Raw genomic sequence first — 55643 nt, forward strand, 5'->3', positions numbered from 1 at the left:
TGGGCGGCGCCGCATTCATGGCCCATGAGGCCAACTCGTCGAGCTCAACTTTCCTGGAATTCATCGAGGCCGATATCGAGGCAACGTCGATGGTGTCGCGTGCAACGAGAAACCTTCAGTCTGTCGCCTATCGCTCGTACCAAGCGCTCGACAGCGAGCCTGGATCGCCAGCCCATGCGGTCGCGCTGGAAAGCTACGAGGGCAATGCCGAGCAGATGATAGATCGGCTTTCACGAGCCATCGAACTGATGCCGGCCGAAACGACCGTGCTTTCCGCGCTTCGCGAGCGCGCGGGGCAGGTCGTGGAAGGAACCGGCAGCGCCATCGATCTCGATAGTGACGGCAACAATGAAGCGGCACGAACAGCCTTGATCGCGACCGATCTGCTCATCGACGAGCTCACGACCGATCTCCGAGTTTGGAGTGAGACGATGTCGGATACCATCCAGGGGCAAAGCAGTGCCTTGAAAGTGGAAAGCGATCGCTTGACGCTCATCACCGTCGGCTCCCTGATTACGCTTTCGGTGGCCATGGCAATTGTGTCTTTGATTGTTTCCACCGTGGGCATCACGCGCCCCATCGCGGCGTTGAAGGCGCGTATGCAGTCCTTGGCGGAGGGCGATCGGGAGCAAGAGGTCCCTGGACTGAGCCGAGGTGATGAAATCGGCAAGATGGCGGATGCCGTTGAAGCATTTCGGCAGGCGGCAATCGAGAAGGTCCGTCTGGAAGACGAGGCCCTTGAAGCGCGAGGCAGCAGCGAAGCACAAAGGTTGGAGCGCGAGCGCCAGAAGGCCGAACAAGCTGCCGAAGTTCAAGTGGTGGTCGACGCCCTCGCCGAAGGACTCGGGAAACTTGCAAATGGCGATCTCGGCTTTCAGCTCGATCAACCCTTTGCAGGCGATATGGACAAGCTGCGCTCCGACTTCAACAACGCGGTCACCCGATTGAATTCGGCAATGGTGTCGGTCACCGAAAACGCGCGCGCCATTCATTCGGGCTCTGAAGAAATACGGGTCGCAGCGGACGATTTGTCCCGCCGCACGGAGCAGCAAGCAGCGTCGGTCGAAGAAACGGCTGCCGCCTTGGAAGAGATCACCACCACCGTCGCCGACAGCACGAAGCGGGCAGAAGAAGCCAGAAACCTCGTGTCGAAGACCAGGATCGAAGCCGAGCGCTCGGGCGACGTTGTGAACAATGCCATCGTTGCGATGAGCGCGATCGAGAAATCGTCGACCGAGATTTCCAACATCATCGGCCTGATCGACGACATCGCGTTTCAGACCAATCTGTTGGCGCTCAATGCCGGCGTTGAAGCCGCGAGAGCGGGCGAGGCGGGTCGGGGCTTTGCGGTCGTGGCTCAGGAAGTGCGCGAACTTGCCCAACGATCAGCGCGTGCGGCCACGGAGATCAAGGTTCTGATCAACGCGTCCGGCCAGCAGGTCAAATCTGGCGTCGCGTTGGTCGGTGAGACGGGACAGGCGCTGTCGACGATCGTTCGGGAGGTCCAGGAAATCAACGAACACGTCGCGGCGATCGCTGAGAGCGCCCGAGAGCAGTCCGTTGGATTGAGAGAGATCAACACAGCCGTGAACAGCATCGACCAGGGGACGCAGCAGAATGCCGCGATGGTGGAGCAGTCGACCGCTGCCAGCCACAGCCTGGCCCAGGAGGCGGCAGCACTCAACGAACTGATTGCTCAGTTCAAGGTAGCCGATGGTTACACAAGCCCGGCGAGGTCCCCTTCACGCGCTCCTGCGATTGCATCCGATCGTGCCAAGTCCGTCGATTCGCCCGCTCGCAAACTTGGTCGGAAGCTCGCGACCGCATTTGGCGGCGGATCCACCGCTGCAGCGGTCGATCAGTCCCGTGAGACCTGGGAGGAGTTCTGATGCCAAGTCCCATCGTCGGAAGCTCTGAAGCTTCAGTGGAAATCATCGCCTTTCACCTGGGTGCACAACAGTTCTGCGTGGAGACGCTTGCGATCAGAGAAATCAGGGGGTGGGCGCCATGCACACCCCTTCCCCACTCTCCTCGGGAGGTTTTGGGCGTCATGAACCTGCGGGGTTCGGTGATCCCAATCATCGACCTGGCAGCGCGGCTCGATATGCCTGCGGCAGAACCGTCGGAGCGAAGCGCAATCATCGTCGCTGAAGTGAGCGGAAAAGTGGTGGGTCTTGTCGTCGAACGCGTGTCCGATATCCTTCGGGTGAAACGAAACGACATTCAACCGATACCAATCGTCTCTGCCGACTTCGATGCGAGCTATGCCGAAGGGATTATTGCCCTGCCAGCCGGCATGGTCTGCTTCCTCAATCTGCCGCGACTGTTCTCAAACAGTTCTGTCGAGATGGCGGCCTAAGGCAACGCACAGGGATTGCCGTCTCGAACCCTGGGGCGGCTTGACGACGATGGCCAGCTCCACGCTGACGATGGCCAGCTCCACGCTGACGATGGCCAGCTCCACGCTATCGACCGAGCTACGATCCAAGTGAAGCCGGTGAGCGGCGAGCATCGTGGCGCTCCGTCATCCTGGCTGGCGGGATATCCCCCAGCCAATGGCGGTCAAAGCGACGATCTCGTCCACCAGGCTTTCAGGCACCTCAGCGCAGTCGCCGCTTGAAATCGGGTCGTCGTGGAAGATGTAGACATGAGCTGCGAACTGCTCGAAAGGCAGTGACGCTTCTCCATAGCGCTCTCCATGCCCTTCGGTCGATACGACAGTGCCGTTTCCCCAATCCTGGCCGCTGTCATTGTTCGGGTTATAGAAATAGACCCGCATCACCCCATCTTGATCCAGTGCGGTTCTGATCAGACTTATGGCGTGCCATCCGACAAACGCGCCCGCATTGGTCGTCGCAGCAATTCCGACCGGCTGAGGGTGAATAATCTGCTGATTGCCGTTCCATGCCGGGTGATAGGCCGCACAGAATCGCCTGACGAAATCCTGGTGCCCTGTGAGGAGTCCGCTGGTGATGTCGACTGCGATATGAAAGTTGCGGCCTACCCACCAGCCATGGAGTTCGGGATTGATCCAGCGGTGCGGGTCGGCGTCGCGATCTTCGCAACGGCGACCCATTTCCGCGTAGATTCTGTCCAGATGAGGAACGAGGATTGCCGATATCGGGTCGGCATCCAGAACGGAGGTCGTGACGAGGCCATCCCCAAGCGTGCTGCTCTCGATCCGTTGACCTTCGAAATGCATGATGAGGTTGTCGTGCAGCGCCGCTTGAGCCACGATGTGAAGCAGATAATCCGGGTCGTTCAACGCCCAGAGCGACAAGGCTCTTGCTGACTGGCAGGTCGGATTGTTGCCCTGACCTATTCCAAGCGGCAGACCAAGCACCTGCAGAAGGCCAGCCACGAGATGTGCCTTCGGCTCGATACCCCGGCCGAAGCTTCCGGACACCAGTCGCTGAACAGGCTCGCACGGAGTCAGGTCAAGCGTCCGCCAGAGCGATGGGGCGACCGGTGGAGCGTAGAGGATCCCACGTTCGAGCATGAGTGCCAGGCCAAGTACCGCCTGCGCGGTCTCCGGGAACATGGCGGTGCGGATCAGCGCATGAACCAGCGCCGAGTAGCATCGCATCGCATCAAGCCCTGTGCTGCTCAATCCGAGTGACGTGGCCAGAAGCTGGTCTCTCTCACAGTCGACCGTCCAGCGGACGAATACGGGATGGTAGTCGGACACGAGACCGGTTTCGTGCATGCGCTTGGCGAGCGTTTCGGCCTCCAGCTTCAGCGTTTTGTCATCCGCTGCGGAAAGGCGGTCCGTGTAGACGCTTAGGCCGGGGTCGTCGGCACAGAGAGGAGCGGGCGAGAACAGGGCCTCGACGAGCCCTTTCGCCCGCTCGGACAGGTGCGATCGGGGAAAGCTGGCGTCAGAGCCAGTTGCTGCGATCTGGGAGATCATCCCTTTGATGTGCCCGATCTGCACTGGCCGCTGGGCCAGCACGCGATGCACTTCGTCGACGAGCTTTTCCTGGATGGTCATCGGCCCGACGGTTTCGAGCAATGCGGAGAAAAGACGGTTGATCGCGGGGTCGAGCGATCCGGCCGAGTTCCGGCTGGCCTCGTCACTTGCCCCAAAAATGCGGGCGAGGTTGAGCGCCAGCACCTTGGCCAGAAATTCCGACGCCGCCTTGGGTGTCACCTCGGAATTCTCATGGGATCCATCGGCGATGGCGGCAAAGCGCAGGAGGCTCATGCACTCCAGCATCTTGGTTTGCACGGGTCCGTTGCTCAAGGTTCCACCGACCAGACCGGGCAACAGCGATGCCGGATGATCCCAATCGGAACCGGCAAACAGGCCCGCATCATCGGCACGGACCGCTCTGTCACGCAGAACGGTCAGCCCGCCGTCGTGCGCCATTATCCGTCGAGCGACGTCGAGCAGTCGACCTTGGTAATTGGCCTTGGCGAAGCGCGATGCATCCTCCAATTGTCCGAGCATGCGGTCGAACTGTTCGGTAATTTCTTCGAGCGACCGCCGTGTCGTATTCAAATGGTTCATGCAACGTCCCGTGCCTGTGGCTTGCCGGTTCTACCCTGTAGATTGCACTTCCAGCATGCCACAGAGCTCAATCTCGATTCATGGCGGTTGTCACCAACGGCCGGGGCATGGGCTAGACATAAAAGTCCAGATCTTCCTGGCGTTTCAGCAAGTCTCGCATTTGGTGTGCGTCGTTGCCGAAGAAGTAGACCAGCCCCCAATGCGTTCCGAACGCCGTGCGCTTGGTGACTTTCTGCTCCATCGGCGGCGCCAGCTCGTGAAACTCGAAATAGCTGTGGTTTTCGGTTTCTTCGGGTATCTGCAGCTCACTCACAACCCGCCGACGCGGATAGACACCGAAACAGCCTGCATGTCCCTTCGCGCCGACCACAGGCTCGGGGAAAAAGGCGTCCAATTCTTCCTGCGTCGACTTCGGATCGAAGGCGAGGACCAGAGCCTGATAAGCGTTGAAGCCATAGGCTCGCTCCATCAGTTCGAAAGCATTGAATCCTGGTGGGCGATAGGCGACCTCGCCAAAGTAGAGAGTGCCGTCGTTCGTCACGAAGTATTCCGGATGGATGAAGCCGAAATCGATATCGAAGACTTCGATCAGCTTTTCGATCTGCTCCGTGATACGCCCGCGCCATTTTTCCAGTTCTGGAGTGGCGGGTACGAACACCGAATAGCCGAGCGTCACGTACTCGGAGATATTGAGAAACTGAATTTTCCGGTCCTTGATCCACGCTTCAACAGCGAATTCCCAGCCGTCCAAATGTGATTCCAGCAGCGCTGGAAACTCGTCGTCCGAAATCGCATCGACGTCGTCGGCCGTCCTGATTACGCGGTGCCCGAGACAGCCTGCCTTATCGAAGGCCTTCATGTGGATCGGGTCATTGACGTCGCCTTCGAGTTTGAGCAACGTCTGGTTGACGCGCTTCAGGAACCGGATGACATCCGACCGGTCCATCGCCTCCTCGAAGATGCCCACTCGGATACCACCGAGTTGAGCGCGACGCTTCATCAGCGATTTATCGCGAAACAGCATCGACTGCCCAAGAAGGCGCGGATTTCCCAGCAGAACGGAATTGATCGCGCCGGCCCACTCGACCGTTTCCTCAAACAGCGGAATGGCGACGTCGACGCCCATATCCTTCAGCGTTTGCGCAATTTCATGCGAACGGTCGTTGAGCCTTTCGAAGTCCCATTTGATGAATGGTATATCGTTGGCGGTCGCGTATTCTTCCGCCCAGTATGGCGCGACGACGATATAACGGCGGTCGAATTTCGCGATTGCCTCAATGGCCTTGAGGCTCCAACCAAGGATGGCGACATAGCCCTTGTCGGGGTTTGCTTCAGTCATACGATCTCCCAGCCCGGCTTTTACAAGCCGCGTTTTATTTCGATCATCGAATTAGATTGTTCTTGGGCTGGGTAACATGGCTGCAAGTAGAACGCAAACCAGTCGATCAGTAGCCGAACTTCAGAAATATTGCTTCGAACGACAAAACATTCCGAAGTCGGTGACCAACGCATGGGCGCCGAACATGTTTGCTGGCGCGTCCGTTAAGTCACGTCATCGTCGGTAGACGAAGTCGCCGGGCGTGGCGGCGCCGTCGCTGGCGGCTGCCGCTGTCAGAATTTCGCGTAAGGGGGAGCGGATACAGACCGGGTCGGTTGCCGTCGCATCGCCGGCGAGCGCCATCGCCTGGCATCGGCAGCCGCCGAAATCGACGTGCTTGCGTTCGCAAGAGCGGCATGGCTCCTGCATCCAGGCGTCGCCGCGAAATGCGTTGAAGGCCTCTCCGCGATACCAGATATCGGCCAAGGGACGTTCGCGCACATTGTCGAAGCGGAGCGACGGGATGGTGGATGCAGCATGGCAGGGGAGCACCTTGCCGGACGGTTCGACATTGAGGCCGATGCGGCCCCAGCCGCCCATGCAGGCCTTGGGGTATGTGGAATGGTGATCGGCGGGGACGTAGTCGATGACGAGAACGCCCTTCAACCGTTCGCGCGCGGCGGCAACAGTTGCGTTGGTGCGCACCACCTGTTCCTGCGTCGGCATCAGGGCTTGGCGGTTGCGCTCGGCCCAGCCGTGGAATTGCACCGTCGCGATCTCGATGCGTCGGGCACCCAGTTGAACCGCGAGATCCAGCATTTCGTCGAGCTGGTCCATGTTCTGCTTATGGCAGACCGCATTGACGGTGAGCGGAATGCCGGCCTGCCCGACCCAGCCGGCAACGGCCATCTTGCGCTCATAGCCGCCCCGGTAACCGCCGACATGATCCGCCATGGCGGCGTTGGCGCCCTGCAGCGACAATTGCACATGGTCGAGACCTGCGTCCGACAATTGCTGGACCCGCGCTTCGGTCAGGCCGACGCCGGAGGTGATGAGATTGGTATAGAGGCCGAGATCGACTGCCGCTTTGGTCAGTTCGACGAGATCGCGTCTCGACGCGGGCTCGCCCCCTGAAAGATGCAGGTGCAAGATGCCGAGTGTGGCGGCTTCTGCGAAAACGCGGATCCATTCCTCGGTCGTCAATTCTTCGCGCAGGCCCGTCAGTTCGAGCGGATTGGAACAATAGGGACAGGCCAGTGGGCAGCGATGCGTCAGTTCGGCCAGGAGCGCCATCGGCGGCGGAATGCGGGGTGCTTCGGTCGTCGCGGTCATCCGTTCACGAGTCTGGGTGGCTGTCATCAGATGATCTCCAGCATTCGCCGATCGGAGAGTTCCTGCACGAAGGCAGTGACGTCTCCGACGATCTGGTCGCGCGGCGCGCCGAATTCAGCCGCAAAGGCATCGGTGATGGCGTCGATCGACCGGACTCCGTCGAGCGCCTGGACGATCTTCACCGCGATGTCGTCCAGCGCCATGGCGCGTTCCGGCGCGAGCAGCACTTGCTGGCCACGCACCGCATCGTCGCGCAGCCTGACACCGCGCGCCAGTCGCGCGACCGTTGTCCCGTCGATCGTGGCGGCGGATGCTTCGCCGTTCATTGGGCGGCTCCCTGAAATTCGGAGCTTTCCCGAACGCCCGTTTCCCCATCCCAACCACCGGGGGGGATGCGCGCCGGGGCGACATAGGCCGAATGCAGCGCGTCGAGCTGCGACCAGAGGACGTCCGTCTTGAAGGTCAGTGCCGCTGCGGCCGCATCCTGCTTTTCGAGCGTATCGGCGTGGTCGAGCACGTAAGCGAGACCGAACGCGACATCCTTGGGCGCCTCGTTCAAACGGGTTCGAAAATAGGAAAGCGCCGCATCGTCGGCGAAGGCGTAGTGTTCGAGAAGGCCGGCGATCCGCTGGCTATGGATCCTCGGCGCGAACAACTCGGTCAGCGATGCGGCGACGGCTTCCAGCATCGGCTTGTCGCGCACGAAGGCGACGTAAGCGTCGACGGCGAAGCGTGTGGCGGGGAGCACGCCATCGGTCGAGGCGACATAATCCGGATCGAGGCCAACGGCTTCTGCGAGTTTCAGCCAGCGCCGGATGCCTCCCCCTTCGGCTACGCCGCCGTCGTGATCTTCGATGCGGGAGCGCCACGCGCGGCGCAGATCGGGATCCGTGCAGCGCGAGAGAAAGGCTGCATCCTTCATGGGAATGCGGCTCTGGTAGTAATAGCGGTTGATCACCCAGGCGCGCACCTGCGTCATCGTGCATTGGCCGCCATGAAGAAGGCCATGAAACGGATGCTTGTCGTGGTAGCGGGTCTCGCCGATGACGCGAAGACGCGCCTCGAAAGCTTCTCGCGACTGAGCCGTCATGTCAGTTGAACCTCCATCCCGTCATGCCCGATTTCATGACCCGCCTGTTCGGCGGCGCGTCGTTCGGGGCCGTGCTGCCACACGGGATTGGTATTGTTGATATGCACATAGATGGTGCGCCCGATGGCGAGGTCCTTCAAGGCTTCGATGCTGCCACCCTCGCCGGACATCGGCATGTGCCCCATGCGACGGCCCGTCTTGAGGCCGGTGCCGGCGCGCGCCATCTCGTCGTCGTGAAAGACCGTGCCATCGAAGAAGACCAGATCCGCGCCTCTGATGCGCGCGGCCAACCGGTCGGTCAGGCGACCGCAGCCGGGGATGTAGTAGATCCGCTTGCCCGATGCCGTCAGTTCGACTCCGACGGTCTGCTCGCCTTCGAGAGCCGTGTCCGGATTCTCGCCTTCCATGAAGAGAGGCAGTTTGCCGGGGACGGCAAAGAGCGTCGCCTCCATGCCGTCGACCAACGCGAAGGGCTGATCCAAGGCGATCGTGATGCGCTCGACGCAGTTCGGGTCGAGCACCTCGAACACGGGGTTTGCCGCCAGGATGTCTCCGATGGCCGCCGTGGTGAACAGCCGAAATGGCTGCTTTTCACGCAGGATCAGAAGACCGGCGATATGGTCGATATCGCCATTCGTGACGAGCACGCTTGCAATAGGCGTGTCTCTCAGCGAGCGGGGATGCAGCGCCGGATTGGCTTCGATCTGCGATCTGATGTCGGGGGAGGCGTTGAGAAGCGACCAGTCGCGCCCGTTGGCGGTTACGGCCAGCGACGATTGCGTCTGCGGTGTGAGCGCGCCGTTCGGGTCGCGTGCCTCACGGCAGTTCGAACAGCCACAGTTCCACTGCGGCAGGCCGCCGCCGGCTGCCGCTCCCAGAACGAGTGCACGGACATTGTTGGTTTCTTGCAAGATCCTCCTCCGCGATGCAGCGCAAACCGCATCATCCCCTCCCTAGCAACAAGGAGGAGCGAGGCAAACAGGTCCTTTAGTATCCACCGCCCTCCGAGAGGTTTTTATTGCAATGCAGCATCCACGTTGTTTGCGCATTCCGATCAGGTACGAAGGTACTATGGCAGGGAGGGCGGGCGCCATTGCAATGTACTTGGCGTAATGGTGGAATAGCTTCTGCCAACGTGGCAGTCCACGTTCACTGGATCGGAGGAAACATGACCTGGCGTGCACCGAAGTTTATCGAAGTCAGTTGCGGTATGGAAATCAACCGCTACGCACCGGCGGATGGTGACGAACCCGTCCTGTTCTAGGAATTCTATCGGCTCGGACGCGCTTGAGAACAAGTTCGCCGGGCAAGTACAGGGAAGGAGCGTGGGCTGAAAAGCCTGCGCTCTTTTTCGTTCAAGGAGACAGAAACCCGCGATCCTGCTGCTCGTCAGGCGCGGATGATCTCGGGGTACCGATCTTCCAGATCCGACAGAACGCGATCGAAGGTAGGGCCACGGCGTTCCTGCGGCGGAAGCGGCACTGCAATCTCCGCGGCGATACGAGCCGGACGGCCGTTCATCAACAGGAGACGATCCGCCAGCCGCACCGCCTCGCGCACATTGTGCGTGACCATCAATACCGTGACGCGATGAAGCCGCGCCAGATCGACAAGCAGTTCGCGCAGACGATCTGCCGTGTGTTCATCCAGGGAAACGAAGGGCTCATCGAGCAGCAGGATGTCCGGCATGACCGCGAAGGCCCGTGCCAGCGCCACGCGGCGTTCCATGCCAAGCGACAACTCTCCCGGATAGCGATCCGCAAGACCTTCCAGACCGAGGATCTGATAAAGCGGCTCGAGGTCGAGGCCATGGCCGCCAGCCTGCGCGAGCCGGATATTCTGATCGACCGTGCGCCAAGGTAGGAGGCGCGGTTCCTGAAAGACCGCGGAGATGCGTGTCTCGCTGGAGGGGAGCGCGATCTCGCCATCGTAATCGGTCTCGAGCCCGAGCAGGATTCGCAGCGTGGTGGTCTTGCCGCAGCCGGAGGGTCCGATCATGCATGTGAATGTCGCAGGCGCCAGACTGAAGGCGAGGTCGGCGATGATGTCGCTCTGACTGCCGTCTGCCGACCTGAAGCTCTTGGATCGGATCAGGACGTCAAACGAGCTTGGGCCGCCAGCGCGTGAGATGGTGTTCAAGAGGCTGTACCACGATGAATTCGATTGCGAGCATGACGATGATGAAGGCGAGAGCATAGGCGAGAACCGCGGCGACATCGAACAACTGGAAATAAAGGTGGATCTGGAAGCCGACGCCGTTGGAACGGCCGAGGAACTCCACGACGAGAACGATCTTCCAGATGAGCGACAGGCCCGAGCGCCCGGCTGCGGCGATGAAGGGCTGCATCTGCGGCAGCACCACGTGGCGCAGCGTCGCCATGCGGGAGAATCGGAAGACGCGGGCCATCTCGGCGAGCTTCCGGTCCAGCGCGCGGGCTCCTTCGCGCACCGTGATCACGACATTCGGGATCTTGTTCAGGGCTACCGCGAGAATGGCGGCGACTTCCGTCAAGCCGATCCAGATGTAGCAGAGCACGATCACCACGAGCGCCGGCATGTTGATCATGAGAATGACCCAAGGATCGAGCAGCCGATCGGCGGTCCTGCTCTGGCCCATGAGGATGCCGATCGCAGTGCCGATGGCCATGGCAAGGCAGAAGGCCGCTGCGACGCGCATGAGCGTAGCGCTGAGATGGAAAAGCAGCGAGCCTTCCGTTAGCTCGCGCGCAAAGGTCTGGAAGACGGCAAAGGGCGTCGGGACTTCAGGGCTGTCGGCGAGATAGGCGGCGAGGGCCCAGACGATCAGAAAGCCGCCGATGGAGATCAGTCTGAGCGGTGCTTGCCGCATCACGTCACGATCCGTCGACCAAAGCGGTCCAGAAGGTGCCGGGTGCCATTTCCTCCGCCGGCCCGACCAACTCGCGACCGCCGATTTCGGCGAGGATGCGGTAGATCAGTTGGGTGTCGGCCAGTTCCGCATCCAGCGGACGATCGGGAATGCCGTCGCGAAATCTGTCACGCAGTACAATGAGCGTCGCATCGTCCGGCGCACCCGTCAGTGGCCGCAGATCGTCCCATTCTTCATCGGACGTCGCCAGGATGGATTTCGCCTTTTCGGTCGTCTCGAAGAACGCCGTCATCGTTTCCAGGTTGTCGTTCGCCCATTGCTCGTCGAAGACGTAGCCGATCGCCGAAATGGCACCTTCGGCCCCAAGCGCGATGCCGGCTTCGTTGGAATCGACGAGGCGGCGGAAGCCTTCCGCCTCCAGACGTGCGCCGTAATGCCAGTAGTTGAGGATCGCATCGACCTCGCCGCGCCTCGCGACTTCGGTCAGCAACGGCGGCGCACCGAAGACCTGTTCGGTCTCCGCCGCGAGATCGAAGCCGAATTCACGTTCCGCATAGCCGCGCAGCAAAAGCCAGCCCTTGTCCAGCGGACCGCCGGCGATTGCAATCTTGCGTCCGCGCAGATCACCGAAGTCTTGGATATCGGAAACTCCCGGCACCATCACGGCGCCGACGGACGAGGAAAACGGAACGAACGTATAGGTGCGGCCATTGGCGCGCTGTCTCGAAACCCAGAGCCAGTCCGAGACGATCACGTCGACTTCGCCTGCCTGCAGCGCGACCGTGGTCGCCTGGTTGCTCGCCAGGTTCAACGTCTCGATCGACAGGCCTGCAGCTTCGTCGAGGCCGTGTCGCTCGATGACGTCGAATTCCCAACTCACGGTGCCGTATTCCAGAAGGCCGACGCGAACGCGTTCCGCCGCCTCGGCCTCTGCTCCGACGAGCGTGGCCATGCAAAATCCAAGCACAGCGCTTGCTACAATTGTCAGTCTTAGCATCGTGCCCTCCACGAACGGCGGCACCAGCAGGCTTCTTTGCCGCATAGTCAAAGCGCTTGCCGAAAGCCGATCCTCCAACAGGCCTTCGGCAAACTGGCTCATCTGCAGCCTCATGCAGCCTGTACGGGATCTCCGCTTCCGGCCCATCCGGCATGGCGCGGGAGGCCATCATCGGGAATCGTCACCATCGGGTGCTTGGAATTGACGAAGACCCAGCGATCGGGCTTACCGCCGACATCCGTGTCACGGTCGATGGTGGGAATGTGGATCAGCAGATGGTCCGGGAAGGCGTCGACATAAAGAAACATATGGCAGCCGCATTCGGCACAATAGCGCCTGTGGCAGGTTGGCTTGGTGTCGATGTTGCGGATCTTGTCTTCGCCGGCCGTGATTGTGAACGCACTGCGCTCAACCACCGAAATCAGCGCCAGCGCGCCGCCGCACGTATCCGTGCAATCGGTGCAAAGGCAGAAATGAACCTCTGCCGGTTCCTTGTTGTATTCGAACCGCACGGGATTGCTGTCGCAACGGCATCCGCCTCGGGCGAGTATGGCCATCTGTCGATCTCCTCAAAGAGTTGCAGTGGGTCAAGCTGAGACGGCCCAATCACTAGGGCCGGCAGACGACACATAGATGCCGGCTTGTTCTAGAAATTCCGCAAGTGATCGCTGTCGCAGTGCTGCGGACAACGGAGCAATGCGAAACATAAACACGATGATCCTGATCCGAATTTTCCATCCGTGCCCATCAGCAACAATAGTACTTACGATCTGCCAACAAACGACACGATCAAATTCGCCGCCTTGGCAGACCGTGTCGCGTGCAGTGCAATTTCCTAATAATGCACTGCACAATCCAGTTGTTTAATAAGGTCCAGTACTTCGCAGTACTAACGTTCTATCGACACAGCCGAGGGCCCCATCCAGAATTTCCAGACTGCGCCGAGCCTGGCCAGGGTGCCAGGGTCCGCGGCAGCGCTTTTGCAGCTGGCGTGAGGCGTGACGGGAGGACGATCAGATGGGGATGGAGATGAAGAAATCCGGATTGATGGCGGCGTGTTCGGTGCTGGCTTTTGCCGCCACGACATCGCTTGCCACTGCGAACGACGAACTTGTCGAGATGCAGCAGAATGCCAAGAACTGGGTGATGCAGCTCGGCAATTACTCCGCCACGCGCTACAGCGAACTGGAGGAAATCAACAAGGACAACGTCGGCGATCTACAGGTTGCGTGGTCTTTCTCCACCGGCGTCCTGCGCGGCCATGAAGGTGGCCCGCTCGTCATCGATGGCGTGATGTACATTCACACGCCGTTCCCCAACAAGGTCTTCGCGCTCGACCTGAACGACAGTGGTCGGATCATCTGGCGCTACGAGCCCGAGCAGGACCCGAACGTCATCCCGGTCATGTGCTGCGACACGGTCAACCGTGGCGTCGCCTATGCCGATGGCAAAATCATCCTCCATCAGGCGGACACCAACGTCGTTGCGCTCGATGCCCAGACCGGCGAGGAGCTCTGGAAGGTACAGAACGGCGATCCGTCCAAAGGTGAAACCGGGACGATGTCTCCGCTCATTGCCGGTGACAAGGTGCTGGTCGGCAATTCCGGTGGTGAGTTCGGCGTCCAGGGTCACATGACCGCCTACAATCTGGAAACGGGCGAGCAGGACTGGCGCGCCTATTCCGTCGGACCGGACGACCAGATCCTTCTCGATCCGGAAAACACCACCCATCTGGGCGAGCCAGTCGGCGAAAACTCGAGCGTCGACACCTGGGAAGGTGACCAGTGGCAGCTCGGCGGCGGCACCGTTTGGGGTTGGGTCTCCTATGACCCGGAACTCAACCTTGTCTATTACGGCTCGGGCAACCCCGGCACATGGAACCCTGCGCAGCGCCCCGGCGACAACCGCTGGTCCATGACGATCTTCGCCCGTGACCTCGATACCGGCGTCGCGAAGTGGGTTTACCAGATGACGCCCCACGACGAGTGGGACTATGACGGCGTCAACGAAAACATCCTCGTCGACATGGAAATCGACGGTGAGGAACGCAAGGTTCTCTTCCACCCCGACCGTAACGGCTTTGCCTATACCCTCGATCGCGAGACGGGCGAGCTGCTTGTCGCGGCGAAGTACGATCCCGCGGTCAACTGGGCGACGGAAGTCGTCATGAACGAAGACGATGAGCAGTACGGTCGGCCGCAGGTCGTTGCGGAGTACTCCACTGCGCAGAACGGTGTTGACGTGAACTCGGAGGGCATCTGCCCCGCCGCTCTCGGCACGAAGGATCAACAGCCTTCCGCCTACTCGCCGGAAACGGGACTCTTCTACATTCCGACGAACCACGTCTGCATGGACTACGAGCCCTTCCAGGTCTCCTACACTGCAGGTCAGCCTTATGTCGGCGCGACGCTCTCCATGTATCCTGCCCCTGACAGCCACGGTGGCATGGGCAACTTCATTGCCTGGGATGCCGCTGCCGGCGAGATCGTCTGGTCGGTCGAAGAGCCCTTCTCCGTCTGGTCGGGTGCCTTGGCCACGGCTGGCGACATCGTGTTCTACGGCACGCTCGAAGGCTATCTGAAGGCTGTGGACATGGAGACGGGTGAAGAACTCTACCGCTTCAAGACGCCATCCGGGATCATCGGCAACGTCAACACCTACGAGCATGACGGCAAGCAGTATGTGGCCGTGCTCTCAGGCATCGGTGGCTGGGCCGGCATCGGTCTCGCCGCCGGCCTGACGGAAGGTACCGACGGTCTGGGTGCAGTGGGCGCATATCAGTCGCTGTCCGATTACACCCAGCTTGGCGGCCAGCTGACGGTGTTCAGCATCCCGAGCGAATGATGGCGGGCGAAGCCCCGGATCGTTCCTGAACATCGCGCGGCCCGGTCACGCACCGGGCCGCGAAGCCAATTGAAAGACGTCCTTCCCGACGGCCAGCGCCACCGGGCGGCGTTCAAAAAGACCATCTCGAGGAGATCCTTATGAAATATCTGATGTCGGCCGCCACCGGCCTTTGCGGTGCGATGCTGCTTTTCACAGCCGCATCCCTTGCTCCCGCCCAGGCCCAGGAAGAGACGGTCGATTGGGAAGACAAGCCTTATACCGTCGAGGATGGGAAAGTGGATTACGGAACCTACAATGGCTTCCGCCGGTACCATAACACCTGCCACACCTGTCACGGTCCGGATGCCATGGGCAGCACGTTCGCGCCGGCTTTGGTCAAATCGCTCAAGGACATGTCCTACGCGGATTTTGCCGCGACCGTTGCCAATGGCCGCACTTCCAGCGGCGCCAGCGGCAACTCGGTCATGCCCGCCTTCGGCGACAACGTCGATGTCATGCTCTACATCGACCACATCTACGCCTACCTGAAGGCGCGTGCCGACGACGCCGTGGGGCGTGGTCGTCCCGATCGCATCGATCCGGAAAACGATCCGGTCTTCCAGGAATGGCAGGCGAACCAATGACCGGCCGGCTCCATCGCTCTTCGCTCGTTCTTGCGCTCACTTTCGTGATGGCATCGATGGGTCTCGGGCAGATTGGAGCGCAGGCGCAAACCGCCGCCGACACCACGCCGGGCGGGATGGGATCGATCGGCGCCCAGCAGGGAGGCGGCGAATTCAACCGCTCGCTGCTGGGCGAGATCGTCGACCGGACCCAACTGAGGGTGTGCGCCGACCCGGGGAATCTTCCGTATTCCAACGACAAAGGCGAGGGATTCGAAAACAAGATCGCGGAGTTGATCGCAGACGAACTCGGTGTTCCGATCGAATACACCTGGTTTCCGCAGACGGTGGGGTTCGTGCGCATGACGCTCGGAGCGTCGCGCTGCGATCTCGTCATCGGCGTGGCGACCACCAACGAGTTGATGCAGAACACCAACCCCTATTACCGCGCTGCCTACATGATCGTGCACAAGGCGGATCTGGCGCTGACCTCCGGCAATCTGGATGATCCGGCCTTCGACAGCCTGCGGATCGGCATCCAGCCGGGAACGCCGGGCGCGACCACCGCGGCCCGTTATGGCCATCTCGACCAGTCCAAGCACTATCCGCTGATCGTCGATACGCGGATCGACAAGCCGGCCAGAGACATGGTGCAGGATGTGGCTGATGGCGATACCGATGCGGCGCTGGTGTGGGGACCGCTTGCCGGCTATTGGATCCAGCAGATCGATCCGAACCTCGTGATGGAACCGCTCGACGCCGCACGCGGCACGGAGCGCGTCGACTACCGGATCTCGATGGGCATCCGCCACGGCGAGAATGACTGGAAGGATCAGCTCAACGCGATCCTGATGGAGCACAAGGCCGACATCGACGCGATCCTGCAGTCATACGGCGTGCCACTCCTCGACAATGCCGGCAAGCTGATCATTCCGATGACGCTGCCCGCCGCCGCAGATCCGGCGGAGAGGACCGATGATGCAGGTGGCGCCGAGCGTCAGGATGCTCCTCAGCAACGCACCGATAGCGGGAGCGAAGGGGACGGTCAGCCTCTCAATGCGCAGGCAACCACAGAAGCCCAGCCCTACCGTATGGAGAATTATCGCGCGCCGGTGCCCGATGGCGTCACGGGTGCGCGAACGGTCGATATCGCTGCTATGCGCGTGCTTGTTGCGTCCGACGACGTCGCGTTGATCGACGTGATGCCGGCGCCGCCGTTGCCTGACGACCGGCCGGATGACAGTGTTTGGCGTGAGCCTGAGCGGGAATCGATTCCAGGTGCGCACTGGCTCGCCAATATGGGCTACGGGAAGCTGCAGCCCGGCGAGGATGCGGCGTTCCGGACGAAGCTCGAGGAATTGGTAGGAGGCGAGGCCGAGAAGGGCCTCGTCTTCTTTTGCGAGCGCGATTGCTGGATGTCCTGGAATGCCGCCAAGCGCGCGGTGGAATATGGGTTCACCGACGTGACCTGGTTTCCCGACGGGGTGACGGGGTGGGCCGAGGACGATGGTGCGCTGGCAAGCGTACGGCCATGGCGTCCGAATCTGACATCCGCATCGATCCATTGATGGCGGCGCAACGACATCGCCGGCCACAGATCAGCAGCTTCAACGGCGTGATCGGGCAGGCGGTACGCGGCGGTGATCCCACCCGCCGGCAGTTCGTCTGTCGCTCCGCGATGCTTGCGTTCTTTTCCGGCTGCTGTCCGTCGAGCGGCACTGCGCTCGCCCGCCAAGCCGATCTTCCGTTTCGCGAAATCGAGGACGGGATCCATGTGCGCTACGGCCTCCAGGAAGCGATGACCGCGGAAAATCACGGGGCGATCGCGAATATCGGCTTCATCGTCGGCGAGGACAGCGTTGCGGTCGTCGACACCGGCACGACGTATGCGCAAGGTGTATCGCTGATGGCTTCGGTGCGCCGCGTGACGGACAAGCCGGTAAGCCACGTGATCGCAACGCATGTCCATCTCGATCACTGTTTCGGACATGGAGCCTTCAAAGACGCAGCACCCGTTTTCGTCGGCCATCATCGGCTGCCCGGGGCGCTCTCCGAGCGCGGCGATTATTATCTGGAGCAGATCAGAACGCTGTCGCTGGATGGTGCCGACACACGGGTCGTGCAGCCCAGTCTTCTCGTCGACGACACCGCGGAAATCGATCTCGGTGGCCGAAAGATCGTGCTCAAGGCGTGGCCGGCCGCTCATACGGACAACGACCTGACCGTCTTCGACACCCGGACCGGCATGTTGTGGGCGGGCGACCTGCTTTTCGTGGACCGAATACCCATCGTCGACGGCAGCCTCAATGGCTGGATCGAGGCGATGGACGACCTGATGCCGGGCGATGTTTCCCAAATAATACCAGGCCATGGCGCGCCTGGATTCGGGCGCGGGGCGATCGACCGGCAGAAGGCCTACCTCGTCTCGCTGCGAGACGGTGTGCGCTCGGCGATCGCAGAGGGTCTGGACATGACCGAGGCCGTTGCAGAACTCGGCGATCTCGCTGGGCCGAATTGGCTATTGCGGGACGAGGGGCACGGGCGCAACATCATCACAGCTTATGCGGAACTGGAGTGGGAATGATGAGACCTTCAACATCCCTTCGCTTCGCGGTCTCGGCGTGGTTTCTTTTGCTGGTGATCCTGGTGATACCGGCGGGGCATCCGGCGTCGGCGCAGGATAGCCAGGCTTGGAGCGAGATACGGACCCAGCTTTACGGCGATGAGCGCACCATCCACGACGGCAGCGCCTTGCTGGAAATCGAGGCGCCCGATCGCGCCCAGGACGCGGCGCTCGTGCCGATCAGCATCAAATCGCTCATCGGCCCGGACGACGAACGCTACATCAAGTCGTTGACGATCGTGATCGACGAAAACCCGGCGCCGGTTGCCGGCACGTTCCATCTGTCCCGCGACAACGGCATCGCCGACATCTCCACGCGCGTTCGCGTCAATGCCTATTCCAACATCCGGGCAATCGCCGAAATGGACGATGGGCAGCTCTACATGGCGGAGACCTTCGTCAAGGCATCCGGCGGCTGCGCTGCTCCGGCAACGAAGAACAACGCCCAGGCGATGGCGCGGCTTGGCGACATGCGCATGCGCCAGATCGGCGACTGGCAAGTCGACAAGCCCTCAGAAATCCAGCTGATGATCAGCCATCCCAATTTCAGCGGGCTGCAGACCGACCAGGTCACGCAACTCTGGATCCCGTCGCACTACGTGCAAAGTCTGGATGTGTCGGTTGATGGTAAGTCAATACTGACGTTTGAGGGTGATATTTCGATCAGCGAAAACCCCAGCATCAATTTCTTCGTCAAGCCGCAAGGCGATGGAGAACTGACGGCGCGGGCCGTCGATACGAAGGGCAATGTCTTCGAGCAGAGCTGGCCGCTGCGCATGGGGTCCGCCTCGTGAGGTCGATTTCCGTTTGCATCGCCTTGGCATGTGTCGTCTCGCTGGCGTCGATCGTTCCGGCCATGTCCGCAGATGGCGAGAAGCTCGCGATCTTCACGTTTGAGCTGTACGATACGAGCCTCGAGGGTGAAGTGCGCGGGGCCGACCCGGCCGAAGCGGCAAGACTGGAGATGATTACCGACTTGCTGCGCGACGCCTATCGCGACCAGGGCGGCTACGAACTGGTCGACACGGATGCGATGCAGGAGCGGCTGGCCACCATGCCGAAGCTGCGCACCTGCAATGGCTGCGAAAGCCGGCTGGCGCGCGAAGTGGGTGCCGATCAGGTCGTCACCGGTTTCGTGCAGAAGATCTCGACCTTGATCCTCAGTCTCAGCATGTCGGTCCACGATGCCGAGACGGGCAATCTCGTGCGCAAGTACAATGCCAGCATCCGCGGCAATACCGATGAAAGCTGGAGCCATGGCGTGCGCTACCTCATCCGCAACCAGCTCTTCGAAGAACAGCAGTAGAGAAGGAGCGGTCTGCAGGCATGATTGAAATGGCGGAGCGGCCGACGGCACTTTCGGTCAAGACCCTTTCCTACAGCTACGGCAAAAAGCCTGCGCTGAACGACATCAGCTTCGATCTCGCGCGTGGCAAGGTGACTGCGCTTCTCGGCCCGAACGGAGCCGGCAAGACGACGCTGTTTTCCCTCATCACCGGGCTCTTCGATTGTCGTGAAGGCGAAGTCGTGATCGCGGGTCATCCGCTGCGGCGTGACCGGTCGGCGGCGCTGTCGTCGCTCGGAATCGTCTTCCAGGCGCAGACGCTGGAACTCGATCTCACCATCGACCAGAACCTTCGCTACTTCGCGGCGCTGCGCGGCCTGACACGGCATGAGGCGAAGGATCGGATCGACATGCTTCTGGCGGCGATCGGACTCGAGGGATTGAACAAGACCAAGGTGCGCAAGCTGAGCGGCGGGCAAAGGCGTCGCGTTGAGGTCGCCCGCGCGCTTCTCGATCATCCGGCCCTGCTGCTGCTCGACGAACCGAGCACAGGGCTCGATATCGCGACGCGGCGTTGGCTCATCAAGCATGTTCACGAGCTTGCCCGAGACGAGGGGATGACGGTTCTTCTGGCGACGCACCTGGTCGACGAGGTGGCGGACGAGGACGACGTCATCGTGCTCGACAAGGGCCGGATCGTCGCGGCTGGACAAGTAGACGCCATCGTCGCGTCGGCCGGTGCGGCCAATCTGGACGAGGCCTTCACCCGGATGACGGCACATGATGCGGTCCGCGCCGCATGAAGAGCGGACATGCGAGACGTGCATTCTTCGCGATCCTCTCGCGCGAAATGCTGCGCTTCGTGCAGCAGAAGGGCCGCTTCTTTTCCGCGCTCGTGCGACCGCTGATCTGGCTGATCGTTTTCGCTGCCGGCTTTCGGGCGGCGCTCGGCCTCTCCATCATCCCGCCCTACAAGACCTACATCACCTATGACGTCTATGTTGTGCCGGGGCTGATCGGGATGATCCAGCTTTTCGCCGGCATGCAGAACTCGCTGTCCATGGTCTACGATCGCGAGATGGGTTCGATGCGGGTGCTCTTGTCGACGCCGCTGCCGCGCAGCTACCTGCTTCTGGCGCGCATGCTGTCGGGAACATTCGTGTCGATCATCCAGGTGTATGCGTTCGTCATCATCGCCATGCTGCTCGGCACGCGGTTGCCGGTGGCCGGGCTGATCATGATGTTTCCCGTGTTGATCCTGACGGGCATGACGCTGAGTGCGCTCGGCATGTTCCTGTCGTCATGGATCAAGCAGCTGGAGAATTTCGCGGGAGTCATGAATTTCCTCATCTTCCCGATGTTCTTCATGTCGTCGGCGCTTTATCCGCTCTGGCGCATGCGCGAAGGCAGCGTCACGATCTACGAGCTGTGCCTGCTCAATCCGTTCACCTATGTGGTGGAGCTCATCCGGTTCACGATCTATCGCGAACCGAACCTCATGGCGCTCGGTATCGTCGTCGCGACGTTCCTGGTGTTCGGGATCGCGGCGCTCGTCGGCTATACGCCGGCACGGGGCGGACCTGCCGCGGGCAGGGGTGGCTGAAGCGACCGGAGTAGCGGTTCACCCTGCTGGTTCCTGCTGCAGGATATGCGCATGGTGGCGCAGATGATCGTCGATGAACGTCGCGACGAAGAAATAGGAATGGTCGTAGCCTGCCTGCATCCGCACTTTCGCCGACTGGCCCCGATCCTTCAGCGCGTCGATGAAGCGCTCGGTCTGTAGCTGCGTCTGCAGGAAGGGGTCGTCGGTTCCCTGATCGATGAGGATCTGGGTCGGGAAACCGCGTGCGCGCAGGAGGCTCGTGGCGTCGTAGGGAAGCCATGCGGCCTCGTCGGGCCCGAGATAGGCGGCGAACGCTTTTCGACCCCATGGGACTGCGCTCGGCGCAACGATCGGTGAAAAGGCCGACACGGAACCGTAGCGCTCGGGATGGCGCATGGCGATCATCAGGGCGCCGTGTCCGCCCATGGAGTGCCCCAGTATCCCGCATTTGCCACTTCTGACGGGAAATGCGCTTTCGATCAGCCGGGGTAGCTCGTCGGCGACATAGCTGAACATCTGGAAATGATCGGACCAGGGGGCTTGGGTGGAATCGACGTAGAAGCCGGCGCCTTGCCCGAGCCCATCGTCATCGTTGTCCGGAACGCCATCGCCACGCGGGCTCGTATCGGGCACGACGATCATCAGACCCAGTTCGGAGGCCATGCGCTGGGCGCCTGCCTTCACGGTGAAGTTCTCGTCGGTACAGGTAAGGCCTGAGAGGAAATAAACGACCGGGACGGCTCTGCGTTCGATGGCGGGCGGCAGGTATACGCTGACGCGCATCGGCGTGCCCGTGGCAGCGCTGTCGTGGATCAGCGCGAGTTGCTGGCCGCCGAAGGACGACGCACGAGAGAGTTCCTGGAAAGGCTGGCGGCGAACGGCGTCAGCTGCGGCGAGTGGCTGGCTTCGGCGTTGATCGACGTCCATCGCAGACTTCCTCGTCCGGACCCTGTCGGCTCGACCGTCAGAAGACCACCACGCTCCTGATCGACTTGCCTTCGTGCATGAGATCGAATGCCGTGTTGATCTCCTCGAGCGGCATCGTGTGGGTGATCAGGTCGTCGATGTTGATCTTGCCCTCCATGTACCAGTCGACGATCTTGGGCACGTCGGTGCGGCCGCGCGCGCCGCCGAATGCGGTGCCTTTCCAGACGCGTCCCGTCACAAGCTGGAACGGCCGCGTGGCAATCTCCTTGCCGGCTTCCGCCACGCCGATGATGATCGACTGCCCCCACCCGCGATGGCAGCATTCCAGCGCCTGGCGCATGACGTTGACGTTGCCCGTGGCGTCGAACGAAAAGTCGGCGCCGCCATCCGTCAGATCGACGATCGCCTGCACGACCTTGTCCTGGCCGAAATCGTTGGGATTGACGAAGTCCGTCATGCCGAATTTGCGCGCCATCTCGACCTTTGCGGGATTGAGATCGACGCCGATGATCTTGTCGGCACCCACCATGCGCGCGCCTTGGATGACGTTGAGACCGATGCCGCCCAGGCCGAAGACGACGACATTTGCGCCCGGCCAAACCTTGCCCGTGTAGATGACGGCACCGATGCCCGTCGTCACGCCGCAGCCGATATAGCAGATCTTGTCGAAGGGAGCGTCGGCGCGCACTTTCGCCACTGCGATCTCCGGCAGAACTGTGAAATTGGAAAAGGTCGAGCAGCCCATGTAGTGGAAGACCGGACCGCTGTCGCAGGCGAAACGGCTCGTTCCATCCGGCATGACGCCCTGGCCTTGCGTCGAGCGGATCGCGGTGCAGAGGTTGGATCGCTGCGAGAGGCACGTTTTGCAGTTGCGGCATTCCGGCGTGTAGAGCGGAATGACGTGGTCCCCGACTTTTACGGATGTGACCCCGGCGCCGATTTCGCGCACGATGCCCGCGCCCTCGTGACCGAGGATTGCCGGAAACTTGCCTTCCGAATCGAGGCCCGACAGGGTGTAGGCATCGGTATGGCAGATGCCGGTCGCCATGATCTCGACCAGGACTTCACCTGCTGACGGACCGGCCAGCTCGACCGTCTCGATGGATAGAGGCTGGTTCGCCGCCCAAGCGACTGCCGCACGCGTTTTCATGCCGATCCCCTCTTGCTGTCTCGACGCAAGATGGCAGCTTGCGACCAATCGATTGTAGGCAGAGGCAATAATGGGCTAAATAGTCCTTAAGTACTTCTGGGAAATGAAGACGTCGATTTACTGGCCATGAATGCGCCAACGTCAGTCGGAGACTGGCGTAGTACCTTAGCACTATATCGACGTGTCGGCCCCTTTGTCACATTGCCATTGGGAGATCAGGCGTTTCAGCGCCGACCAGTGGAGCGACAGAAACCGGCGGGGGCCGGGCGGGAGGATATTTGATACGACTTTGCACAACCGTTGTGCTGGCTATACTTGCCACCACCACGGCAGCCAGGGCCGTAGACGTGGAGATCGTGTTCCTTTCGCGGGAACAGGAAGAACGTCTGCCATTGTCCTTCGTCGATCCCATCGTGGAGGATCCGGGCGTATGGGGCGCGCGGCTCGCTCTCGACGATAACAAAACAACAGGCGGATTTCTCGGACACGAGTATTCTCTTGTCGAGCGGGTTTTGACCGCTGACGAAGACATCGTCGCCGTGTTCGAGGAAGAGCGGCAAAGTGGTCGGACGCTGTTCATCTCGGACTTGCCGCGTGACGATCTGCAATCGATCGCCGACCATCCGGAAGCCAGCGAAGCGCTGATTTTCAACGGTCGCGTCGGTGACGACGACCTGCGCATCAATGTGTGTTTCGACCACGTGTTCCACACGACGCCGAGCCGCTCCATGCGGACCGACGCCCTGGTGCAGTTTCTCGTCTGGAAGCGCTGGCCGCGGCTTTATCTCGTGTCGGGAACGCAGGAAAACGATGTCGCCTTTGCCGAGGCGGTTCGTCGTTCGGCCGAGAAATTCGGCGCTGAGGTCGTGGCCGAGAGCGACTACGCCTATTCGGCGATCTCTCGGCGCACCGACAGCGGCCATATCCAGATCCAGGATCAGATGCCATTGGCGACCCAGGAAGGCGGCGAGTACGACGTGCTCGTCGTTGCCGACGAAAACGAGGTGTTCGGAGAGTACCTGCCGTACAACACCTATGCTGCCCGTCCAGTCGCCGGAACACATGGCCTGGTCGCGATGTCGTGGCACCGGGTTCTAGAGCAATGGGGATCGACCCAGATCCAGCGCCGCTTCGAAGAGGTCGCGGATCGGTGGATGGAAGAGCGCGACTATGGCGCCTGGCTCGGTGTCCGCTCGATCGGCGAGGCCGTTACCCGGCTGAACAGTGTCGACGTGGCAGAAATTCGCTCGTTCCTACGCAGTGCGGATTTTGAGATCGGTGGGTTCAAAGGTGTAGGGCTCAGCTATCGCGACTGGAACCAGCAGATGCGACAGCCCGTGCTGATTGCGAACAAGCGCGTGCTTGTCTCCGCTTCGCCCCAACCGGGTTTCCTGCACGAACGCACACCGCTGGACAGCCTCGGCTACGACCAGCCGGAGAGCGAATGCCGACTGCAATAGAGAAAGCGACGTCGAAGCATATCAACGGGAGGAAGTGGGCAATGAAGTATCGTGGCAAGGTAGCGGCACTCGCGGCGGGTGTGGGATTGGTGGCCGGCATTTGGCCGGCGCACGCATTGACGGTGTTCGTGTCGAACGAGCAAGGCAACACGATCTCCGTGATCGACGGTGAAACGCAGGAAGTTCTCGAAGAAATTCCTGTCGGCAACCGTCCTCGCGGCATCGCGCTCGGCCATGACAACCGGTTTCTCTACATCTGCGCCAGCGACGACAACACGATCGAGGTTATGGACACCGAGACGTTGGAACTCGTCGATACCTTGCCGTCCGGACCCGACCCGGAACTTCTCGTCATCGCACCGCAAGGCGACCGGCTTTACGTTGCCAACGAAGACGACAACCTCGTCACCGTGATCGATCTGGAAACGCGCGAAATGATCGCCGAGATTCCGGTCGGCGTTGAGCCGGAGGGCATGGGCGTCAGCCCGGACGGGAAGATCGTCGTCAACACGTCGGAAACGACGAACATGGCCCACTTCATCGATACCGATAATTACGAGATCGTCGGCAACGTGCTTGTCGGTCAGCGGCCGCGCATCGCCGAGTTCACCTCGGACGGCTCGGAAGTCTGGGTTACGGCCGAAATCGGCGGCACGGTCAGCGTGATCGATCCGGTGGCGATGGAAGTCATGCACGAAATCTCGTTCGAGGTGCCGGGCGTCGAGCCCGAGGCTCTGCAACCGGTCGGCGTGAAGATCCTTGAGGATCGCAGCAAGGCCTATGTGGCCCTTGGGCCATCGAACCGCGTTGCGATCATCGATGCGCAGACGCACGAGGTGCTCGATTACATTCTCGTCGGCCAGCGGGTCTGGCAGTTGGAGCTCACGCCGGACGAGACAACGCTGTATACTTCGAACGGCGTCAGCAATGACGTCACCCTGATCGACACGGCAACGGACACTGCGACGGTGTCCATCCCCGTTGGGAGCTTTCCCTGGGGGATCGCGATCAAACCGTGAGGCCGCGTCGGTCTTTCTGTCTTGAGCACGGGAGGTGCCCATGACGTGGACCATCGAGATGCCAAAGCGAGGCGGCGGCGCTGGCCGCCGCTCAATGACGCTTCTGGCTGCGCTCGGTTTGGCAGTCCTGGTGACTGTTCCGATCGCAGCCCAAGCGGCCGATAGTGCGAACCCGGACTGGCCGTGCATCCAGCGCCTTGTGCCCCGCATATCGACGGCGCAGGTCTGGGCGGGGCCGGAGCCGCAACCGGCTTCCTGGGCGCGTGATGATGATATCCGCGCGATGGCCGAGCAGCTTGCGGTGCGCCGATTGCCGATCGACGAGGCGCGCACGATGGTCGGCACCTACGCGGAGCAGCTGCCCGAAGGCGAGCGCAACGAGCAACTCACCGCCCTGTTCGGGCGAACGCTCGAACTGATCAATCGCGATCGCTCCTCGATCATTGCCGGGATCGGCCGTTATGCGCGCAGCCAACGGGAACGCGCCGAACACATTCGGTCGAGCCGCATTGCCGCGGCCGGGAACGCGCCCGCCACGGCCAGTTCCGACAGTGCACCGACAACGCTCGATTGGGAAATCCGTGTCTTCGACGAGCGCCGTCGCGCTCTCATCTATCTTTGCGAGCAGCCCGTTTTGCTCGACCAGCGCGCCTTCGCACTCGGACAGGCGATTTATTCGCAGATGGTGAAAGAATGAGGCGACTTATCCAAAACTTGGTGATCGGCTGTCTGGCGGCGGGTCTCACCGCGACCGCCTTTGTCGCGCCGTCACTGGCGCTGGACGGATCGCGAGCGGAACTGGTGGAAGGTTCCGCCGGCGAGCGGGTCTACGGTGCCAATCACCTTGCCGGGCTGAAGGGCTCCGGTGAGCTGGTCTACGACTACACGCTCGAAGGCGACATTCTCGAGGAACCGTTCAAGGACGAGGTCCGCCTGAAATTTGAGGAATCGGATGCCGAGGGTGGCTTCGATTTCGACATCGCCGTCTTCCCCATGACACGAACGCTTTCGGTTTCGACGACGGCCGAGACGATCAACCCGCTGCTGCTCGTGTTCTTCCAGCGCGATGCGGATTTCATGAGCCGCAACACTGGCGGCTCGCCCCAGTTCTTCCGCAGCCGCCTGCGCGACATTCTTGCGCAGCCGGCCGAAGCGGAAGAACGGACAGCGGAAATTGCTGACGACGAGATTGCCGTCGAAACCATCAGCCTCATGCCGTATGATGATGCGGACGCGGCCAGCCGCATGCCGGATTTCGCCAAGAAGCTCTATCAGATCAGCCTGTCGCCTGATCTGCCCGGCAGCGTCTACGAACTCACGAGTGAAGTGCCCGCAATGGACGGCAGTGGTGTCCGTCTGCGGGAAACATATCGGTTCAGGGAGCTTGTCCAATGATCCGACGATGGCAACTATTCATGGCGGTGCTTGCCGTTGGCGCTGCGGGCACAGTTCCCAGGGCTGAATCCGCGAACGGCTATCCCACTGAGGTCGTCGCCGATTACGTTCTCGGTTGCATGGCGGCCAACGGGCAGACCGCCAAGGCACTTCGGCAGTGTTCGTGCAGCATCGACGTGGTCTCTTCGCTGTTGACCTATGACGACTACAGCGCTGCCGAAACGGTGCTGCGGATGCGGCAGGTGCCGGGCGGCGGCGAGAAGATGATGATTTTCCGCGAGACACCGGCAAGCCAAGTGAAGGTCGATGCCTTGCGGCAGTCGCAGATAGAAGCCGAGGTCCGCTGCTTCTACTGAAGCAGATGGGCTCGACCGTCGGGCGCAGGAATGGATGACTGGGAACAGAGTGATCTGGGCATTCGTGACCGGCCGAAGGCCGCACCGCGACCGGCCATTCGCCGTGCATGGTCCGGATCACGCATGCCGGAAGGCATCGTCGAGGAACTTGCCGCCGGCATTGTCGATTGCGACGCGTCGCTGATCGCGCTCTTCGTATCGTCGGCTGCGCCCTACGACGCGGTGGTGCGTTCTTTGTCGGCCCGGTTTCCGGGCGTGCCGCTGATCGGCTGCACGACCGCCGGCAGCCTGACGGAGCAGCGCTACGAAGCCGATGGCGCGATCGTGCTTGCCTTCGATCGCAGCGCGTTTTCCTTCGAGATATGCCTTCTGGAAAACCTCAAGGAATTTTCCATTCCACGCGGTGGCGAACTGATCGAAACTGCCTATTTCCGGCTGTTGCGCGAGCTCGAGCAGGACCGCTCGAACCTCTTTGCCATGCTGCTGGTCGACGGGTTGTCGCGACGCGAGGAGGAGATCGCAGCAAGTGCTTATGCGGCGCTGGACGAGGTGCCCGTTTTCGGCGCATCGGCCGGCGACAATCTGCATTTCGACACGACGCAGATCTTCTACAATGGGGCGATCCTCGAAGACACGGCGCTGGTCGTCATCGGAGCTTCCAACCGTCAGCTCGAAGTCTTCAAGTTCGAACATTTCCGCCCGATGGAGGAGAAGCTGGTCATCACCAGCGCCGATCCGGAGCGGCGCATCGTCAAGACCATCAATGCCGAGCCGGCCGCCGAAGAATATGCGCGGCTGATTGGGGTGGATGTTTCGGCGCTGACGCCGGCTGTTTTTGCCGCAAATCCCCTGCTTGCGCGGATCGGCGGCGACTATCACGTGCGCGCCATCCAGAAGTCGGACGACCAAGGGGCGCTGCATTTCTTCTGCGCGGTCGATGAAGGCATCGTGCTTACCCCGGCGTCACCCGTCGACATGCGCGACAATCTGCTGCTCAACATGGAGCAGATCTCCGACCGGCTGGGATCGCTGGAACTGGTCCTTTGTTTCGATTGCATCCTGCGGCGCCTGGAAGCCGAACGGCTCGGCATCAAGCATGAGCTTCTGCCCATCTTCAAACGCTTCAACATGATCGGCTTCAGTACCTATGGCGAGCAGTTCAAGTTTCTCCATCTGAGCCAGACTTTGACCGGGCTGGCGATCGGAGCGGCCGAATGAAGCATGTCGATCCGAACCTTCCTTTCGATCAGCAACTCGACCAAGAAGTGCGGCAGCTTCGGCGCGAAAACGAGAAGCTTCGGATCATCCGTGACGCGCTGATCGGGCAGGTGGACCGCAACAACGATCTGTCCGGCCGCGTCTTTCGCGCGATCGAACCGCTGATCGAGGTGGAAGGCAACGTCGAAAAGCGCATCCAGCGTCTCGCCCGCGCGATGAGCGAGGCGAAGATCGCGCGGCGCCAGCTTCGCCAAGCCATCGATTCCATCGGCGAAGGCTTCATTCTCTACGACAAGGACGACCGCATCGTTCTCTGCAACCGCAAGTATCGCCAGATATTCCCGGAGCTGGAACATCTGCTGAAACCCGGGACGCATTTCCAGGAAATCATCCGGCATGCGGCCCGGCTCGGCGTCATCGTGGAGGCGGTGACGGATCCCGATGCCTGGATTGCCAGCCGATCGAGCAGCCACAGCGAAGCGCGCTGTCAGTTTCAGCAATTGCTGAGCGACGGGCGTTGGATCCAGATCAGCGAAAGGGCGACGGAGGACGGCGGCAAGGTCACCATCGTCAGCGACATCACGCCCTTCAAGCGGTTGGAGGAGACGAGCCGGTTGACCCGTATGGCGGAGCAGTCCGAAGTGCTCGCCACCACGCTCGCCAGCATCGCGCAGGGTGTCGTCGTCTTCGATGGCGCGCGTCGTTTCGTTGCCTGGAACTCGCAGGCGGCGATGCTCACCAACTTGCCCTATGTGGAGCTTCACGAGGGAACGACGGTCCGCGAATTGATCGGTCTTCTCCTGTCTCGCGGAGCGCGGATCGCGGAAGAGCGCGAAGGCGAGTTTCTTCGCTGGATCGGGCAGGTGAACAAGCGGCCGCCCTTGCGGCTGGAAATCTTCTACCCTGGCGGAAGGACCGTTTCGGCCAACTTCCGCGCCATGCCGAATGACGGCTTCGTGGTGACGCTGACCGACGTGACGACGCAGTACCAGGCTGCCCGTATGCTGGAGCGCAGCAAGGACGAGCTGGAAGAGCGGGTCAGCGAACGCACGCGTGAACTGGTGGCGCTCAACGCCGCGCTTCAAGACGAGGTGCGACGGCACGAAGTCACCGCGGCCGACCTCGTTCGCACACGCCGCGCCGCCGAAGCCGCGAGCATGAGCAAGACGCAATTCCTGGCTGCCGCGAGCCACGATCTTCTGCAGCCGCTCAATGCGGCGCGCCTCTATCTCTTCGCGCTGGAAACGGCCGCAGGCATGCAGCCGGAGGCCGTGAAGCTGATCGACAATATCGATCACTCGCTGCAGTCGACCGAGCGCATTCTCGGCACGCTTCTCGACATGTCGAAGATGGATTCGGGCTGCTACGAGATGAAACTTGCCGATGTGGAACTCGGCCAGTTGTTCAAGACGCTACGCATCGAGTTCAGTGCGCTGGCCGGCGCACGCGGTCTCGATCTCAGGATCGTGCCGACAACGGCGATCATTCGCACGGATCCCAATCTCTTGCGCCGGATCGTCCAGAACTTTCTCAGCAACGCGATCAAGTACACGGCGACCGGCCGCATCCTTCTCGGCGCCAAACGCGAGGGTGCATCGCTGCGCATCGAAATCCACGATACCGGACCGGGTATCCAGCCGGTCGACCGGCAATTGATCTTTCAGGAGTTCAAGCGCGCGACCGCTGTGACCTCCGATGTAACGGGACTTGGCCTCGGGCTCGCCATCGCGCAACGCGCGGCCGATCTCCTCGGCCAACGGATCGAGCTCAAGTCGGAGGTCGGGCGGGGATCGGTGTTTTCGCTCGTCATCAACGCATGGCGTAACCAAGGCAATTCGGGCGACACGGCGCATGCTAATGTGATGGACAGCAAGCCGCAGGTGACGGCGTCTCCGACATCGGAAAAGACGCTGATCGTGCTCGAAAACGACGAGACGGTCGCGCATGCCATGACGACGCTTTTCGATCACTGGCAGTTTGCGAGCGTGTCCGGATCGTCCTATGCCGAGATCGAAGCGCGCTTCGATCTCGATCTGCCGAGGCCGTCTGCCATCATCGCCGACTATCATTTGAATGGCGACGTCGACGGCATCGAGGCCATCGTCAGGTTGCGTGAACGGATCGGCACTATGGTGCCGGCGATCCTCGTCACTGCGGAAACATCCTGGGCGGTGCGCCAGCGGGCCCGTCAAAACGGCATCGAACACTTTGCCAAACCGGTCAAACCGGCTCAGCTGCGCGCCTATCTCACCCATCTGGCGATCGACATCGAGGTCGATCAGGCACCCAGCGCCTGATCGAACATCGTGCGCTGCGCAAGAAGCACCGCCTGCATGCGCGACGGCACTTCGAACTTGCGCAGAATCGCCGACACATGACCTTTGACGGTCGACTCGCTGATCGACAGCTCATAGGCGATCTGCTTGTTCAAAAGCCCTTCGCCCAGCATGCGCAGCACGACGCGTTGTTGTGGTGTCAGGCTGTGCATGGCGGCGGCGAGGTGAACCTCCTCCGTGCGCCTTGTCTCGGGACCATTGATGTCCATGCCGTTCGGGCTCTGAGGGAAGGCCGCGCCACCCCCGAGCACGACGTCGATAGCCTCGAAAATGTCGCGTGGCTTGGCCGTCTTGCTGATAAAGCCGCTTGCGCCCATGCTTCGAACCATCGGCATCAGCCGAATGTCATCGAGGGCCGAAATCACGATGATCGGCAGGCGAGGCGCCGCCTTGCGAAGACGCTCCAACCCGTCCAGACCCGATGCATCCGGCAGCTTCAGGTCGAGCAGGGCAAGGTCGACATCGTGTGTTTCGATGGCGGAAAGGGCTTCGGCCACGGACTGTGCTGGCTGGACCGCGCAATCCGAGAGTCCATTGACGAGCGTCATCTCCAACGCTGCGCACACCAATGGATGATCGTCCACAACCAAGATCAGCATCCGCGCCCTCCTCCAGCGTGGTTCTGACGGTTAATGTCACAAATCAATACGGATTCTAGGCTATTCCGGATAAGGCGAGCGGGCAACCGCCATCTTTCGTCTTAAGCGCCGAGATTGGTCCGCACCGGTGGCGGGATATGATGAATGATCGGGGCGGATAGTATTCACCCCCTGTGGATGCCGTCGCAGTGCGACCAATCCCGAATATGCAGCGCCAAGTTCACAAGGGTGGCCGTATCGGTTCAATTTGGGTACTGAACAGTCTTGCCGACTGGTGTCGATATTCAAGGACGACTCGATTGCCTGCCGAAACTGGACTGATGATGACGGGAGAATATTAGTGGAAGCTCTAATGCAGCGCCTGGGGTTGCGCACGGATCCCATCATCTTCCTCGTCTCCGCCGTTCTCACTTTCGTCTTCGTCGCGGTGCTCGTCATCGCACCTGGTCCAATCGGTAAGGCCTTCGAGAATGGCCGGGCGTGGATCGTTACGAATCTGGGCTGGTTCTTCATTCTTGGGGTCAATGTCTGGCTGGGCTTCCTTATATGGGCGGCCGCAAGCCGCCACGGGCACATTCGCTTGGGCAAGCGCGACAGCCGGCCCGAATATTCCAACCTGTCCTGGTTCACGATGCTGTTTGCCGGCGGGATCGGCACCGTCCTGATGTTCTGGGGCGTGGCCGAGCCGATCAGCCATTTTTCCGAGCCACCGCTTCCAGGCGTCGAACCCTACAGCCAGCAGGCGGCGCGCGATGCGATGGCAATCTCGATCTATCATCTCGGTTTGCACACCTGGACGATCTTCACGCTGCCGGGTCTGGCATTTGCCTATTTCATTCACCGGTACGACCTTCCGGTGCGCGTAAGCTCGGTGTTCTATCCGCTGCTTCGCGAACGCATCCATGGTCCGATCGGCAAGACGATCGACATCGCCGCCGTGCTTGGGACGTTGTTCGGCGTCGCCGTTTCGCTTGGCCTCGGCTCTTCGCAGATCGCCGCGGGCCTCTCGGCGCTTTTCGGCGTGAATGACGGCGTGCCGCTGACGGTTGCGATCCTGGCGGTGCTGACCGCTGTGGCCGTCGCTTCGATCGTCGCGGGGCTCGACAAGGGCGTCAAGCTCTTGTCCAACCTGAACATCGGCATGGCCGTGGTGCTGATGTTCTTCGTACTGCTTGCCGGCTCGACGCTGTTTCTCCTGCGCGGAATCGTGGAAACGTTCGGCATCTATTTTTCGAACCTTCCACGCCTTGCGTTTTGGAACGACATGTTGGCCGACAACGACCCGAACGGTGAAGGCTGGGGCTGGCAGGGCGGCTGGACCGTCTTCTATTGGGCGTGGACGGTAACATGGTCGCCCTTCATCGGCATCTTCGTGGCGCGCATCTCGAAGGGCCGCACCATCCGCGAGTTCGTCTTCGGCGTTCTCATGGCGCCTTCTCTCTTCACGCTGATCTGGTTCGCGATCTTCGGCTGGCAGGCGATGCAGTTCGACGGGATCGGAGTCGTGCGCGAGCAGATGGGCGAAAACGCGGGGGCGCTCAGCCGCGCAGTCGCGGACTCCGTGCCGCTCGCCATGTTCGCGTTCTTCGAAAACCTGCCTTTCGTCCAATTGATGCAAGGCTTCGCCATCGTGATTGTGGCGATCTTCTTCGCAACGTCGTCGGATTCCGCGTCGCTCGTCATCGATATGCTCTGTACCGGAACCGAAGAGCCTGGTCCGGTACGTCAGCGTGTCTTCTGGGGCGTATCGGAGGGCCTGGTCGCCGCCATGCTGATCGTGCTTGCCGGCGAGGCGGGCTTGGAGGCACTGCAGCAGGTCATCACGGTCGTCGGTCTGCCGATCTTCTGTCTGGTCTTCATGATGATCCCATCGCTCATCAAGGGCTTCTATCTGGAAGACATCGACCATGTGACGATCGGCCGGCGGCCGAAGCTGACGGAATTCTAGCCGTCGATCATCGCCGTTCTATGAAACGCGGGGCGCCCCGCTACAAACCGGATGGTCTACGACCTGGTCTCGCCTCGCCCGACTGGGGCGAAACCGTAGCGCTGAAGCCGTCTGCGAAATTACTTTCTGGAGTGCCAGCCGTGGATGAGAAACGCTTGAAAGAAGCGAATCGGTCGGGCGAACCCCGCTTCTCGCAACAGGTTTTCGGTTTCGAGTGGAGACAGCACGCAAAGCGTATTGCGCAGCACGTCGGGTAGCGTGCGCAGTGTTTCCGGCGTTGCGCCCATCAGCGCCTGCACGCGCTCCCAGTTCTGCAGTTGGGCGGGGAACTCGGCGGCGTCGAGGTCGGCGCTGATCTCCGTGCTGACGAAATATCCGCCGGGCTTCAGTCGGTCGCGAATGCTTTGGTAGAAGGCCGGCCGATCGTCGCGCCCGACGAAATGGGCGACCAGAACGCTGACGACGGCGTCGAACTGCGCATCGGCTTCAACGTCTTCCACATATCCGACGACGAGGTCACAGCGGTCGAGCACATTGGCGCGCGCCAGCTTGTCCCGGCACACTTCAAGCATTGCCGCCGAGGGATCGACGCCCAAAAAGGTCCAGCCCGGATTGGCGTGTGCCAGCGACAGGATCTCTGCACCGGTTCCGACGCCGACACAGAGTATCCGGGCATCGGTTGGGAGATCGTGGAGGACGAGCCGGATCAGGAAATGCATGTTTGCCGCGATGTCGGCCAGTTTGCTGTTCCGCTCGTCGTATCGTCCCGCCATGTCACCATTGAAGTGCGACTGCGCCGGGGTGCTCGCGGAAGAATTGGTCATTGCTGTAAACCTTGCCTGCTTTGAATTTGGCTTCTGTCCATGGGGAAGTGGGAGCGATGTGCGCAAGCGCCCTACTGTCTTGCAGAACTATAATCGCGAAATTCCGAACAGACCGAACGGTCGCGGATTGCCGCGTTAGATGGACTTATTGAAGTTGTTCGATCGAGGCCGGGGGGAATTCGATTTCGGCAAAACCGGGATAGACATCACGCAGGATGGCGACCTGTTGCGGATCGCTGACGCGGACGAGATACCAGTCGTCGCCGTCCTGCAGCGCCAGCGTTTGCGAACTGACCTGAACCCGTTGTCCATCCACGCTTACGATCGTGCGCGTTGGCAGGAGTGCGTAGGGCGTGTCGTCCTCAAGGAGCCCGACGGTGAGGTTGTCGCTGTCGATGGCATAGTCCTCGAGCACGTCCTGTGCCGAGAGCTTTTCCATCTCCGTCATAAGAGCGGCAATCACCGCCTCGGTGCTGACGCCGGCGCTGTCGGCGATATGAGCAAGAATTTTCGGCGGGATCGCATCGGCGACGGCCGCATGATCGCCGTCGTTCATCGCGGCGCCAAAGTCATTCACCGCGCTTTCGATCGCGCCGCGATCTTCAGGCGAGAGGTCCTGTCCATGCGCACTCGACGTGGCAAGTGCGATGGCAAAGCCGATACCGATCAATCGCCTCATTGGGCCTGTTCCAGAGTGTCGTTTGCATCTTCCGCGGCATCGAGATTTTGGCGGATGGTCTGGTTGGCCGCGTCATTCTCCGCGCGCAGCGCGTCGTAGAGCGTGCGCGCACGGTCGCGCGCCTCGTCGTGGCGCGCCCGGTGCAAGTCGTTCACCTCTGACAGGATGTCCGGTTCGGTGTTTGCGTCGCGCCGACTTTGCCGCCATGTGCCGAACCGCTGATTTTCGCGCGTCATGATGCCGGCGACGCAAGTGTTCACCCGCAGCATGGCGCCGCCGACCGCCGAATTGTTGGCGCTGGTTGCATGGCCGCTCATGGCGCGCACGCGTGTCATTTCGCCGATATTGCCCGCACGCACTTCGAGCGCGGCGAGGAGTTCGTTGCCATCGGCTACGGTCTCGAACGTGCCGCCTCCAGCGTTCGCGACTGCTTCGAGCATCTCGCGATCGGCCTGCGGCAGATCGAGGCCTATGATGTTGACGATCGCGCGGACGTCACTTTCGTTGAGCTGACGTGCAGCGGCTATGGGATCTCCTCCGCAGGTCTCCTCTCCGTCGGAGACCACATAGACCACCTGTTCGCCGGGGACGTCCGATGCTTCTAACTGGCTGCCGGCCATCTCGAGGGCTCCGGCCAAGGGCGTCCAACCGGTCGCGCTCAATTCATCGATCTGCGAACGCAACGCGGAGCGATCGGAGCCGACCGCAGCGAGCAGCTCGACGCCTTCGCAAGAGAGTGCCTTGCCGCTTTCCTCATTGTTGCCCTGATGGCCGAATGCGACCAAGCCGACATCGATGGATTCCGGCAGCGTCCCGATGAAGCTTTGGACAGCCGAAATGGCCGCTTCCATTTTGGAAACGCTACCGACCGTGCCGGCCATGGAGCCGGATGCATCCAAGGCGATCAGCAGTCGCGTCGGCACCGGTGGCTGGTTCTTGTCGAGTTCGGGCCCCGCGGGACCCGACTGCATTTCGACCAACTCATCGAAGCATCCCTCGAGATCCTCGCCGCTCTCGGAGAGAAATTCCTGGAGCAAGGATGAAGCTTCGCCTTCCTGAGCAATTGCCGAATGAACGATGTTGCCAGCAAGCAGAATCGAAAGCGCGGATGCAGCAATGAGGATCTGTCTCAAAGTGTATTCCTCTCTCCAGATCTCAAATCTATTCGAAATAGTGTTTGAAAAGGGGCGAGACGTTTTTGGCTACGGATGAACACCGTTTGTCTCGGCCTATCGAGCGGGCCGTGAGAAGGCACAGGATCGCCGGACTTGCGCTTCATTTTGTCAACGCGGCCTTTACGACCGGTGCCATCCCCCTCATAGACGACCAAGACCGCCTGATTGTCTTTCTGGAGAGGATGTACAGCATGAAACTTTTGCGTGTCGGCGAAAAGGGTCGCGAACGCCCGGCCCTTCTGGATGCCCATGGCAAGATCCGCGATCTCACCGGCATCGTTGACGACATCGCCGGCACGACGCTTCTGCCGGACGAATTGCAGCGTCTGCGCGAGCTCGACCCGCAGGCGCTGCCAGAGCTGCCGGCCGACCTGCGGATCGGGCCATGCGTCGGCAATGTCGGAAAGTTCATCTGCGTCGGCCTGAATTATGCAGACCACGCCGCCGAAAGCGGTCTGGACGTGCCGAAGGAGCCGGTGATCTTCATGAAGGCCACCAGCGCGATCTGCGGGCCGAACGACGATATCATCATTCCGCGCAATTCCCTCAAGACCGACTGGGAAGTCGAACTCGGTGTCGTCATCGGCCAGGAGGCGCGTTACGTCGACGAGGCGAACGCGCTCGACCACGTGGCCGGTTACTGCGTCATCAACGATCTGTCGGAGCGCGAATTCCAGATCGAGCGTTCCGGGCAGTGGACCAAGGGCAAATCCGCCGACACGTTCGGCCCGATCGGCCCATGGCTCGTGACTGCAGACGAGATCGAAGATCCGCAAGATCTCTCCATGTGGCTCGACGTCGACGGTCGCCGGTTCCAGGACGGCTCTACGCGCACCATGGTCTTCGGCGTTGCCCACGTCGTCAGCTACATCTCCCAGTTCATGAGCCTGCAGCCCGGCGACATCATCTCCACGGGCACGCCGCCCGGCGTGGGGATGGGCATCAAGCCGGAGCCGATCTACCTCCGCCCCGGCCAGGACATGCGGCTCGGCATCGAGAAACTGGGCGAGCAGCGCCAGCGCACCGTCGCCTGGAGCTGATTGGTTTCCCGACGGACGGCTGCCGCCAGGCGCCCGTTTTGCGAGACCACAGCATTTCCGTCGGAATTTCCAGTTGATCGCATGCCATACGTTCCATATATGGTTCGTATGGTGCGCGAGTTGGAGATGACGCATGGGTATCGTGAAGATCGATGATGACTTGCACGAGGAAGTCCGCCGGGCGAGCACTGTGCAGTGCCGCTCCATCAATGCTCAGGCGGAGTTCTGGATGAAGGTCGGCATGCTGGCCGAGGCGAATCCGGATATGTCCTTCAACGACATCGTCAGGAAGCAGTACGAGGCGGCAGGCGTGCGCATGCCGGCGCAGGCGGCCTAGATTATGGTCAAGACTCCCGACGAACTGGCGCTGATGCGCGTATCCGGCAAATTGCTGGCGTCCGTTTTCGAGATGCTGGACGAGCAGGATCTGGTCGGTCAGTCGACGCTGCAGATCAACGATCTGGTCGACCGCTTCATCAGTGTCGACCTCGCCGCGCGACCGGCCAGCAAGGGGCAGTACGGCTTCAAGCATGCGCTGAACTGCTCGATCAACCACGTGGTCTGCCACGGCATACCGGATCCGAACGAGATCATCCGGGACGGCGATATCGTGAATTTCGACATCACGCTCGAAAAGAACGGCTTCATTGCCGATTCCAGCAAGACCTACCTTGTCGGCAACGCGGCGCCTGCGGCGCGAAAGCTCGTGCGCGTCGCTCAGGAAGCGATGTGGCAAGGCATCCGGCAGGTGCGGCCCGGCGCCCATATCGGCGACATCGGCCACGCGATCGAACGCCATGCCAAGAAGCACGGCTACGTCATCGTGCGGGAATATTGCGGACATGGGATCGGCCGCGACATGCACGAGGAACCGCAGGTGCTGAATTTCGGGCGGCCGGGATCTGGCGTGAAGCTGCGCGAAGGCATGGTCTTCACGGTCGAACCGATGGTCAACCAAGGCACGCGCAAAGTTGCCACCGCAGAAGACGGATGGACGGTGGTGACCACGGACGGCAAGCTCTCTGCCCAGTTCGAACACACGGTTGCCGTTACGAAGGCCGGCGTCGATGTATTGACCTTGCGCCGCGACGAGCGAACCTTGCTTATGGCAGGCTGATCGCCAGGCTGTGACGGCTGTCAGCAAAGATCCATGGTCCGCCGGTCGTCGACGGTTCATGTTTTCATAGCCCGTCGATCACCACGCGTTGACGCGATTTTCCGGCGCCAGCCACATTGGGTCGCCCTCTTCGATCCCGAAGGCCGTGTAGAACGCATCCACATGCTGCAGGGGCGCGAAGGCGCGGTAGTTGCCGGGCGGATGGGGGTCGCCGGTCACCTGGTTGCGGATGTATTGGTCAGTCGCCTTGAAGGTCCACATCTGCGCCCAGGAGACGAAGCAGCGCTGAGCCGGCGTCATTCCGTCGACCTCGACATTCTCTGCCGGGTTCTCGGCGAGATAGGTCATCAGCGCGTCGTAGGCGAGATTGATCCCGCCGACATCGGCCATGTTCTCCTTCACGTTGAGCGGTCCGTTTGCCCGCAAGCCGGGAAGAACCTCAAAAGCATTGGCCTGGTCGATCAGCTTTTGCGCCTCCCGGTCGAATGCCGCCGCATCTTGTGGGGTCCACCAGTCGCGCATGTTGCCGTCGGCGTCGAAGAGCCGGCCGCCGCTGTCGAAGCCGTGCGTCATCTCGTGACCGAGAACGGCGCCCATCCGGCAAAAATTCACCGGCGCATCCATGTCGGCCTCAAAGGCTGCCGGCTGCAGGATGGCGGCGGGAACTTCAAACCCGTTCATCTGAGGGCCATAGGCGGCGTTGATGATGATGGGCAGCGTGGCGCGTGAATTGTTGAACTGGTCGCGCACAACCGGCTTGCCGAATTTCTCCACGTCCCGCCGCATGTCGAAGGTGATGAGGTTTGCGACATTCGAGAGCAGATCGTCCGGGTTGATATCGACACTGCTGTAGTCGATCCAAGTGTCCGGGTATCCGATCAGAAAGGTCAGCTTCTCGAGTTTATCGATCGCAGCACGGCGCGTCGGCTCGCTCAGCCATTCCCTTGTCTCCATCCGGGCGAGGAACGCTTCGCGAATACGGCGCGTCATGTCGAAGGCTTTTTCCCGCGTCTCGTCCTCGAAGAAGCCGTCGACATAAACCCTGGAGACGGGGTGGCCGAGTTCGGTGCGCAACAGATCCTGGACCCGCTCTTCCCGCGGGGGAAGGGTGGAGACACCGAGCATGGCCTGCGTCAGTTCGCGGACGGGTTCGTCGAACCGCGTCGACAGGTAAGGCATGAACTTCGTGATCAGCTTGACGCGGGCATAGTCCTTAAAGTCGTCCAACGGCCGCGCTCTCAGCATCGTCGACAGGGCCGGCAGGTAGCGCGGCTCGGTGAGGATCAGGCTTTCGGTTTCGGGGAGGCCCACGCCTTCGGACAACCGGGCGAGGTCGAGCTCCGGGATTTCGGCCTGCAGTTCCGCAAAGGTCGTCGGAATGTAGCTGTTGCGCGGATCGACAAGTTCGACGGGCGTGATCTGCGCGGCATAAAGCTCTCGCTCCATGTTCAAGCTGAGGCGCGCCATTCTGTCGGCACGCTCCTGGTCAAAGCCGGCGATGACCAGCGCCTCGCGCAAGAAGGCGAGATAGGCCTCGACGCGCGGCGAGCCATCCGGATCGGCATAGATGTCGCGCTGATCCATCACCAACTGGCCGCTGATGAAGAATAGCACGGTACGGGTGGCATCGACCTGGTCGACGGACGGGACGATGGCCGCGAGGATGATGTCGGCAGCCGTCGCCGTGAAGTGACCGAGATAGGTCGCCAGATCATCCAGCGAGGCGATCGCTTCGATGCGGTCGAGTTCGGGCTTCAGCGGCGCCATCCCGAGTTCGTCGATACGATCGGTGTCCATGTAGGACGTGTAGAGGTCGCCGACCTGCTGGACCGGCGTGCCCTTGCCGGCACTGGCCGCGTCTTCCGCAGCCGCGGCGATGGCATTGACCATCTGCGCCTTCAGCCGCTCACCCATGAAATCGAACACCCCGATGCTCGGCAGCCTCTCCGGGCGTTCGACGCGCTCCAGCCACTTGCCGGAAGCGTAGTGGTAGAAGTCGTCGGCGGGATCGACACTCGTATCCATGTTCTCGATGGAGAAGGCCAGTTCGTCCGCTCCGATCGGCGGAATGGGCCGCTCTTGTGCGGTGGCCAGAGATCCAGGCGATATGGCGTAAAGCGCCGCCAGCGTGAGAAGCGTCCGGTTCATGTCATCGCTCCGAGGAAAGGCAGGATGGCGGTCGCCGCGTGATGTCGCTCACCTCAGGGTGCAGACCCCGTTTACGCCACCGCGCGCGGTGTAGGAGAGGCTGGGTGTGCCATCGGGAGAGATCATGATCGATATGGTCACGTGATCATGCGAGGCTTCATAATATTCGGCGTTGAAGACGTTCAGCTTGGCTTCGGTGCCGTTGATGTAGACCGGGCCACCCTGGTCGGCATGGACTTCGATGCTGCCCGGACATGTGGCGTTCAAAAGTGGTATCGCGGCATGGGCCGTGCCTGCAGCGACGATCGAACCGGTAACAGCCAAGGCACTGATCATGCGGGTCATGCTTTCTCTCCTTGATGGGAATCCATGGGGCATATGAATGCTGCTTTTCAGAGCGGGCCTTCGTTGGTCATCGACATCACCCGTGCGACGATGCCCGAATTGGAGACGGTGCATTGCCAAGGGGCCCGGTCGGGGCCCACGCCGATTGTCACTTGAGAATTGGCCTCGGAATAGAGCATCTCGGTGATGATCTGATCGGGGTTGTTGGTGGTGCGCTGTACCTCGCGAAGGCAAGCGTCGCGTGCAATCTGGGGAACGCTCTGGTCCATCAATGCCGGTGTTGCCGCAAGCGGCGGGTTGCTGCTCGTGTCGCCGGTTCAGCCGCAGACGACGAGTGCTCCGGCCAATGCAAGAAAACTGCCTGCTTTCATGGTACCCGTTCTCCCTGAAAATCTCTAAGTGCGGATCAATCGACCGCTTCAACATTCAACCTCCGGCTTCGACCAGAAAGCGGCCTGAAGCCCAGCCTGACAGGTTCCCGTCGGGCCGCTCCACCCGACACCATCGCGTGCGTCCATTCATTCGGCAGCCGAGGTTTCGAAGCACCGTTCCGTTGCGCAACTGGGCAATCGTCGGCGAAAGGGTTGTCGGCTCGGCGCGGATGTTCAACCTGTCACCATTCGGCACATTGGCGACCGCCCAGAAGTCGGGACCACCGGAGAGACCGTCAGCGAAATCGGGCGCGACGGCGTCCACCCGGCCGCCCGTGACTTCGACGTCCAGCGAAAAATTCGCGACCTCGTCGCGTCGCGCTGCGTTGCGCATGAGGTAGACCCGGATAACGTAATCGCCCGACTTCGGTACGATGACGTCGGCGAAGTCGCCTTGCGAAGATCCGATGAAAAGGGCCTCGTCCGCGCCGAAGGGCAGGATGTTGAAATAGCTGGATCGGTTGTCGGTCCGCATCTCAGCAGCAAGCCGCTGTCCGCCGCTCACTCGAATGAGATAGTCGATGCCATCGTAACCGACGATCTGGCCGCGCACCGTTTGGGAGCTGCGGCCCGACGCAAAGCTGATGCGCTCCGTCCGTTCCTGAGCGCTTGCGGAATGGAAGTGCCAATTATTCGGTGCGCCCGAAAGGGAGACCATGACGCTGAGAACCAGGATCAGCACCCATCGCATCGGATTGCCTCATGCCCGACAGGAGAAAAACCGGAGGCGAGTTTGAGCCCGAGAGCACGCAAAGGACGAATGAAATTTATGCGCGGTCCTGCAAGCAGAACTCATGCATCGCGGTGGCGTTGGAGAGGCTGATCTGGCGATTAGGCGATTGATCAGGTCGCCTGTTTTCGAACCTGCGCCTTGAACCAGCGGATAAGCGCGTCGAGTGCCGGTTCGCCGCGCCGGCTTTCCTTGACGCAAAGATAGTAGTCCTGCTGCGTTGGAAGCGTGTTCGCGTCCAGCAGCGCAAGGCCACCTCCTTCGATCTCCGGGGCCGCGAGAAAGTCAGGAACGAGCGCCGCGCCAAGTCCGGCCTTCGCCAGTTCCAGTGCAATCAGGTAATGGGAGGCGAAGATCCACCGCTCGTCGGATGGAGGCGCAAGCGCACAGTCCATGACGCGGCCGAAGGTTTTCCAATCGGCGCCCTGGCGGCCCGGCTGAAGGTCGGTGGTTATGAACGCCAGGCGGCTCCTGTCGGCTGCGGGGGAGGCGATGGGCACCAGCTTTTCCGGCCAGAGTAGAAAGGCGTAGAAGCCTTTTTCCGCCGGCAGCGTCGTCACGAATGCATCGGCGACGGCGTCGGTCATTTCCGGATCGCGCGCATACATGCAAAGCTGCAGGTCGAAGGAAGGCTTGCCTGCATAGAAGTTCGGAAGCCGCGGCACCAGCCATCCCGGCCCGAAGCTGGTGCATACTGCGAGCCTCACCGTTTCGCGCGACCCACCGATGGCCTCGCCAACCGAGCGCTCGATATCTGCAAATGCTGGCTGCAACTTGCGGGCAAGCCGGCTCCCGGCTTCCGTCAGGATGATGCCGCGCCCCTGCTTCTGCAGAAGGCGCTCTCCTACGATTTCCGACAGCAGCCTGAGTTGGTGGCTTATCGCGCTCTGGGTCACGCCCAATTCGAGAGCTGCAGCCGAAACGGACGAGTGACGCGATACCGCCTCGAAGGCTTCAAGCGCGCGAAAGTTCTGCCTGCGGACCATCGTGCGGTGATTGCCCCTGGGGATCGGTATGGCGAATACTAGCTCACCCGAGCCTGCAATGCATGGGGGTATGCATTCCTGTCCGCTAGAACTTCCAACAGCATTAAGCGGAAGAGTCCGACGCTGAGATGCTCGCGTTCCTGACCCGCGTTCTGCGCAGTTTTAAGTCAGCTCCTGGTGAGGCCCTGCTTCCAATGGAGCATCAGCATGTCCAGGAAATGCTGGGCTGCGGGCGCAAGGGAGGCTCCGCGCCGACGTACAATCCCGATGGTTCGGGACACCTCCGGATCCTGCAGAGGCTGGACGCTGATGATGGGATGATCGCCTTGCGGGGTGGCCATGCGGGGGAGAACGGAAACACCAAGGCCCGCCTCGACGAGGCCGAGCGACGTCGACAGATGTGTCGTTTCGTAGGTGAAGGACAGTTGCACGTCGGCCTTCGCAAGCGCTGCGTCGAGCAGCGTGCGGTTGCCGCTCGATCGACTGACCGTGATCAGACGGTGGGGCGGCAGGTCGGTCCAGCGCACGACCGATTGCGCTGCCAGTGGATGGTCGCGCCGCGCAGCGAGAACGAACGGATCCTCGACCAGTGGCGTAAACTCCAGATCCGCGCTCGATGCGCCCATGAGGTTGATCCCGAACTCAACCTCTCCGCGTGATACGGCCGTCAGCCCGTCATTTGCGCTCAGGTCCATGATCCGGAAGCGGATCTGCGGAAACTCCGCTGCAAAGCGGCGGATGACGGCTGGCAGGAAGTAGAAGGCCGCCGTCGGCAGGCAGGCGATCGTGACCAAACCCCCGCGGCGCAGGCCGACATCGCGAAACGAGAACAGGGACTGGTCGAACTCGTCCAAAAGCCGCCTTACCAATGGCAGCATTTCGCGCCCGACCGCCGTCGGCGCGACACTGCGCGTTGTTCGCTCGAAAAGCTGTGCCCCGATCGTTTCCTCCAGTTTTTGGATGCGACGGGAGAGCGCCGGCTGCGAGACATTCAGCGCTTCGGCAGCCCTGTGAAAATTGCCGAGCTCCATGACGGCGATGAAGGAGCGCAAGTCGAGCGTGTCGCAATTGATGTGCATTTCAGATCAACTGTCCAACTTTTTGCATATGACATATCAATGGTAGCGATACACAACGTGCAGACAAAGAGATCACTGATGCAATTGATGCATCAATTGGCGCGGTAACCGCATCAAATGCCGTGTTTTCAGGCATTTTGCCGAAATCACGAGCGCCAAAGGCGTTGGAGGCGCCTTTAGAGACTTTACAGGCGAGGCGCGACGTGTTCACCCTACGCCTAATTCATGTGTACCTTTGTATACGATGAAGACTTTACCATGAGATTTGGGAGGAAAAGCATGACCCGTATCGATCGTCGTAAGTTCCTGGCTGCCAGCGCAGCCACCATCGCGGCTGCTGGCTTCGGTTTGCCGAAGGCATTCGCGCAGGACGCCGTGGATTTCGCTGGTGAAACCATCGAGTGGTGGATCCCCTTCTCCGAGGGCGGCGGCTCCGACGTCTGGGCGCGCTTCATGGCGCCTTACCTGGCCAAGCATCTGCCGGGTCAGCCGAACGTCATCGTTCGCAACGTTCCCGGCGGCGGCTCCATCACGGGCACCAACGAATTCGTTGCGCGCGCCCGTCCCGATGGTCTTGCACTACTCGGCACCTCGGGCTCGACCCAGTTTCCGTTCCTGCTCGGTGACACGCGCGTGCGTTACGACTACGCCAAACTGATCCCCGTGCTCGTCTCGCCGACAGGCGGCGTTGCTTATCTGCCGGCAAGCCTAGAGGTTGCCGACGCATCGGAACTGTCCAAGCTCGGCGACCAGGAACTGGTTTATGCCAGCCAGGGTGCCACGTCGCTCGACCTCGTGCCGCTGCTCGCGTTCCGCCTGCTCGGTCTCAACGTGCGTCACGTCTTCGGCATGACCGGTCGTGGCGACGGCCGTCTCGCCTTCGAGCGCGGCGAAGCCACGATCGACTATCAGACCTCGTCGGCCTATCTCACCAATGTGGAGCCGCTCGTGGAAGCCGGCACCGCCGTCCCGATCTTCTCGTGGGGCGTTCTCGACACGGAAGGCAACGTCCAGCGCGACCCGACCTTCCCGGATCTGCCGCACTTCGTCGAAGCGCTCGAAATGGCGACTGGCGCCATCCCGGACAGCGTCGAATTCGATGCTTACATGGCATTCTTCGGCTCGGGCTTCGCCGCGCAGAAGCCGGCTATGCTGCCGGAAGGCACACCGGAGAACATCGTTGCCGCCTATCGCCAGGCATTCGCCGATGCAGCTGCCGATCCTGATCTGCAGGCTGCGAAAGGCGAGATCCTGGGCGAATACGACCAGGCCGTCGGCGATGGCGTTCAGACGCTCTACGAGGTTGCGACCACGATCGATCCGGAAGCACGCGAATGGGTTCGCGAGTTCCTGATGTCGGAATATCAGGTCCAGCTCTAAGGCAATACCGATACGGAGCGCGCAGGCACAGTCCCCGCGCGCTCCGACACCTCTCGTTTCCCGATCTTTCGGGCTGATCTGATCCTGGCCTCTGCGGAAATCGCTTCGTGTTGCCTTGCAACGCGCCGATCCGCAGCAACTTCGCCAGCAGCGGGACGCTTCCATCATGCTTGAGACATTTCTCAGTTCTTTCGCCACCTTGCTGACTGCCCAGCATCTCATGTTCATGACGATCGGCGTGGTGCTCGGTCTCGTGGTCGGCATCCTGCCGGCGCTCGGCGGTATCGCCGGCATGTCGTTGCTGCTTCCGTTCATCTACGGCATGGACCCGACGTCGGCCGTGGCGATGATGATCGGTCTGTTGGCGATCTTGCCGACATCGGACACGTTCTCGTCGATCCTGATGGGCATTCCGGGTTCGTCCGCATCGCAGGCGACCGTGCTCGACGGTTTCCCGCTCGCCAAGAAGGGCGAGGCGGCGCGCGCGCTGTCTGCAGCCTTCTCGGCATCGATGGTGGGCGGCATGTTCGGCGCGATCGCGCTGACCGGCGTCGTCCTGATTGCGCGACCGCTGATCCTGTCGTTCAGTTCGGCTGAGCTTTTCATGCTCGCGATCTTCGGCCTGTCGATGGTCGGGGTCCTGTCGGGATCGAATCTCGGCAAGGGCCTGGCTGCCTGTGCGCTCGGCCTCATTCTCGGCACGATCGGTACGGCGCCTGCCGCCGGTGGTGAGCGCATGTCCTTCGATTCGCTCTATCTGATCAGCGGCCTCGAACTGGTCATCGTTGGCCTGGGCATCTTCGCCCTTCCCGAGATCGTCGATCTTCTGCGATCCAACCAGAGCATTTCGTCGACCGGCAAGCTCGGCTCGGGCTGGTTCCAGGGTGTCCGCGATACGTGGAACAGCCGCTGGCTGGCTTTGCGCTGTTCCGGCCTCGGTGCGCTGATCGGGATGATCCCGGGTCTCGGCGGCAGCGTCGTCGACTGGCTGGCCTATGGTCATGCCGTGCAGACGACCAAGGGCAAGACGGAATTCGGGCAGGGCGACATTCGCGGCGTGATCGCACCGGAATCGGCCAACAATGCCTGCGCCGGTGGTGCCCTGATCCCGACACTGCTCTTCGGCATTCCGGGCTCCGGCTCTATGGCGATCTTCCTCGCCGCCATGATCCTGATCGGCTTGCAGCCGGGACCGGCCATGGCCGACCCAGCGCGCGATCTGGATCTGACCTACACGATCATCTGGACGCTCGCGATCGCCAACGTCGTCGGCACCGCGCTCTGCATCGTTCTGTCGCCCTGGGTCGCGAAGCTGACCACGATCAAGTACACGATCTTTGCGCCCTTCATGATCGTCGTCATTTCCTTCGGTGCCTTTCAGGCAACACGGTCCTTCAACGACATGTTGGCGCTTTTGGCGATCGGCCTCATCGGCATCTTCCTGAAGCGCTTCGGCTGGCCACGCCCTGCGTTCCTTATCGGCTTCGTGCTCGCCACCCAGGTCGAAACCTATTTCTACCAGGCGGTGCAGTTCTACGGCTACGGCTTCCCGCTGCGTCCGCTGGCGCTGGCCATCGGTGTGCTGACGGTTCTCTCGGTGTGGTTCGGTACGCGCAAGCGTCCCGGCGATGCCGCAGCCGCGAGCATCAGCTCGGAAGGGGATGCCGAGCAAGCCCAAGCGAAGAACCTCATGCCGCAGATCGTCTTCACGGTGGTGGTCGGAGCGCTCTTCATCTACGCCTTCGTCGACTCCTGGGAATTGGCCTCGTTCCTCGACAAGGTGTTCCCGATGTCGGTTGCGGTCGTCGGCCTGATCGCCTGTCTCGTGGTAGGACTGCCCCAACTGCGTGCTCAGAAGACCATCGCCGGCGGCGGAGCGGTTGCGGGCGGGTCGGCGAACTTCGATATGGACGCCAACATGACAGATGGCGGACCGTGGCGGTTCGTGTTCTGGCTCGTTGGCTTCGTCGCCTTGATCGGCCTTCTCGGCTACTTCCTGGCCCTGATCGTCTTCTTCATGACCTTCACCCGTGTCGTCGCAAAGACGAGCTGGCTGAACTCCGCGTTGCTGACCGCCGGGGCCGCCGCGATGATCATGGTCCTGACCTGGGCCCTGAACATGCAGATGCCTTACGGTCTGCTGCAGGAATACTTCTACGACAGCCTGGTCTGGCCTTTCCGCTAGCCAAAGCATCAGCCGCTCCGGGAGCTTTTCCGGGGCGGTTTTCCATATCCCGAATTTCAGTATACAATCGCATGCGAAACTCGCGCATTCTCCGAAAGGTTCACTCATGACAAAGCAAGTCGCAATTCCCTGCATCCTGATGCGCGGCGGCACATCGAAGGGCCCCTATTTCAAGGCGTCCGATCTGCCTGCGGATATCGCCACGCGCGATCGCGTTCTTCTGGCGGCGATGGGTTCTCCGGATGCACGCCAGATCGACGGCATCGGCGGTGCGGACACGTTGACCAGCAAGGTCGCGATCGTCGGCCCGTCGAAGAGGGAAGGGGTCGATGTCGATTATCTGTTCGCGCAGGTTTCCGTCGACAAGGCGATCGTCGACACCAGCCCGTCCTGCGGCAACATGCTGTCGGGCGTCGGACCTTTCGCCATCGAGAGCGGCATGGTTCCGGTGGCCGGCAACACGACGAGCGTCGTGATCTTCGACGAGAACACGCAAAGCCGCATCGAGTCGATCGTGCAGACCGGCGATGGCGCCGTGGTCTATGACGGCGACGCTGCGATCAGCGGTGCTCCCGGCACATCCGCACCTGTCCGCCTCAACTTCATGGACATCGTCGGTTCCAAGACCAGTGGGCTGCTGCCAACCGGCAAGCTGACGGAAGAGATCGACGGCGTGACCGTCACACTCATCGATGTCGCCGTTCCGATGATGCTGTTCCGCGCGGCCGATCTGGGCAAGACGGGCTACGAGACGAAAAAGGAACTCGATGCGGACAAGGACTTCTTCGCCCGCATGGAGGCCATGCGACGCGAGGCGGGCCGGCGCATGGGGCTCGGCGATGTGGCCGACAAGGTCGTCCCAAAAGCTGCCATGCTGGCCAAGCCCAAGGATGGCGGCACGATCGCGGCCCGCTATTTCGTCCCGCACAACACGCACGCTGCCTTCGCCGTTACCGGCGGTCTCTGCGTGTCGTCGTGCGCAGTTCTCGAAGGTTCGGTTTCCGACGGACTTGCCGTCCGCCCGGAAGGCCATGACCGCCTCATCGTGATCGAGCATCCCTCGGGCGTGCTCGATGTGACGCTTGAAACGCGCGACACGGAAAACGGCATCGACATCGTCAAGGGCGGCCTGTTGCGCACCGCGCGCAAGCTGATGGCCGGCGAAGTCTACGTCCAGGCGGCAGTGCTGCAGGCAGAAGCCGGCGGCGAAGCCGAACTCCAGGGCGCAGCCTGACAATCAGCGGCCGTCTTCTCGCCTCCGCGGGCGGACGGCCGTTTCCCATTCGACGATCAGTGCCGTGCCAAGCCACGTGAAGCCTTCGTTCGGCCGGCACGTCCCCAGGAGATAGCATGAAGATTCTCGTTCTGCCGGGCGATGGCATCGGCCCGGAAATCGTGCGCGCGAGCACGGATGTTCTCGATGCAGCAGACCGCAAGTTTGGTCTCGACCTCGACTATACCCATCGCGAGATGGGCTTTGCCACCTACGAGACGCAGGGCACGACCTTGCCCGACGACATCCTGCCGCTGGCGCGGACGATGGACGGCGTGTTGCTCGGCCCGATTTCGCACCTGGACTACCCGCCGCGCGACAAGGGTGGCGTCAACGTCTCGGCGGCGTTTCGCGTCAAGCTCGATCTCTTCGCCAACATCCGTCCGGCGCGCACGCGCACCGGCGTGAAGCATCGTGGTACCGACATGGATCTCGTGATCATGCGGGAATCGACCGAGGGCATGTATCCGGACCGGAACATGGTGGCCGGCACCGGCGAGTTCATGCCCACCGAAGACGTCGCCATTTCGATGCGCAAGGTCACGTCGAAGGCGATCGAGCGCATCGCGCGCGCATCCTTCGAACTTGCCGTGAAGCGGCGCAAGAAGGTGACGGCAGTGCACAAGGCAAATGCCTTCGTGCTGACGGACGGCCTGTTCCTCAAGGAAGTCCGCAAGGTCGCCGCCGAGTTTCCTGAAGTCGAACTGGAAGAGGTGCTGATCGACGCCATGGCGGCGCTGCTCGTGCGCGACGCGTCGGTCTATGACGTCATCTGCTCGACCAATTTCTACAGCGACATTCTCTCCGATCTTGCGTCCGAACTTTCCGGCAGTCTCGGCCTCGCCGGCTCGGTGAACGCCAATGAAGATCTGTGCGCGGCGCAGGCCCAGCATGGTTCCGCCCCCAGCATCGCCGGGCAAGACAAAGCCAATCCGACATCGATGATCCTCTCGGCCGCGATGCTTCTGCGCTGGTACGGCGAGCGGAAGGGTGGCGAGCGTTTTGTCGAAGCCGCCGATCGGATCGAGGCCGTGATCGACGACGTGTTGTCTGATCCCGCGCGCTGCACCGGCGATCTTGGCGGGCCGTTGGGAACGCGGGCCTTCACGCAGCTCGTGGTCGACGCGATCTGATCGGACTGCGTTGAAACGCGTACCGGACGACGGCGTTCGTCCGGTTGCAAATTCAGAATACAAATGTATACAAAGACTGAAGTGGCCACCGGGTCCAAGCGAAGCCAGGAGAACATCATGTCCGAAGTATGGGATGTCGTCGTTATAGGTTCAGGCAGTGCCGCGCTCTGCGCCGCCATTGCAGCCAAGGAAAAGGGCTCTCGCGTCCTGATCATCGAAAAGGCGACCGAGGATCTGGCCGGCGGCAATTCCAAATACACCGCTGGTGCGATGCGCTTCGTCTACAACGGCAATGACGACCTGATCCCGCTTCTCCAGAATCCGGACGATCCGCGCATTCCGAACACCGAGTTCGGCCAGTACACGGCGGAGAAATTCGGAGCGGATCTTCTCGGCTTCAATGGCGGCCGCCCACTCTCGGTGGAGCAGCGCGACCTGATCGGCAAGAGCTACGAGACGATGCGCTGGCTGGCGGACAACAACGTCAAATTCGAACCGATCTATTCGCGCCAGACCTTCGAGAAGGACGGCAAGTACATCTTCTGGGGCGGGCTGACGCTCGCCGCCGAGCACGAAGGCGTCGGGCTGGTCGAGGCAGAAATGCGCGCCTTCAAGGCGATGGGCGGCGAAATCCGTTATGATTGCGCGGCAGTCGACCTGATCGTGAAGGACGGTCGCGTTGCGGGCGTGAAGACGCGCCGCGGCTCCGGCGAGACGGCGGACATCGAGGCGCGCGCCGTGGTGCTCGGCTGCGGCGGCTTTGAATCCAACGCCAAGCTACGCGAAAAATACATCGGCGCGGACTGGGCCAAGGCGAAGGTTCGCGGAACACCGCACAACGAGGGCATCGGCCTGGAGATGGCGTTCAAGCTCGGCGCCCAGGCTTACGGTCTCTATGACGGTTGCCATGCGACGCCGATGGATCTTCACATGCCGGAATACGGCAACCTCGATATTCCGCACGAGCAGCGCAAGAACTATCGCAAGATCTGCTATTTCCTCGGCGTGATGGTGAATGCGAAGGGCGACCGCTTCGTCGACGAGGGCAAGGATTTCCGCAACTACACCTACGCCCAGTTCGGCCGCGCGGTGCTCGAACAGCCGGGCCATTTCGCCTGGCAGATCTTCGACAGCAAGGTCGATCACCTGCTTTACGAAGAATACCGCTTCTCCGACGCCCATTATGTCGAGGCGGACACGCTGGATGTATTGATCGAGAAACTCGACGGAATCGACGACAAGGACGCAGTGCGCAAGACGCTCGCCGACTACAACGCTGCCGTGAACGCCGACGTGGCCTTCGATCCGACCATCAAGGACGGCAAGAACACCAAGGGTCTGTCGCTGCCGAAATCCAACTGGGCGCAGAAGATCGACACGGGCCCGTTCAAGGCCTATCCGGTTACCGGCGGTATCACCTTCACATATGGCGGCTTGAAGGTGAGCGACCACGGGGGCGTCGTCCATGAAAACGGCAGAGACATTCCGGGGCTCTATGCTTGCGGTGAAATGGTCGGGGGTGTCTTCTACGAAGGCTATCCGGGCGGTTCGGGCCTCACCTCGGGCGCCGTTTTCGGACGGCGTGCAGGCTACGGGGCGGCGCAGTTCGCGACGCAGACGCTCGCGGCCTGATCGGGTCGCGCCGGCGTGAGCGCGTTCGTCGCCGTCGGAATGGTGGTCGCGGTGTTCCTCACCGCGCTGCTCTCCGGCATATTCGGCATGGCAGGCGGGCTGATCCTTCTCTGGATTCTGTTCTTTCTTCTGCCTGTCGGCACGGCGATCGCGGTTCACGGCGTCATCCAACTCGTGGCGAACGGGTCGCGTGCCTGGTTTTCGCGCAGCTGGATCGACTGGCGGATCGTCGGAACGGTTTCCATCGGGCTCCTGATTGCGGCGTTGCTGTTCCTGCTGGTCAGCTACACGCCGGAACTCGCGATCGTCTCGATCGTCATCGGGCTGTTGCCGATCCTCGTCTGGGTGCCGAATTCCTGGTTCGCGCTCGATGCCTCAAAGCGGCATCACGCGCTGGCCTGCGGGCTGATCGCCGGCGGCCTTTCGATCGGCGTGGGCGCATCGGGTCCGACGATCGACATCTTCTTCATTCGCACGATGATGGATCGCCGCGTCATCATCGCGACCAAGTCGGCCATCCAGGTGATTTCGCATGGCCTGAAGGTCGCGTTCTACGCCAGCACCACATTCGTGCTTTCAGGGTCGGAGTGGCTCGCAATCGCCATCGCCGCGCCGATCGCCATTCTTGGCACGAAAGCCGGCAACGGCATCTTGCAGCGATTGACCGACGCCAATTTCCGGGCTTGGACGCGCTGGATCGTAACCGCGATCGGCTTCTTTTATTTCGTACGCGGAGTGCATCTGCTGGCCTCGTAACGGCCATGACTAGGGAGGGGATCCATGTCTCAAACATTCGTTCGCGCCGCATTCTACCGGGGAGGCAGCAGCAAGGGCGTGTTCTTTCACCGAGCCGACGTTCCGCAGGATCGTACGGCGCTCGAGGAGATGCTGCTTGCCGTGCTCGGCAGCCCCGATCCCTACAAGCGCCAGCTCAACGGCATGGGCGGCGGCGTGTCCTCACTCTCCAAGGCGGCGATCATCGGGCCACCGACCCATCCCGACGCCGATGTCGACTATTTCTTCGCGCAGATCGCAGTCGATCGCCCGGTCGTCGACTGGGGCGCCAATTGCGGAAATCTCTCCTCCGTCATAGGCCCTTTCGCAGTCGATGAGGGGCTGGTCTCGGTCGAGGACGGTGAAGCGCTGGTGCGCATTCACCAGGTCAACACCAAGAAGATAATCCACGCGCGCTTTCCGGTGCGCGACGGGCGGGCCGTGGTCGAGGGCGACTTCGTGATTGCAGGTGTTGCCGGGACAGGCGCACGCATCGCGCTCGATTTCCTCGATCCGGGCGGCACCGTCACGTCGGGTTTGCTGCCGAGCGGCAATGTCGTCGATCATGTCGTGGTCGAGGGCCGATCCTATGCGGTCTCGCTGGTGGATGCGAGCAATCCGGTCGTCTTCATCCGTGCCGCCGATTGCGGCATGACGGGCAGCGAACTTCCCGATGCGATCGAAGCCAATAAACCTCTCATGGCGTTGCTCGACGCGATCCGGCGCGAGGGCGGGGTGCTCATGGGGTTGGGTGCGGACGCTGCATCGATCGGCCTTGCCAATCCGAAGATCGCGATGGTCGCAACACCATCCCGCTTCGCGACGCTCGATGGCCAGTCACTCGACGAGAACACGCACGACATCGCGGTGCGCATGATCTCTATGGAGCAGGCGCACCGCGCGGTTACGCTGACGGGCGCCATGTGCGTCGGCGTCGCCGCCCGCATCGAAGGTACGCTCGCTGAGCAGGCACTGCGTCCAGACCACCAGGGCGAGGAAATCCGCGTCGGCAATCCGTCGGGACTGGTCAGCGTCGGGGCGCGCGTTTCGAATCGCGATGGCGGGTGGCACGCCCAGAATGCGACGGTGTTCCGCACAGCACGGCGCCTGATGCAGGGCGAAGTCGCGGTGCCGCGAGGATCGGTGCGATGAGCGGCGTGACCGATGGCGTCCACGCAATCCTCGACGACCTGTTCGCCATGGCTGGTCTTGAGGATTTACCGCTCGATCGTCTGACGATCACGGAGCGCGACAAGGTGCTTGCGACCGCATGGCCGATCGCTCCGATCGCGACGGCGACGCTTGCGGCCGTCGGCCTCGCGGCGTCCCATATTCATGAGAGGCGCACCGGCGAAAAGCTGTCGGTGGAGATGGACACGCGCTCCGCCGAAATCGCCATGGCGAGTTCCAGCTATCTGGAGGTCGGGGGAAAGAACGCCAAGTTCCGCGATCCGTTCACCGGGCTCTACGAGGCGGCGAATGGGGATTGGGCGTTCCTGCACGGGAATTTCGCACATCTTCGGCAGGGTTTGCTCGACCTGCTCGGGGTCGACAACGATCCGGATGCCATACGGGCCGCGGTCCGCCAATGGGATGCGGCGGAACTCGAGGCTGAAGCGATCAGCCGCAATCTCTGTGCGGCACGGGTTCGTGAGCGCAGCGGTTGGGAAGCGACGGAGCAGGCGGCGGCTGTTCGGACGTTGCCGGTCCTACAAGTAGCACGCCAAGGGCAAGCCGATCCCGCTAAGTGGCCGACCGGTCACTCCGGTGCGATACAGAAGCCGCTCTCGGGCCTGCGCATGCTCGATCTGTCGCGCGTCATTGCCGGGCCGATGGCAGGACGGACGTTTGCCGAACATGGCGGCACCGTGCTTCTCGTCTCCGGCCCGGGTCTGCCATCCATTGAATCCCTCGTGATCGACACGGGCTTCGGCAAGTATGCATGCGAGATCGATCTGGGTCGCGATGCCGGTCGCGCCGAACTCGCGCACCTTGCCATGGGCGCAGACGTCCTGCTCGATGCTTATCGGCCGGAGGCATTCGCGGGCCGAGGGTTGGATCGGGCAGCTCTGCAGCAGGCCAATCCCCAGCTCGTGCATGTCTCGCTGTCGGCTTTCTCGCATGCCGGTCCTTGGAGCTTCCGGCGCGGCTATGACAGTCTCGTGCAGGCAACCATGGGCATGACGCTCGAGGCCGGGGCCGATCGGCCGACCTTATTGCCGTGTCAGCCGCTCGATTACCTGACGGGCTATCTGGCTGCCTTCGGCGCGATGGCGGCGCTCATTCGGCGCGCAGAGGAGGGGGGCAGCTTTGCGGTAGACCTTTCGCTGGCGACGACGGCGCAATGGATGTGGGAATGGCGCGATCGGCTCGGTGACGACAATGCTGTGCCTGCGTCGAACCCAAGCTCTACAGAGGTCGCGGATTTGATCGCGACGCATGAGACCTCGTTCGGAACGGTGCGTGCAGTGCGCCCGCCCTTGAAGATCGGCGGGCGTCCAGCCGAGTTCCAATGCGGACCTGTACCGCTTGGCAGCGATCCTGCTATCTGGCCGGCCTGAAAACGCCGACGGCCTCTTCATGGTCGGTAATGGCGAGGCGCGTCTCCAGAGCCTTGCGGATGTGATTGATGCCCGCGGCTTCCGCCTTCAGCGTGTCGCGGGCGCGGATCGCATCGATCAGTTCCTTGTGCTCGCCATGGGCAATCGCGGTGCGGCCTTCCTGGACGAAGGTGGTTTCCGGCAGAAGCGCGATCGTTTCCTGTAGATCCTCGACGGCCTGACGGAGATAGCGATTTCGCGCCGCGTCGTAGAGGCGGGCATGGAACTGGCGGTTGACCAGAGCGGCGAGCTTGGGCGTGCCCTCCGCCTTCAGGAACTGCTCGTTCAGCCGTTCCAGATTGGCGATTTCCGCCTCTGTCGCGTGCTGCGCGGCAAAGCGGGCCACAAGGCCCTCCATCTCCTGACGCATGGCGTAGAGCTCGAAGATCTGTTGCATGGACAGGACCGCGACGGCGACACCGCGACCGGGAGCGGCTTCGAGCAGGCCCTTTTCCTGGAGACGGCCGAGCGCTTCGCGCACCGGCGTACGGCTGACCCCGATCCGCATCGCGACTTCTTCTTCGCGCAACGGGTCGCCGGGCTTGTAATGCCCGTCGCGGATCGCCGCCAAAATGGCTCGATAAGCGTTCTGGCCGCGCGTCTTGCTCAAATCTTCAGTTCGGTTCTCTATCATCGCGCCTTCGTCCTA

The 55643-nt window shown here is 61.7% G+C and carries 53 protein-coding genes (1 of these 53 only partly in view); 30 read left to right on the forward strand and 23 right to left on the reverse strand.

Annotated features, from left to right (window positions below):
• Both GC125_RS03215 and GC125_RS03220 read left to right on the forward strand, forming a co-directional pair.
• Positions 1–1889, forward strand: the 3' portion of a protein-coding gene (locus GC125_RS03215) for a methyl-accepting chemotaxis protein (protein ID WP_151984013.1). Its footprint begins 73 nt before the window's first position; the window shows 1889 of its 1962 coding nt (coding positions 74–1962); the start codon falls outside the window, past its left edge; its stop codon occupies positions 1887–1889.
• Positions 1889–2359, forward strand: a complete 471-nt coding sequence (locus GC125_RS03220; RefSeq protein WP_151984014.1) for a chemotaxis protein CheW — start codon at positions 1889–1891, stop codon at positions 2357–2359. Before GC125_RS03215 ends, GC125_RS03220 begins: the two co-directional genes overlap by 1 nt.
• A gap of 165 nt (positions 2360–2524) precedes the next feature.
• Here the strand turns inward: GC125_RS03220 and GC125_RS03225 are convergent, their stop codons facing one another.
• The 6 genes from GC125_RS03225 to pqqB form a co-directional block, all read right to left on the reverse strand.
• Entirely contained in the window at positions 2525–4510 is a 1986-nt protein-coding gene (locus tag GC125_RS03225; protein ID WP_151984015.1) for a hypothetical protein, read from the reverse strand.
• 112 nt (positions 4511–4622) lie between these two features.
• The gene (locus GC125_RS03230; RefSeq protein ID WP_151984016.1) at positions 4623–5849 is read right to left on the reverse strand and encodes an ATP-grasp domain-containing protein; all 1227 of its coding nucleotides are present in this window, start codon (positions 5847–5849) and stop codon (positions 4623–4625) included.
• 213 nt (positions 5850–6062) lie between these two features.
• Entirely contained in the window at positions 6063–7187 is a 1125-nt protein-coding gene (pqqE, locus tag GC125_RS03235) for a pyrroloquinoline quinone biosynthesis protein PqqE (protein WP_286165344.1), read from the reverse strand.
• Positions 7187–7486 carry a pyrroloquinoline quinone biosynthesis peptide chaperone PqqD gene (gene pqqD, locus GC125_RS03240; RefSeq protein WP_151984017.1) on the reverse strand — a complete coding sequence of 100 codons (300 nt, stop codon included), beginning with the start codon at positions 7484–7486 and terminating at the stop codon, positions 7187–7189. Before pqqD ends, pqqE begins: the two co-directional genes overlap by 1 nt.
• Positions 7483–8250: a pyrroloquinoline-quinone synthase PqqC gene (gene pqqC, locus GC125_RS03245; protein ID WP_151984018.1), complete on the reverse strand. Its 768-nt coding sequence runs from the start codon at positions 8248–8250 to the stop codon at positions 7483–7485. Before pqqC ends, pqqD begins: the two co-directional genes overlap by 4 nt.
• The gene (gene pqqB, locus GC125_RS03250; RefSeq protein WP_151984019.1) at positions 8247–9161 is read right to left on the reverse strand and encodes a pyrroloquinoline quinone biosynthesis protein PqqB; all 915 of its coding nucleotides are present in this window, start codon (positions 9159–9161) and stop codon (positions 8247–8249) included. Before pqqB ends, pqqC begins: the two co-directional genes overlap by 4 nt.
• 257 nt (positions 9162–9418) lie before the next feature.
• On the opposite strand from pqqB, the gene pqqA reads away from it, so the two are divergent.
• A complete protein-coding gene (pqqA, locus tag GC125_RS03255; protein ID WP_126007877.1) occupies positions 9419–9514 on the forward strand; it encodes a pyrroloquinoline quinone precursor peptide PqqA in 96 nt (31 codons plus the stop codon).
• Positions 9515–9639: 125 nt separating this feature from the next.
• Here pqqA and GC125_RS03260 read toward each other — a convergent pair whose 3' ends face one another.
• From GC125_RS03260 to GC125_RS03275, 4 genes are read right to left on the reverse strand one after another with little or no spacing between them, the layout of a single operon-like run.
• Positions 9640–10389: an ABC transporter ATP-binding protein gene (locus GC125_RS03260; protein WP_502706032.1), complete on the reverse strand. Its 750-nt coding sequence runs from the start codon at positions 10387–10389 to the stop codon at positions 9640–9642.
• Positions 10349–11098, reverse strand: a complete 750-nt coding sequence (locus tag GC125_RS03265; RefSeq protein WP_151984021.1) for an ABC transporter permease — start codon at positions 11096–11098, stop codon at positions 10349–10351. The genes GC125_RS03260 and GC125_RS03265 overlap by 41 nt, the downstream gene beginning before the upstream one ends.
• A gap of 4 nt (positions 11099–11102) precedes the next feature.
• On the reverse strand, positions 11103–12197 hold the full coding sequence (locus GC125_RS03270; RefSeq protein ID WP_286165345.1) for an ABC transporter substrate-binding protein: 1095 nt from the start codon (positions 12195–12197) through the stop codon (positions 11103–11105).
• Positions 12198–12205: 8 nt separating this feature from the next.
• The gene (locus GC125_RS03275; RefSeq protein ID WP_151984022.1) at positions 12206–12652 is read right to left on the reverse strand and encodes a GFA family protein; all 447 of its coding nucleotides are present in this window, start codon (positions 12650–12652) and stop codon (positions 12206–12208) included.
• 490 nt (positions 12653–13142) lie between these two features.
• Here GC125_RS03275 and GC125_RS03280 point away from each other — a divergent pair, with 490 nt between their 5' ends.
• The 8 genes from GC125_RS03280 (at position 13143) to GC125_RS03315 (ending at position 21055) form a co-directional block, all read left to right on the forward strand.
• A complete protein-coding gene (locus GC125_RS03280; protein WP_502706081.1) occupies positions 13143–14939 on the forward strand; it encodes a methanol/ethanol family PQQ-dependent dehydrogenase in 1797 nt (598 codons plus the stop codon).
• Between the two features lie 140 nt (positions 14940–15079).
• Positions 15080–15565: a c-type cytochrome gene (locus tag GC125_RS03285; RefSeq protein WP_151984023.1), complete on the forward strand. Its 486-nt coding sequence runs from the start codon at positions 15080–15082 to the stop codon at positions 15563–15565.
• Entirely contained in the window at positions 15562–17112 is a 1551-nt protein-coding gene (locus GC125_RS03290) for a quinoprotein dehydrogenase-associated putative ABC transporter substrate-binding protein (RefSeq protein WP_199864416.1), read from the forward strand. The genes GC125_RS03285 and GC125_RS03290 overlap by 4 nt, the downstream gene beginning before the upstream one ends.
• Positions 17076–18128: a quinoprotein relay system zinc metallohydrolase 2 gene (locus tag GC125_RS03295; RefSeq protein WP_151984025.1), complete on the forward strand. Its 1053-nt coding sequence runs from the start codon at positions 17076–17078 to the stop codon at positions 18126–18128. The genes GC125_RS03290 and GC125_RS03295 overlap by 37 nt, the downstream gene beginning before the upstream one ends.
• On the forward strand, positions 18125–18961 hold the full coding sequence (locus GC125_RS03300) for a quinoprotein dehydrogenase-associated SoxYZ-like carrier (protein WP_151984026.1): 837 nt from the start codon (positions 18125–18127) through the stop codon (positions 18959–18961). Before GC125_RS03295 ends, GC125_RS03300 begins: the two co-directional genes overlap by 4 nt.
• Entirely contained in the window at positions 18958–19473 is a 516-nt protein-coding gene (locus GC125_RS03305) for a DUF3280 domain-containing protein (protein ID WP_151984027.1), read from the forward strand. The genes GC125_RS03300 and GC125_RS03305 overlap by 4 nt, the downstream gene beginning before the upstream one ends.
• Positions 19474–19493: 20 nt before the next feature.
• On the forward strand, positions 19494–20255 hold the full coding sequence (locus GC125_RS03310) for a lanthanide ABC transporter ATP-binding protein PedB/LutE (RefSeq protein WP_199864417.1): 762 nt from the start codon (positions 19494–19496) through the stop codon (positions 20253–20255).
• The gene (locus GC125_RS03315; RefSeq protein ID WP_151984028.1) at positions 20252–21055 is read left to right on the forward strand and encodes a lanthanide ABC transporter permease protein PedC; all 804 of its coding nucleotides are present in this window, start codon (positions 20252–20254) and stop codon (positions 21053–21055) included. Before GC125_RS03310 ends, GC125_RS03315 begins: the two co-directional genes overlap by 4 nt.
• An 18-nt stretch (positions 21056–21073) precedes the next feature.
• On the opposite strand, the gene fghA is transcribed toward GC125_RS03315, so the two are convergent.
• Positions 21074–21982 carry an S-formylglutathione hydrolase gene (gene fghA / locus GC125_RS03320; protein WP_151984029.1) on the reverse strand — a complete coding sequence of 303 codons (909 nt, stop codon included), beginning with the start codon at positions 21980–21982 and terminating at the stop codon, positions 21074–21076.
• A 37-nt stretch (positions 21983–22019) separates the two neighbouring features.
• Complete coding sequence (locus GC125_RS03325) at positions 22020–23132, reverse strand: S-(hydroxymethyl)glutathione dehydrogenase/class III alcohol dehydrogenase (RefSeq protein WP_151984030.1); 1113 nt, start codon at positions 23130–23132, stop codon at positions 22020–22022.
• A gap of 347 nt (positions 23133–23479) precedes the next feature.
• Here GC125_RS03325 and GC125_RS03330 point away from each other — a divergent pair, with 347 nt between their 5' ends.
• From GC125_RS03330 to GC125_RS03360, 7 genes are read left to right on the forward strand one after another with little or no spacing between them, the layout of a single operon-like run.
• Entirely contained in the window at positions 23480–24592 is a 1113-nt protein-coding gene (locus GC125_RS03330; RefSeq protein ID WP_199864418.1) for a lanthanide ABC transporter ABC transporter substrate-binding protein PedA1, read from the forward strand.
• 41 nt (positions 24593–24633) lie between these two features.
• Complete coding sequence (locus tag GC125_RS03335; protein ID WP_151984032.1) at positions 24634–25611, forward strand: PQQ-dependent catabolism-associated beta-propeller protein; 978 nt, start codon at positions 24634–24636, stop codon at positions 25609–25611.
• 40 nt (positions 25612–25651) lie between these two features.
• Positions 25652–26308 carry a hypothetical protein gene (locus GC125_RS03340; protein ID WP_151984033.1) on the forward strand — a complete coding sequence of 219 codons (657 nt, stop codon included), beginning with the start codon at positions 25652–25654 and terminating at the stop codon, positions 26306–26308.
• Positions 26305–27006 (forward strand): hypothetical protein, encoded by a 702-nt coding sequence (locus GC125_RS03345; RefSeq protein ID WP_151984034.1) that lies wholly within the window; start codon positions 26305–26307, stop codon positions 27004–27006. Before GC125_RS03340 ends, GC125_RS03345 begins: the two co-directional genes overlap by 4 nt.
• A gap of 20 nt (positions 27007–27026) precedes the next feature.
• Positions 27027–27362 (forward strand): hypothetical protein, encoded by a 336-nt coding sequence (locus GC125_RS03350; protein ID WP_199864419.1) that lies wholly within the window; start codon positions 27027–27029, stop codon positions 27360–27362.
• 30 nt (positions 27363–27392) lie between these two features.
• Positions 27393–28580: an FIST signal transduction protein gene (locus tag GC125_RS03355; RefSeq protein WP_151984036.1), complete on the forward strand. Its 1188-nt coding sequence runs from the start codon at positions 27393–27395 to the stop codon at positions 28578–28580.
• Positions 28577–30877 (forward strand): hybrid sensor histidine kinase/response regulator, encoded by a 2301-nt coding sequence (locus GC125_RS03360; protein WP_151984037.1) that lies wholly within the window; start codon positions 28577–28579, stop codon positions 30875–30877. Before GC125_RS03355 ends, GC125_RS03360 begins: the two co-directional genes overlap by 4 nt.
• Here the strand turns inward: GC125_RS03360 and GC125_RS03365 are convergent.
• On the reverse strand, positions 30859–31515 hold the full coding sequence (locus GC125_RS03365) for a response regulator transcription factor (RefSeq protein ID WP_151984038.1): 657 nt from the start codon (positions 31513–31515) through the stop codon (positions 30859–30861). The genes GC125_RS03360 and GC125_RS03365 overlap by 19 nt on opposite strands.
• 352 nt (positions 31516–31867) lie before the next feature.
• Between GC125_RS03365 and GC125_RS03370 the strand changes: the two genes are divergently transcribed.
• A complete protein-coding gene (locus tag GC125_RS03370; RefSeq protein ID WP_286165346.1) occupies positions 31868–33463 on the forward strand; it encodes a BCCT family transporter in 1596 nt (531 codons plus the stop codon).
• Positions 33464–33582: 119 nt separating this feature from the next.
• On the opposite strand, the gene GC125_RS03375 is transcribed toward GC125_RS03370, so the two are convergent.
• The 3 genes from GC125_RS03375 to GC125_RS03385 all read right to left on the reverse strand — a co-directional run bounded on the left by GC125_RS03375 (position 33583) and on the right by GC125_RS03385 (position 36099).
• On the reverse strand, positions 33583–34287 hold the full coding sequence (locus GC125_RS03375) for a class I SAM-dependent methyltransferase (RefSeq protein ID WP_151984040.1): 705 nt from the start codon (positions 34285–34287) through the stop codon (positions 33583–33585).
• A gap of 145 nt (positions 34288–34432) precedes the next feature.
• Positions 34433–34966 carry a hypothetical protein gene (locus GC125_RS03380; protein ID WP_151984041.1) on the reverse strand — a complete coding sequence of 178 codons (534 nt, stop codon included), beginning with the start codon at positions 34964–34966 and terminating at the stop codon, positions 34433–34435.
• Positions 34963–36099, reverse strand: coding sequence for a vWA domain-containing protein (locus GC125_RS03385; protein WP_151984042.1), 1137 nt, complete (start codon positions 36097–36099; stop codon positions 34963–34965). The genes GC125_RS03380 and GC125_RS03385 overlap by 4 nt, the downstream gene beginning before the upstream one ends.
• A 233-nt stretch (positions 36100–36332) precedes the next feature.
• Here GC125_RS03385 and GC125_RS03390 point away from each other — a divergent pair, with 233 nt between their 5' ends.
• The 3 genes from GC125_RS03390 (at position 36333) to map (ending at position 38298) form a co-directional block, all read left to right on the forward strand.
• The gene (locus GC125_RS03390) at positions 36333–37181 is read left to right on the forward strand and encodes a fumarylacetoacetate hydrolase family protein (RefSeq protein ID WP_151984043.1); all 849 of its coding nucleotides are present in this window, start codon (positions 36333–36335) and stop codon (positions 37179–37181) included.
• A gap of 133 nt (positions 37182–37314) precedes the next feature.
• On the forward strand, positions 37315–37518 hold the full coding sequence (locus GC125_RS03395; protein WP_151984044.1) for a ParD-like family protein: 204 nt from the start codon (positions 37315–37317) through the stop codon (positions 37516–37518).
• A gap of 3 nt (positions 37519–37521) precedes the next feature.
• Positions 37522–38298 carry a type I methionyl aminopeptidase gene (map, locus tag GC125_RS03400; protein ID WP_151984045.1) on the forward strand — a complete coding sequence of 259 codons (777 nt, stop codon included), beginning with the start codon at positions 37522–37524 and terminating at the stop codon, positions 38296–38298.
• A 78-nt stretch (positions 38299–38376) separates the two neighbouring features.
• On the opposite strand, the gene GC125_RS03405 is transcribed toward map, so the two are convergent.
• The 6 genes from GC125_RS03405 to GC125_RS03430 all read right to left on the reverse strand — a co-directional run bounded on the left by GC125_RS03405 (position 38377) and on the right by GC125_RS03430 (position 44017).
• Positions 38377–40446 carry a M13 family metallopeptidase gene (locus tag GC125_RS03405; RefSeq protein ID WP_151984046.1) on the reverse strand — a complete coding sequence of 690 codons (2070 nt, stop codon included), beginning with the start codon at positions 40444–40446 and terminating at the stop codon, positions 38377–38379.
• A 48-nt stretch (positions 40447–40494) separates the two neighbouring features.
• Positions 40495–40791 (reverse strand): hypothetical protein, encoded by a 297-nt coding sequence (locus tag GC125_RS03410; RefSeq protein WP_151984047.1) that lies wholly within the window; start codon positions 40789–40791, stop codon positions 40495–40497.
• Positions 40792–40838: 47 nt separating this feature from the next.
• The gene (locus GC125_RS03415) at positions 40839–41060 is read right to left on the reverse strand and encodes a hypothetical protein (protein WP_199864420.1); all 222 of its coding nucleotides are present in this window, start codon (positions 41058–41060) and stop codon (positions 40839–40841) included.
• Between the two features lie 157 nt (positions 41061–41217).
• A complete protein-coding gene (locus GC125_RS03420; protein WP_151984048.1) occupies positions 41218–41913 on the reverse strand; it encodes an SH3 domain-containing protein in 696 nt (231 codons plus the stop codon).
• Positions 41914–42065: 152 nt separating this feature from the next.
• Positions 42066–42938, reverse strand: a complete 873-nt coding sequence (locus GC125_RS03425) for a LysR family transcriptional regulator (protein WP_151984049.1) — start codon at positions 42936–42938, stop codon at positions 42066–42068.
• Positions 42939–43105: 167 nt separating this feature from the next.
• Positions 43106–44017, reverse strand: coding sequence for a LysR family transcriptional regulator (locus tag GC125_RS03430; RefSeq protein ID WP_151984050.1), 912 nt, complete (start codon positions 44015–44017; stop codon positions 43106–43108).
• Between the two features lie 279 nt (positions 44018–44296).
• Here GC125_RS03430 and GC125_RS03435 point away from each other — a divergent pair, with 279 nt between their 5' ends.
• From GC125_RS03435 to GC125_RS03470, 8 genes are all read left to right on the forward strand, one after another.
• Positions 44297–45397, forward strand: a complete 1101-nt coding sequence (locus tag GC125_RS03435) for a Bug family tripartite tricarboxylate transporter substrate binding protein (RefSeq protein ID WP_151984051.1) — start codon at positions 44297–44299, stop codon at positions 45395–45397.
• A 166-nt stretch (positions 45398–45563) separates the two neighbouring features.
• Entirely contained in the window at positions 45564–47582 is a 2019-nt protein-coding gene (locus GC125_RS03440; protein WP_151984052.1) for a tripartite tricarboxylate transporter permease, read from the forward strand.
• 106 nt (positions 47583–47688) lie between these two features.
• Positions 47689–48816, forward strand: a complete 1128-nt coding sequence (locus GC125_RS03445; RefSeq protein ID WP_151984053.1) for a 4-oxalomesaconate tautomerase — start codon at positions 47689–47691, stop codon at positions 48814–48816.
• 116 nt (positions 48817–48932) lie between these two features.
• The gene (locus GC125_RS03450; protein WP_151984054.1) at positions 48933–49988 is read left to right on the forward strand and encodes an isocitrate/isopropylmalate dehydrogenase family protein; all 1056 of its coding nucleotides are present in this window, start codon (positions 48933–48935) and stop codon (positions 49986–49988) included.
• A 117-nt stretch (positions 49989–50105) separates the two neighbouring features.
• Entirely contained in the window at positions 50106–51620 is a 1515-nt protein-coding gene (tcuA, locus tag GC125_RS03455) for an FAD-dependent tricarballylate dehydrogenase TcuA (protein WP_151984055.1), read from the forward strand.
• 15 nt (positions 51621–51635) lie between these two features.
• Positions 51636–52376, forward strand: a complete 741-nt coding sequence (locus GC125_RS03460; protein WP_151984056.1) for a TSUP family transporter — start codon at positions 51636–51638, stop codon at positions 52374–52376.
• Between the two features lie 24 nt (positions 52377–52400).
• Complete coding sequence (locus GC125_RS03465) at positions 52401–53546, forward strand: 2-methylaconitate cis-trans isomerase PrpF family protein (RefSeq protein WP_151984057.1); 1146 nt, start codon at positions 52401–52403, stop codon at positions 53544–53546.
• Positions 53543–54955, forward strand: coding sequence for a CoA transferase (locus GC125_RS03470; RefSeq protein ID WP_151984058.1), 1413 nt, complete (start codon positions 53543–53545; stop codon positions 54953–54955). The genes GC125_RS03465 and GC125_RS03470 overlap by 4 nt, the downstream gene beginning before the upstream one ends.
• On the opposite strand, the gene GC125_RS03475 is transcribed toward GC125_RS03470, so the two are convergent.
• Positions 54939–55604: a GntR family transcriptional regulator gene (locus GC125_RS03475; protein ID WP_286165347.1), complete on the reverse strand. Its 666-nt coding sequence runs from the start codon at positions 55602–55604 to the stop codon at positions 54939–54941. The two genes, GC125_RS03470 and GC125_RS03475, sit on opposite strands and share 17 nt — an antisense overlap.
• Between the last annotated feature and the right edge of the window lie 39 nt (positions 55605–55643).

The sequence above is a fragment of the Rhizobium sp. EC-SD404 genome, from assembly GCF_902498825.1.
In the GTDB taxonomy this organism is placed as follows: Bacteria; Pseudomonadota; Alphaproteobacteria; order Rhizobiales; family Rhizobiaceae; genus Georhizobium.

What these genes read in the sequence shown, in the direction of transcription:
- GC125_RS03220 (WP_151984014.1), top strand. Translation starts at nt 1,889, where the DNA reads ATGCCAAGTCCCATCGTCGGAAGCTCTGAAGCTTCAGTGGAAATCATC.
- GC125_RS03225 (WP_151984015.1), bottom strand. Translation starts at nt 4,510, where the DNA reads ATGAACCATTTGAATACGACACGGCGGTCGCTCGAAGAAATTACCGAA.
- GC125_RS03230 (WP_151984016.1), bottom strand. Translation starts at nt 5,849, where the DNA reads ATGACTGAAGCAAACCCCGACAAGGGCTATGTCGCCATCCTTGGTTGG.
- pqqE (WP_286165344.1), bottom strand. Translation starts at nt 7,187, where the DNA reads ATGACAGCCACCCAGACTCGTGAACGGATGACCGCGACGACCGAAGCA.
- pqqD (WP_151984017.1), bottom strand. Translation starts at nt 7,486, where the DNA reads ATGAACGGCGAAGCATCCGCCGCCACGATCGACGGGACAACGGTCGCG.
- pqqC (WP_151984018.1), bottom strand. Translation starts at nt 8,250, where the DNA reads ATGACGGCTCAGTCGCGAGAAGCTTTCGAGGCGCGTCTTCGCGTCATC.
- pqqA (WP_126007877.1), top strand. Translation starts at nt 9,419, where the DNA reads ATGACCTGGCGTGCACCGAAGTTTATCGAAGTCAGTTGCGGTATGGAA.
- GC125_RS03265 (WP_151984021.1), bottom strand. Translation starts at nt 11,098, where the DNA reads ATGCGGCAAGCACCGCTCAGACTGATCTCCATCGGCGGCTTTCTGATC.
- GC125_RS03270 (WP_286165345.1), bottom strand. Translation starts at nt 12,197, where the DNA reads ATGAGCCAGTTTGCCGAAGGCCTGTTGGAGGATCGGCTTTCGGCAAGC.
- GC125_RS03275 (WP_151984022.1), bottom strand. Translation starts at nt 12,652, where the DNA reads ATGGCCATACTCGCCCGAGGCGGATGCCGTTGCGACAGCAATCCCGTG.
- GC125_RS03280 (WP_502706081.1), top strand. Translation starts at nt 13,143, where the DNA reads ATGGCGGCGTGTTCGGTGCTGGCTTTTGCCGCCACGACATCGCTTGCC.
- GC125_RS03285 (WP_151984023.1), top strand. Translation starts at nt 15,080, where the DNA reads ATGAAATATCTGATGTCGGCCGCCACCGGCCTTTGCGGTGCGATGCTG.
- GC125_RS03290 (WP_199864416.1), top strand. Translation starts at nt 15,562, where the DNA reads ATGACCGGCCGGCTCCATCGCTCTTCGCTCGTTCTTGCGCTCACTTTC.
- GC125_RS03295 (WP_151984025.1), top strand. Translation starts at nt 17,076, where the DNA reads ATGGCGTCCGAATCTGACATCCGCATCGATCCATTGATGGCGGCGCAA.
- GC125_RS03300 (WP_151984026.1), top strand. Translation starts at nt 18,125, where the DNA reads ATGATGAGACCTTCAACATCCCTTCGCTTCGCGGTCTCGGCGTGGTTT.
- GC125_RS03310 (WP_199864417.1), top strand. Translation starts at nt 19,494, where the DNA reads ATGATTGAAATGGCGGAGCGGCCGACGGCACTTTCGGTCAAGACCCTT.
- GC125_RS03315 (WP_151984028.1), top strand. Translation starts at nt 20,252, where the DNA reads ATGAAGAGCGGACATGCGAGACGTGCATTCTTCGCGATCCTCTCGCGC.
- fghA (WP_151984029.1), bottom strand. Translation starts at nt 21,982, where the DNA reads ATGGACGTCGATCAACGCCGAAGCCAGCCACTCGCCGCAGCTGACGCC.
- GC125_RS03325 (WP_151984030.1), bottom strand. Translation starts at nt 23,132, where the DNA reads ATGAAAACGCGTGCGGCAGTCGCTTGGGCGGCGAACCAGCCTCTATCC.
- GC125_RS03335 (WP_151984032.1), top strand. Translation starts at nt 24,634, where the DNA reads ATGAAGTATCGTGGCAAGGTAGCGGCACTCGCGGCGGGTGTGGGATTG.
- GC125_RS03340 (WP_151984033.1), top strand. Translation starts at nt 25,652, where the DNA reads ATGACGTGGACCATCGAGATGCCAAAGCGAGGCGGCGGCGCTGGCCGC.
- GC125_RS03345 (WP_151984034.1), top strand. Translation starts at nt 26,305, where the DNA reads ATGAGGCGACTTATCCAAAACTTGGTGATCGGCTGTCTGGCGGCGGGT.
- GC125_RS03350 (WP_199864419.1), top strand. Translation starts at nt 27,027, where the DNA reads ATGGCGGTGCTTGCCGTTGGCGCTGCGGGCACAGTTCCCAGGGCTGAA.
- GC125_RS03355 (WP_151984036.1), top strand. Translation starts at nt 27,393, where the DNA reads ATGGATGACTGGGAACAGAGTGATCTGGGCATTCGTGACCGGCCGAAG.
- GC125_RS03360 (WP_151984037.1), top strand. Translation starts at nt 28,577, where the DNA reads ATGAAGCATGTCGATCCGAACCTTCCTTTCGATCAGCAACTCGACCAA.
- GC125_RS03365 (WP_151984038.1), bottom strand. Translation starts at nt 31,515, where the DNA reads ATGCTGATCTTGGTTGTGGACGATCATCCATTGGTGTGCGCAGCGTTG.
- GC125_RS03370 (WP_286165346.1), top strand. Translation starts at nt 31,868, where the DNA reads ATGCAGCGCCTGGGGTTGCGCACGGATCCCATCATCTTCCTCGTCTCC.
- GC125_RS03375 (WP_151984040.1), bottom strand. Translation starts at nt 34,287, where the DNA reads ATGACCAATTCTTCCGCGAGCACCCCGGCGCAGTCGCACTTCAATGGT.
- GC125_RS03380 (WP_151984041.1), bottom strand. Translation starts at nt 34,966, where the DNA reads ATGAGGCGATTGATCGGTATCGGCTTTGCCATCGCACTTGCCACGTCG.
- GC125_RS03390 (WP_151984043.1), top strand. Translation starts at nt 36,333, where the DNA reads ATGAAACTTTTGCGTGTCGGCGAAAAGGGTCGCGAACGCCCGGCCCTT.
- GC125_RS03395 (WP_151984044.1), top strand. Translation starts at nt 37,315, where the DNA reads ATGGGTATCGTGAAGATCGATGATGACTTGCACGAGGAAGTCCGCCGG.
- map (WP_151984045.1), top strand. Translation starts at nt 37,522, where the DNA reads ATGGTCAAGACTCCCGACGAACTGGCGCTGATGCGCGTATCCGGCAAA.
- GC125_RS03405 (WP_151984046.1), bottom strand. Translation starts at nt 40,446, where the DNA reads ATGAACCGGACGCTTCTCACGCTGGCGGCGCTTTACGCCATATCGCCT.
- GC125_RS03410 (WP_151984047.1), bottom strand. Translation starts at nt 40,791, where the DNA reads ATGACCCGCATGATCAGTGCCTTGGCTGTTACCGGTTCGATCGTCGCT.
- GC125_RS03415 (WP_199864420.1), bottom strand. Translation starts at nt 41,060, where the DNA reads ATGGACCAGAGCGTTCCCCAGATTGCACGCGACGCTTGCCTTCGCGAG.
- GC125_RS03420 (WP_151984048.1), bottom strand. Translation starts at nt 41,913, where the DNA reads ATGCGATGGGTGCTGATCCTGGTTCTCAGCGTCATGGTCTCCCTTTCG.
- GC125_RS03425 (WP_151984049.1), bottom strand. Translation starts at nt 42,938, where the DNA reads ATGGTCCGCAGGCAGAACTTTCGCGCGCTTGAAGCCTTCGAGGCGGTA.
- GC125_RS03430 (WP_151984050.1), bottom strand. Translation starts at nt 44,017, where the DNA reads ATGCACATCAATTGCGACACGCTCGACTTGCGCTCCTTCATCGCCGTC.
- GC125_RS03435 (WP_151984051.1), top strand. Translation starts at nt 44,297, where the DNA reads ATGACCCGTATCGATCGTCGTAAGTTCCTGGCTGCCAGCGCAGCCACC.
- GC125_RS03440 (WP_151984052.1), top strand. Translation starts at nt 45,564, where the DNA reads ATGCTTGAGACATTTCTCAGTTCTTTCGCCACCTTGCTGACTGCCCAG.
- GC125_RS03445 (WP_151984053.1), top strand. Translation starts at nt 47,689, where the DNA reads ATGACAAAGCAAGTCGCAATTCCCTGCATCCTGATGCGCGGCGGCACA.
- GC125_RS03450 (WP_151984054.1), top strand. Translation starts at nt 48,933, where the DNA reads ATGAAGATTCTCGTTCTGCCGGGCGATGGCATCGGCCCGGAAATCGTG.
- tcuA (WP_151984055.1), top strand. Translation starts at nt 50,106, where the DNA reads ATGTCCGAAGTATGGGATGTCGTCGTTATAGGTTCAGGCAGTGCCGCG.
- GC125_RS03465 (WP_151984057.1), top strand. Translation starts at nt 52,401, where the DNA reads ATGTCTCAAACATTCGTTCGCGCCGCATTCTACCGGGGAGGCAGCAGC.
- GC125_RS03470 (WP_151984058.1), top strand. Translation starts at nt 53,543, where the DNA reads ATGAGCGGCGTGACCGATGGCGTCCACGCAATCCTCGACGACCTGTTC.